General features: G+C 63.5%; 47 protein-coding genes (2 of these 47 only partly in view). 25 read left to right on the forward strand and 22 right to left on the reverse strand.

Annotation, left to right across the window (positions count from 1 at the left end):
* From ACEN42_RS31615 to ACEN42_RS31660, 10 genes are all read left to right on the forward strand, one after another.
* A protein-coding gene (locus tag ACEN42_RS31615; RefSeq protein ID WP_371883558.1) for an amino acid adenylation domain-containing protein crosses the window boundary here: on the forward strand, positions 1 to 3322 show its end. 6233 nt of this gene lie to the left of the window's left edge; the window shows 3322 of its 9555 coding nt (coding positions 6234-9555); its start codon lies beyond the left edge, outside the window; it ends in the stop codon at positions 3320 to 3322.
* A 25-nt stretch (positions 3323 to 3347) separates the two neighbouring features.
* Positions 3348 to 8333: an amino acid adenylation domain-containing protein gene (locus tag ACEN42_RS31620; protein WP_371883559.1), complete on the forward strand. Its 4986-nt coding sequence runs from the start codon at positions 3348 to 3350 to the stop codon at positions 8331 to 8333.
* A 13-nt stretch (positions 8334 to 8346) separates the two neighbouring features.
* Positions 8347 to 9708 carry a lysine N(6)-hydroxylase/L-ornithine N(5)-oxygenase family protein gene (locus tag ACEN42_RS31625; RefSeq protein WP_371883560.1) on the forward strand — a complete coding sequence of 454 codons (1362 nt, stop codon included), beginning with the start codon at positions 8347 to 8349 and terminating at the stop codon, positions 9706 to 9708.
* Between the two features lie 47 nt (positions 9709 to 9755).
* Positions 9756 to 11945, forward strand: a complete 2190-nt coding sequence (locus tag ACEN42_RS31630; protein ID WP_371883561.1) for a TonB-dependent siderophore receptor — start codon at positions 9756 to 9758, stop codon at positions 11943 to 11945.
* A 60-nt stretch (positions 11946 to 12005) separates the two neighbouring features.
* Complete coding sequence (locus ACEN42_RS31635; protein ID WP_371883562.1) at positions 12006 to 12851, forward strand: N(5)-hydroxyornithine transformylase PvdF; 846 nt, start codon at positions 12006 to 12008, stop codon at positions 12849 to 12851.
* Between the two features lie 682 nt (positions 12852 to 13533).
* Positions 13534 to 14481, forward strand: a complete 948-nt coding sequence (locus ACEN42_RS31640; protein WP_371883563.1) for a GNAT family N-acetyltransferase — start codon at positions 13534 to 13536, stop codon at positions 14479 to 14481.
* A 129-nt stretch (positions 14482 to 14610) separates the two neighbouring features.
* Positions 14611 to 14817, forward strand: coding sequence for a hypothetical protein (locus ACEN42_RS31645; RefSeq protein ID WP_187604410.1), 207 nt, complete (start codon positions 14611 to 14613; stop codon positions 14815 to 14817).
* Positions 14818 to 14927: 110 nt separating this feature from the next.
* Positions 14928 to 15839 carry an urea transporter gene (locus tag ACEN42_RS31650; RefSeq protein ID WP_371883564.1) on the forward strand — a complete coding sequence of 304 codons (912 nt, stop codon included), beginning with the start codon at positions 14928 to 14930 and terminating at the stop codon, positions 15837 to 15839.
* Positions 15817 to 16593, forward strand: a complete 777-nt coding sequence (locus ACEN42_RS31655; protein WP_187604408.1) for a class II aldolase/adducin family protein — start codon at positions 15817 to 15819, stop codon at positions 16591 to 16593. The genes ACEN42_RS31650 and ACEN42_RS31655 overlap by 23 nt, the downstream gene beginning before the upstream one ends.
* Before the next feature lie 33 nt (positions 16594 to 16626).
* On the forward strand, positions 16627 to 16812 hold the full coding sequence (locus ACEN42_RS31660; RefSeq protein ID WP_016347879.1) for a 4-oxalocrotonate tautomerase: 186 nt from the start codon (positions 16627 to 16629) through the stop codon (positions 16810 to 16812).
* Positions 16813 to 16863: 51 nt separating this feature from the next.
* Here the strand turns inward: ACEN42_RS31660 and ACEN42_RS31665 are convergent, their stop codons facing one another.
* The 8 genes from ACEN42_RS31665 to ACEN42_RS31700 all read right to left on the reverse strand — a co-directional run bounded on the left by ACEN42_RS31665 (position 16864) and on the right by ACEN42_RS31700 (position 26567).
* On the reverse strand, positions 16864 to 19041 hold the full coding sequence (locus ACEN42_RS31665; protein ID WP_371883565.1) for a malate synthase G: 2178 nt from the start codon (positions 19039 to 19041) through the stop codon (positions 16864 to 16866).
* A gap of 161 nt (positions 19042 to 19202) precedes the next feature.
* Complete coding sequence (locus ACEN42_RS31670) at positions 19203 to 19571, reverse strand: DUF86 domain-containing protein (RefSeq protein WP_371883566.1); 369 nt, start codon at positions 19569 to 19571, stop codon at positions 19203 to 19205.
* Positions 19568 to 19858: a nucleotidyltransferase family protein gene (locus tag ACEN42_RS31675; protein WP_035508667.1), complete on the reverse strand. Its 291-nt coding sequence runs from the start codon at positions 19856 to 19858 to the stop codon at positions 19568 to 19570. The genes ACEN42_RS31670 and ACEN42_RS31675 overlap by 4 nt, the downstream gene beginning before the upstream one ends.
* Before the next feature lie 169 nt (positions 19859 to 20027).
* On the reverse strand, positions 20028 to 20741 hold the full coding sequence (locus tag ACEN42_RS31680) for a UPF0149 family protein (protein ID WP_371883567.1): 714 nt from the start codon (positions 20739 to 20741) through the stop codon (positions 20028 to 20030).
* Between the two features lie 133 nt (positions 20742 to 20874).
* Positions 20875 to 23097, reverse strand: a complete 2223-nt coding sequence (locus ACEN42_RS31685) for a xanthine dehydrogenase family protein molybdopterin-binding subunit (protein WP_250486047.1) — start codon at positions 23095 to 23097, stop codon at positions 20875 to 20877.
* A 21-nt stretch (positions 23098 to 23118) separates the two neighbouring features.
* On the reverse strand, positions 23119 to 24123 hold the full coding sequence (locus ACEN42_RS31690; RefSeq protein ID WP_371883568.1) for a xanthine dehydrogenase family protein subunit M: 1005 nt from the start codon (positions 24121 to 24123) through the stop codon (positions 23119 to 23121).
* An 11-nt stretch (positions 24124 to 24134) separates the two neighbouring features.
* Complete coding sequence (locus tag ACEN42_RS31695) at positions 24135 to 24692, reverse strand: (2Fe-2S)-binding protein (protein ID WP_371883569.1); 558 nt, start codon at positions 24690 to 24692, stop codon at positions 24135 to 24137.
* Positions 24693 to 25250: 558 nt separating this feature from the next.
* Positions 25251 to 26567, reverse strand: coding sequence for an MFS transporter (locus tag ACEN42_RS31700; protein WP_187604400.1), 1317 nt, complete (start codon positions 26565 to 26567; stop codon positions 25251 to 25253).
* A 190-nt stretch (positions 26568 to 26757) separates the two neighbouring features.
* Between ACEN42_RS31700 and ACEN42_RS31705 the strand changes: the two genes are divergently transcribed.
* From ACEN42_RS31705 to ACEN42_RS31715, 3 genes are all read left to right on the forward strand, one after another.
* Positions 26758 to 27654: a LysR substrate-binding domain-containing protein gene (locus ACEN42_RS31705; RefSeq protein WP_238290552.1), complete on the forward strand. Its 897-nt coding sequence runs from the start codon at positions 26758 to 26760 to the stop codon at positions 27652 to 27654.
* Between the two features lie 95 nt (positions 27655 to 27749).
* Positions 27750 to 28943, forward strand: coding sequence for a M20 aminoacylase family protein (locus tag ACEN42_RS31710; RefSeq protein WP_371883570.1), 1194 nt, complete (start codon positions 27750 to 27752; stop codon positions 28941 to 28943).
* Positions 28944 to 28953: 10 nt separating this feature from the next.
* The gene (locus tag ACEN42_RS31715) at positions 28954 to 30021 is read left to right on the forward strand and encodes a M14 family metallopeptidase (RefSeq protein WP_371883571.1); all 1068 of its coding nucleotides are present in this window, start codon (positions 28954 to 28956) and stop codon (positions 30019 to 30021) included.
* On the opposite strand, the gene ACEN42_RS31720 is transcribed toward ACEN42_RS31715, so the two are convergent.
* Positions 30018 to 30890 carry an endonuclease/exonuclease/phosphatase family protein gene (locus ACEN42_RS31720; RefSeq protein WP_371883572.1) on the reverse strand — a complete coding sequence of 291 codons (873 nt, stop codon included), beginning with the start codon at positions 30888 to 30890 and terminating at the stop codon, positions 30018 to 30020. The genes ACEN42_RS31715 and ACEN42_RS31720 overlap by 4 nt on opposite strands.
* Positions 30891 to 30976: 86 nt before the next feature.
* On the opposite strand from ACEN42_RS31720, the gene ACEN42_RS31725 reads away from it, so the two are divergent.
* Complete coding sequence (locus tag ACEN42_RS31725; protein WP_371883573.1) at positions 30977 to 31573, forward strand: DUF4019 domain-containing protein; 597 nt, start codon at positions 30977 to 30979, stop codon at positions 31571 to 31573.
* A 7-nt stretch (positions 31574 to 31580) separates the two neighbouring features.
* On the opposite strand, the gene ACEN42_RS31730 is transcribed toward ACEN42_RS31725, so the two are convergent.
* Complete coding sequence (locus ACEN42_RS31730) at positions 31581 to 31886, reverse strand: high-potential iron-sulfur protein (RefSeq protein WP_371883574.1); 306 nt, start codon at positions 31884 to 31886, stop codon at positions 31581 to 31583.
* A 524-nt stretch (positions 31887 to 32410) separates the two neighbouring features.
* On the opposite strand from ACEN42_RS31730, the gene ACEN42_RS31735 reads away from it, so the two are divergent.
* Entirely contained in the window at positions 32411 to 32653 is a 243-nt protein-coding gene (locus ACEN42_RS31735) for a type II toxin-antitoxin system ParD family antitoxin (RefSeq protein WP_371883575.1), read from the forward strand.
* The gene (locus ACEN42_RS31740; protein WP_371883576.1) at positions 32650 to 32952 is read left to right on the forward strand and encodes a type II toxin-antitoxin system RelE/ParE family toxin; all 303 of its coding nucleotides are present in this window, start codon (positions 32650 to 32652) and stop codon (positions 32950 to 32952) included. Before ACEN42_RS31735 ends, ACEN42_RS31740 begins: the two co-directional genes overlap by 4 nt.
* A gap of 82 nt (positions 32953 to 33034) precedes the next feature.
* On the opposite strand, the gene ACEN42_RS31745 is transcribed toward ACEN42_RS31740, so the two are convergent.
* Together ACEN42_RS31745 and ACEN42_RS31750 are read right to left on the reverse strand one after the other, a co-directional pair.
* Positions 33035 to 33172, reverse strand: coding sequence for a hypothetical protein (locus ACEN42_RS31745; RefSeq protein ID WP_035508698.1), 138 nt, complete (start codon positions 33170 to 33172; stop codon positions 33035 to 33037).
* A gap of 21 nt (positions 33173 to 33193) precedes the next feature.
* Positions 33194 to 34591 carry an OFA family MFS transporter gene (locus ACEN42_RS31750; RefSeq protein ID WP_187604393.1) on the reverse strand — a complete coding sequence of 466 codons (1398 nt, stop codon included), beginning with the start codon at positions 34589 to 34591 and terminating at the stop codon, positions 33194 to 33196.
* Between the two features lie 526 nt (positions 34592 to 35117).
* Here ACEN42_RS31750 and adh point away from each other — a divergent pair.
* Positions 35118 to 36638, forward strand: coding sequence for an aldehyde dehydrogenase (gene adh / locus ACEN42_RS31755; protein WP_035508704.1), 1521 nt, complete (start codon positions 35118 to 35120; stop codon positions 36636 to 36638).
* 56 nt (positions 36639 to 36694) lie between these two features.
* Positions 36695 to 37084 carry a DUF779 domain-containing protein gene (locus ACEN42_RS31760; protein WP_371883577.1) on the forward strand — a complete coding sequence of 130 codons (390 nt, stop codon included), beginning with the start codon at positions 36695 to 36697 and terminating at the stop codon, positions 37082 to 37084.
* A gap of 5 nt (positions 37085 to 37089) precedes the next feature.
* On the opposite strand, the gene ACEN42_RS31765 is transcribed toward ACEN42_RS31760, so the two are convergent.
* From ACEN42_RS31765 to ACEN42_RS31785, 5 genes are all read right to left on the reverse strand, one after another.
* The gene (locus ACEN42_RS31765) at positions 37090 to 37869 is read right to left on the reverse strand and encodes an enoyl-CoA hydratase (RefSeq protein ID WP_371883578.1); all 780 of its coding nucleotides are present in this window, start codon (positions 37867 to 37869) and stop codon (positions 37090 to 37092) included.
* 14 nt (positions 37870 to 37883) lie between these two features.
* Positions 37884 to 39527 (reverse strand): acyl-CoA synthetase, encoded by a 1644-nt coding sequence (locus tag ACEN42_RS31770; protein WP_371883579.1) that lies wholly within the window; start codon positions 39525 to 39527, stop codon positions 37884 to 37886.
* Between the two features lie 90 nt (positions 39528 to 39617).
* Complete coding sequence (locus tag ACEN42_RS31775) at positions 39618 to 40253, reverse strand: glutathione S-transferase family protein (protein ID WP_371883580.1); 636 nt, start codon at positions 40251 to 40253, stop codon at positions 39618 to 39620.
* Positions 40254 to 40268: 15 nt separating this feature from the next.
* On the reverse strand, positions 40269 to 40895 hold the full coding sequence (locus tag ACEN42_RS31780) for a glutathione S-transferase family protein (protein ID WP_371883581.1): 627 nt from the start codon (positions 40893 to 40895) through the stop codon (positions 40269 to 40271).
* Between the two features lie 754 nt (positions 40896 to 41649).
* The gene (locus tag ACEN42_RS31785) at positions 41650 to 42426 is read right to left on the reverse strand and encodes an NAD(P)H-dependent oxidoreductase (RefSeq protein ID WP_371883582.1); all 777 of its coding nucleotides are present in this window, start codon (positions 42424 to 42426) and stop codon (positions 41650 to 41652) included.
* Positions 42427 to 42518: 92 nt separating this feature from the next.
* Here ACEN42_RS31785 and ACEN42_RS31790 point away from each other — a divergent pair, with 92 nt between their 5' ends.
* The 6 genes from ACEN42_RS31790 (at position 42519) to ACEN42_RS31815 (ending at position 49569) form a co-directional block, all read left to right on the forward strand.
* Positions 42519 to 43415, forward strand: a complete 897-nt coding sequence (locus ACEN42_RS31790) for a LysR family transcriptional regulator (RefSeq protein ID WP_371883583.1) — start codon at positions 42519 to 42521, stop codon at positions 43413 to 43415.
* A 176-nt stretch (positions 43416 to 43591) separates the two neighbouring features.
* Positions 43592 to 44857, forward strand: a complete 1266-nt coding sequence (locus tag ACEN42_RS31795; RefSeq protein ID WP_371883958.1) for an ABC transporter substrate-binding protein — start codon at positions 43592 to 43594, stop codon at positions 44855 to 44857.
* Positions 44858 to 44941: 84 nt separating this feature from the next.
* Positions 44942 to 45817 (forward strand): branched-chain amino acid ABC transporter permease, encoded by an 876-nt coding sequence (locus ACEN42_RS31800; protein ID WP_187604385.1) that lies wholly within the window; start codon positions 44942 to 44944, stop codon positions 45815 to 45817.
* A gap of 2 nt (positions 45818 to 45819) precedes the next feature.
* Positions 45820 to 46746 (forward strand): branched-chain amino acid ABC transporter permease, encoded by a 927-nt coding sequence (locus ACEN42_RS31805; protein WP_371883584.1) that lies wholly within the window; start codon positions 45820 to 45822, stop codon positions 46744 to 46746.
* Positions 46743 to 48248, forward strand: coding sequence for an ATP-binding cassette domain-containing protein (locus ACEN42_RS31810; protein WP_371883585.1), 1506 nt, complete (start codon positions 46743 to 46745; stop codon positions 48246 to 48248). The genes ACEN42_RS31805 and ACEN42_RS31810 overlap by 4 nt, the downstream gene beginning before the upstream one ends.
* Before the next feature lie 184 nt (positions 48249 to 48432).
* Positions 48433 to 49569, forward strand: a complete 1137-nt coding sequence (locus tag ACEN42_RS31815; protein WP_250486074.1) for a porin — start codon at positions 48433 to 48435, stop codon at positions 49567 to 49569.
* 7 nt (positions 49570 to 49576) lie between these two features.
* Here ACEN42_RS31815 and ACEN42_RS31820 read toward each other — a convergent pair whose 3' ends face one another.
* Positions 49577 to 50602, reverse strand: coding sequence for an aldose epimerase family protein (locus ACEN42_RS31820; RefSeq protein WP_371883586.1), 1026 nt, complete (start codon positions 50600 to 50602; stop codon positions 49577 to 49579).
* Between the two features lie 13 nt (positions 50603 to 50615).
* The gene (locus tag ACEN42_RS31825) at positions 50616 to 51290 is read right to left on the reverse strand and encodes an HAD family hydrolase (protein WP_371883587.1); all 675 of its coding nucleotides are present in this window, start codon (positions 51288 to 51290) and stop codon (positions 50616 to 50618) included.
* A 166-nt stretch (positions 51291 to 51456) separates the two neighbouring features.
* Here ACEN42_RS31825 and ACEN42_RS31830 point away from each other — a divergent pair, with 166 nt between their 5' ends.
* The gene (locus tag ACEN42_RS31830; protein ID WP_222946407.1) at positions 51457 to 52575 is read left to right on the forward strand and encodes a 3-deoxy-7-phosphoheptulonate synthase; all 1119 of its coding nucleotides are present in this window, start codon (positions 51457 to 51459) and stop codon (positions 52573 to 52575) included.
* Between the two features lie 109 nt (positions 52576 to 52684).
* Here ACEN42_RS31830 and ACEN42_RS31835 read toward each other — a convergent pair whose 3' ends face one another.
* The 3 genes from ACEN42_RS31835 to ACEN42_RS31845 all read right to left on the reverse strand — a co-directional run.
* Complete coding sequence (locus tag ACEN42_RS31835; RefSeq protein WP_187604380.1) at positions 52685 to 53269, reverse strand: hypothetical protein; 585 nt, start codon at positions 53267 to 53269, stop codon at positions 52685 to 52687.
* 7 nt (positions 53270 to 53276) lie between these two features.
* A complete protein-coding gene (locus ACEN42_RS31840) occupies positions 53277 to 53762 on the reverse strand; it encodes a hypothetical protein (RefSeq protein WP_371883588.1) in 486 nt (161 codons plus the stop codon).
* A 457-nt stretch (positions 53763 to 54219) separates the two neighbouring features.
* A protein-coding gene (locus ACEN42_RS31845; RefSeq protein WP_371883589.1) for a response regulator crosses the window boundary here: on the reverse strand, positions 54220 to 57671 show its 3' portion. It continues 1423 nt past the right edge of the window; only the last 3452 of its 4875 coding nucleotides appear in the window; its start codon lies beyond the right edge, outside the window; the stop codon is at positions 54220 to 54222.

A 57671-nucleotide genomic window follows, 5' to 3' on the forward strand; every position in this document is an offset into this window, starting at 1 on the left:
CGAAATCGTGAGTGCGTGCGCAGAACGCATCGCGGCCAAAGGCGCAGGCGCGACGCCGGGCGATTTCCCGCTCGCACGCGATGGCGGCCTGACGCAAGCGGCGCTCGAACGTCTGCCGGTCGATCTGCGCGGCGTGACCGACATCTATCCGCTGTCGCCGATGCAGCAGGGCATCCTGTTTCATTCGCTGTTCGCTCCGGAGCAATCGACGTATGTGAACCAGCTCGCGGCGACGCTGATCGCGCCCGACGTCGAGCGCTTGCGCGCCGCGTTCGATGCGGCCGTGCCGCGTCACGATATCCTGCGCACCGGCTTTACGCCCGACGAAGCCGCGCCGATGCAGATCGTGCATCGCCAGGCGCGCATGCCGTTCGACGTGCTCGACTGGCGCGATGGAAGCGATGCGCTTGCATCGTTCGAAACGTGGCTCGCGGACGACCGCGCACGCGGCTTCGATCTCGCGGTGCCGCCATTGATGCGCGTCACGCTGATTCGACTTTCGGATGAAGAATGGCGCATCGTGTGGACGCGTCATCATCTGCTGCTCGATGGCTGGAGCACGGCGCGCATGTTCGCGGATGTGTTGCGCGATTACATCGAGCCGCCTCGCGCGCAGCCTTTCGCCGCGCATTCGATGAAGACGCGCTATCGCGACTTCATCGCGTGGCTCGCTGAACGCGACGCGCAGGCCGACGAGGCATTCTGGCTCGAACGTCTCGCACGTCTCGACGAACCGACGCTTATCGCGCAACGCGAGGCGAGCGATCGACCATCGCTCGACGATCACCGTACGTGGCGCGCGACGCTCGATGCCGCGACGACCGCACGCCTCATCGATACCGCGCGCCGTCTGCGCGTGACCCTCAACACGCTCGTGCAGGGCGCGTGGGCGCTCGCGTTGCAGCGCATGACGCATCGGACGAGCGTCGCGTTCGGCTCGACGGTGGCGGGCCGCCCCGACACGCTCGCCGATATCGACGACGTGCTGGGCCTCTTCATCAACACGCTGCCGGTGATCACCGCGCCGCTGCCGCAGCGTGCCGCGTCCGCGTGGCTTCGAGAATTGCAGGCGGACAACGCCGCGGCCAACGAACATGCCCATACGCCGCTCGCGGAGATTCAACGCTGGGCGGGTCAGGGCGGCGGTGCGCTGTTCGACACGCTCGTCGTCTTCGAAAACTATCCTGTCGATGAAGCGTGGGCCGGCCGCGATGAACGCGCGCTTGCGATGCGCGATCTGCGCAATATCGAAGCGACGGACTTCGCGTTGACGCTCGTGGTGGAGGCGGGCGAATCCATCGTCATCGATTACGGGTATGACGCGGCGCGTCTCGATGAATCGCGCGTGGCGGCGCTGCATCGCGCGATGTCCGCCTGTCTCGATGCATTTGCCGCGAACGCCGATGCGCCGCTGGGCACGATCTCGCTTGCCGAAGACGCCGCGCGTTTCAACGCAACGGCGCGTGAATGGAACGACGTCGAACGCGCGCCGCTGCATCGGCAGTTCGAGCGCATGGTCAAGGCTGCGCCAGATGCCACCGCGCTTGAAATGAACGCTGGCGATGGCGCTTCGAAGCATATGACGTATGCCGAGTTGAACGAGCGCGCGCAGCGCGTCGCTGCCGCGCTCGTGAGCGTGGGTGTCGAGCCGGACACGGCGGTCGCGCTGTGCGTCGAGCGTTCGTTCGAAATGGTGGTCGCGCTGTTCGGCGTGTTGAAGGCGGGCGCGGCGTATCTGCCGATCGACCCGGATTATCCGGCCGAGCGCATCGCGTACTTGCTGGACGATGCGAAGCCCGCCGTCGTGCTGACGCAAACGCATCTGCGTGAACGCGTGGAAACCGTCGCCGCGAACGCGCGCGTCTTTGATATCGCCGCGCTCATGCAGAACGACGCGACGCTCGCAACGCCCATCGAAGTCAGCGATGCGCAACTCGCGTACCTCATCTACACATCCGGCTCGACGGGCAAGCCCAAAGGCGCGGGCAACACGCACGGCGCGCTGGCGAACCGCATCGCGTGGATGCAGGACGCCTATCGCCTGACGCGCGACGACGTCGTGCTGCACAAGACGCCGTTCGGCTTCGACGTGTCCGTGTGGGAATTCGTGTGGCCGCTCGCGACGGGCGCGAAGCTCGCCATTGCTGCGCCCGGCGATCATCGCGATCCGGCGCGGCTCGTCGCGGCCATCGAAGCGCATCGCGTGAGCACGCTGCACTTCGTGCCGTCGATGCTTGCGGCGTTCGTCGCGCATATCGACGAGTTCGGCGACGCGCATCGCTGCGCGAGCATCGAACGAATCGTCGCAAGCGGCGAAGCGCTCGCGCCGGAACTCGTCGCGCGCGTCGCCAGGCTGCTGCCGAACGCGCGGCTCTACAACCTCTATGGTCCGACCGAAGCCGCCATCGACGTATCGCACTGGACATGCGGTGCGCGCGATATCGAATCGGCTTCCGTGCCGATCGGTCATCCGATCGCGAATCTGCAACTGCATGTGCTCGATGCGGCGCTGCATCCGGTGCCTTGCGGCGGCATCGGTGAACTGTATCTCGGCGGCGCGGGTCTCGCGCGCGGTTATCTCGGGCGTGCATCGCTGAGCGCCGAGCGCTTCGTGCCCGATCCGTTCATCGCGGGCGCACGCCTCTATCGCACGGGCGATCTCGCACGTCGCCGCGACGATGGCGCGCTCGACTATCTCGGCCGCATCGATACACAGGTGAAGTTGCGCGGGCAGCGCATCGAGCCGGGCGAGATCGAAGCGCTGCTGCGCGCCGAGCCGAATGTGCGCGATGCGGTCGTGATCGTTCGCGACGAGCAGTTGATCGGCTACATCGCGTGCGCCGCGCCCGATGCGTTCGATGAAGCCGCCGTGCTGAGTTCATTACGTTCGCAATTGCCGGCCTACATGGTGCCGTCGCACGTGATCGCGCTCGACGTGCTGCCGGTGACGCCCAACGGTAAGTGCGACCGCAACGCGCTGCCCGTGCCGATGCGCACGCGAGGAAGCGTCGAAGCGCCGCATACGGCGACCGAACGCGAGCTCGCCGCGATCTGGCAGCGCGTGCTGCATCTCGAAGCCATCGGCCGCGATGACGACTTCTTCGCGCTCGGCGGCCACTCGCTGCTCGCGACGCAGGCCAACGCGCAGGCCAACCTGCACTGGTCGCTGACATTGCCGCTGCGCACGCTCTTCGATGAACGGACGCTTGCACGCTGCGCCGTCGCGATCGATGCCGCGATCAAGCAACGCGATGCAACGGGCGGCGCACATGACGCGGCAAGCGCCATCGACGCGCTGCTCGGTGAACTGGAGACGCAATGAGAACCGCAAGAAAAAGAGGAAACGCATGACGCAGGCCAAACCCGATCTGCTCTCGCTCGCGACGCGCTTCGCGCAGTTGCCCGATGCGCAGCGCAAGGTGTTCGTTGCGCGGCTCGCCGACGCGGGCATCGACTTTCGCATGCTGCCGATTCCGCCGCGCGCAAGAAGCGAGGCCTGTGACGAACCGGTGGCGGCCGTGCCCGCATCGTTTGCGCAGACGCGTCTGTGGCTGCACGCGCGCATGATCGACGAGCCCGCCGCGTATCACATCACCGAGCGCATGCAACTCGACGGCGCGCTGGATGCGAACGCGCTGCGCCTGTCGTGCGATGCGTTGATCGCGCGTCACGAAGCGCTGCGCACGACCTTCTCGGAAGGCGCGGACGGCGTGCTGCAAACCGTGCATGCGCCGATGCGCTGTCCGTGGCAATCGGTGGATCTCACGCATGTTCCCGTCGCGGAGCGTGAGGCGCGTGCGGCCGCGCTCGCACTCGCCGACGAATCGCGTGCCTTCGATCTCGCACATGCGCCGCTCGTGCGCGCGCATCTGATCAGGCTCGATGCAAACACGCACTGGCTTTCGCTGACGACGCATCACATCGTGTCGGATGGCTGGTCCGCCGATATCGCGCTGGCCGAGCTCGCATCGTTCTATCGCGCGTATGCACGAGGCGAAGCGGTGTCCGTCGCGCCATTGCCGATTCAATACGCGGATTACGCGCTCTGGCAGCGTCGCTGGCTCGATGCGGGCGAGCGCGAACGGCAACTCGATTTCTGGCGCGCTCGGCTCGACCCTTCGCGCGACGTGCTCATGTTGCCAGGCGCGGCGGCGCGTCCCGGCGAACGCAGCGCGCGCGGCGCTCGTCATGTGTTCACGCTCGATGCGGCGCTTGCCGCTCGTCTGCGCGCCTTTGCCAACGAACGCCGCGCGACGCCTTTTGCCGTGCTACTCGCCGCGCTCGATGCGCTCTTCGCGCGCGCATCGGGCGAAGCGCATATCCAGATCGGCGTGCCCGCCGCGAATCGCGAACGCGCGGAGACGGCGGGTCTGATCGGCTTCTTCGTCAACACATTGACGCTCGCGGCGCGGGTCGATGTAACGCAGCCGTTTTCGACACTCGTCGATGCCGCGCAAGGCGCGCTCGTCGATGCGCAATCGCATCAGGACGTGCCGTTCGAGCAAGTGGTCGAAGCGCTCGGCGTCGTGCGCAGCGCGAGTCATCATCCGCTGTTTCAGGTCATGGCGGCTTATGGCGCGCGTCGTTCACTGCCTTTATTCGCCGATGTGCGCGCAACCGAATTGCCTTCCGGCACGCCGTTCGCCAAGTTCGATCTGACCGCGAACTTCGAGGAACGCGCGGACGGCTCGCTCGATGCAGCGTTCATCTATGCGCTCGATCTCTTCGATGCCGATGCGATCGAGCGTCTTGCGCGCCGCTTCGTCGAACTGTTGCGCAATGCGCTCGATGCGCCGCACACGCTCGTCGGCGATCTGCAATGGCTGCCACAGGACGAGCGCGCGCAGCTTGAGGCATGGAATCGCAATGCGCCTGAGCGCAAGCCCGAATTCATCGCGGTGCACGAACGCATCGCCCGTCATGCGCGCGCTCGGCCAAACGCGCGCGGCGTCGCGGATATGGAAAGAACCTTCACGCGCGGCGAAGTCGATGCGCGCGCGACGCGTATCGCGCAACGTCTCATCGACGCGGGCGTGCGTCCGGAGATGCGCGTGGGCGTCGCGCTGGGCCGTTCGGTCGATCTGCTCGTGGGGCTGATCGCGGCGCTGAAGTCGGGCGGCGCATTCGTGCCGCTCGATCCGAGCCATCCGCGCGAACGTCTCGCACAGATTCTCGACGATGCGCGCATCGATCACATCGTCACTGAACGCGCGAGCCTCGATGCGCTGCCCGTGCCCGCGAACGCGCGCATCCTTCTGCTCGACGATGAAAGCCTCTACGCCGACGATCACACATCGCGCGTGACGTTGCCGGAAGTCGCGGCGGAACAGGCAGCCTATGCGATCTACACATCGGGATCGACGGGCAAGCCGAAAGGCGTGATCGTCGATCACGGTTCGTTCGCGCGACATTGCGTGGCCATCGCCGAACGTTATGGCGCGACCGAGCGCGACACGTTCATGCTGTTCCAGTCGGTTAATTTCGACGGCGCGCACGAAGGCTGGTTCTCGCAGTACATTTCGGGCGCGGCAGTCGCGATCACCGCCGACACGCTCTGGCCGCCCGCGCTGACATGCAAACTCATGCGCCAAGAAGGCGTGACGATGACCTACGTGCCGCCGGGCTGCGCGACGCAACTCGCGGAATGGGCGCTCGTGCACGGCGCGCCGCCCACGTTGAAGTCGATCACGGTCGGCGGCGAAGCGACGTCGCGCGAAGCCTTCGCGCTCATGCGCCGCGCCTTTCCGAACGCGCGCATCGTCAACGGCTATGGTCCGACTGAAACGGTCATCACGCCGATGCTGTGGATGTTCAATCCCGGCGACGATCCCGCGAAGCTCGCTGATTGCGCGTATCTGCCGATCGGCACGCTCGTCGGCGCGCGTACCGCGCATGTGCTCGATGAACGGTTGAATCCGCTGCCCGTCGGCGTGATCGGCGAGCTGTATCTCGGCGGGGAAGGCGTCGGCGTTGCGCGCGGTTATCTCGACCGTCCCGCGCTGACCGCCGAGCGTTTCGTGCCCGATCCGTATGGCGAGCCGGGCGCGCGTCTGTATCGCACGGGCGATCTCGTGCGACGCCGCGCCGACGGCGTGTTCGACTTCATCGGCCGCGTCGATCATCAGGTGAAGCTGCGCGGCTTGCGTATCGAGCTTGGTGAAATCGAGGCGCAGCTCGCCGCGCATGACGATGTGCGCGAAGCATGCGCCGCGGTGCGCGGCAAGGGCGCGCAAGCGGCGCTCGTCGCGTATGTCGAACTGAAAGCCGATGCGCGCGAACGTGCTGCGCTCGGCCGTGCCGCCGATGCCTCCGAACTCGATGCGCATCTGCGCCGCACGCTGCCCGATTACATGGTGCCGGCGCATATCGTCGTGCTCGATGCATTGCCGCGCAACGCGAACAGCAAGGTCGATCGCGCGATGTTGCCGGAGCCGCCGAAGAAGGAGCGCCGCTACGAAGCGCCTGCCGCGGGCACTGAAGCCGCGCTCGCGAAAATCTGGCGCGAGGTGCTGAACGTCGAGCGCGTGGGACGTGCCGATCATTTCTTCGAACTCGGCGGGCATTCGCTCGCGGCGGTGCGCGTGGTCACGCGCATCGCGGAGATGCTCGGACGCGATGTGCCGGTGCGCGCATTGTTCGAAACGCCGGTGTTGTCGCAATACGCGAAACGCGTGCAGCAGGCGAGCGCATGCGAAGGCGCATCGGATACGGTGCAAGACACCTTCGAGCCCGACGAGAACGGCATATGCCCGCTGTCCGCCGCGCAACTCGGCCTCTGGTTCCTGTGGCGTGCGCAGCCGCAAAGCGCCGCATACAACATTCCGGTCGCGGTGCGCCTGCGCGGTCCGCTCGATGCCGACGCGTTGCGCGAAGCGCTCGCGCAAGCGGCCGCGCGTCATCCGGCGTTGCGCACGCAACTGGTCGAGCGCGAGGGCGCAGCGCCGGGTCAACGCATCGCGCCGATGTGGCGTTTCGAGTTGCCGGTGATCGATGTCGCGGGCCGCATCGATGAAGCGAAGCGCATCACCGATGAAGACGCGCTCACGCCCTTCGATCTCGCGCACGCGAAGCGTCTATGGCGCGCGCGTCTGCTGCGCCTGGCCGACGACGATCACGTGCTGTCGCTCGTCGTGCATCACATCGTGTCGGATGGCACGTCGATCGATCTTTGGCTCGACGATATCCGCGCGACGTATGTAGCCTTGCAGAAGGGCGCGTCGGTGGCGGAACGCGTATCGAATGCACTGGTGCTGCCATCGTCCGCGACGGGCGCGCGTCTCGCGTTCTGGCGCGACGCGCTAAAGGCACTGCCCGCGATCGCATTGCCCGCGCCGGCATCGGGCCGCGTGGAAGACCCGCAATGGCTCGCAAGCCGCATCGCGTTCGATCTCGACGATGCGCCCGTCGAACGTGGCCGCGCGCTCGCAATGGAATGCCACGCCACGCTGCCGATGCTGTTGCATGCGGCGCTCAACGCGGCATTGCATCGTCTGACGGGCGCGCTCGATCAGCCGATCGGCGTGCTTGCATCGACACGCGAATCGACGGGCGATGCCGCACGCGATGCGCTCGGGCTCTTCATCAACGCGGTCGTCGTGCGCACGCGCATGTCGAAGGCCGATACGCCCGCGACCTTGCTCGCCACCGTGCGCGACGCGGCGCTCGCCGCCTATGCACACGCCGATGCGCCGTTCGCCGATGTCGTGTCCTCGCTGAACGCAGAGCGACCGGGCGCGGCGAATCCACTCTTCCAGGTGATGTTCAACTACCTTCGCCCGGCCGCGATGGCCTCGCGCGATTGGGCAGGCCTCGCGATCGAAGGTTTCGATGACGTGCGTCATCGCGTGGTGTTCGATCTGGAACTGGACGTGACCGAATATCCCGATGGCCGCGTGAGTTGCGCGTTTTCCTATGCGAACGAACGCGTCGATGCTGCGTTCGTCGAGATGCTTGCGCAGCGTTATCTCGCGACTGTCGAACAGTTCGCGCACGCGCCGCATGAAGTCTTCGACGCGTGTGAAGCCACGCTCGAAAGCGTGGCGCGTATCACGCCGCAGCCATCGAACGAAGAGAGCAAAGAGAACGATGAGACCGGCGAAGCGCAAACGCTCGCGACCATCTGGAGCGAACTCTTCGATGGCAAAACCCTCACGCCGCACGACGATCTCTTCGCAGCAGGCGCGACATCGTTCGCCGTCGTGCGCTTCGTCGAAGCGGCACGCAAGGCCGGTTTCGATATCGCCATTCGCGACGTATTCGCCACACCGCATTTCGCGGGCCTCGCCTCGACGCTCGCACGCCGCTTCTCGCTGGCATCGACCAATGACATCTGAGAGACACAGGGAAATGAAGAAAGAAACCGTATTCGATCTGATCGGCGTCGGCTTTGGGCCGTCGAATCTGTCGCTCGCCGTGCGTCTGGCCGAAGAGCGCGGCACGTCGGACATGAAGCAGTGCTACATCGAGCGGCAGCCCGAGTTCGGCTGGCATCGCGACATGCTGCTCGACGATTGCCGCATGCAGATTTCGTTTCTGAAGGACCTCGTCACGCAGCGCGACCCGACGAGCCGCTTCACGTTCATCAACTATCTGTTCGAGCGCGGACGTCTGAACGAATTCGTGAACCTGAAGAACTTCTATCCGACGCGCGTCGAGTTTCACGATTACCTGAGCTGGGTCGCGCAAGCCTTCGACGATCGCGTGCATTACGGACAGAGCGTCACGGCCATCGAACCGGTGCTCGAAGCGAACGGCGACGTAAGCGCGCTGCGCGTGGTTTCGCAGGACGAAGACGGCCGCGAATGGCGGCGCGTGACGAAGGCGTTGTCGGTCGGCGTCGGCGGCACGGCGCGCGTGCCGGAACCGTTCGCATCGCTCGGGCCGCATAACGTGATTCATTCGTCGGCGTATCTGAGCTCGATCGAGCGCGTCGCGGGCGATGGCCGCGATGGCAAGAAGCGCATCGCCGTGATCGGCGCGGGGCAGAGCGCGGCTGAGGTGTTTTCGGATCTCACGCGCCGTTTCCCGCATGTCGATGCGACGCTCGTGATTCGCGCGAGCGCACTCAAGCCGGCGGACGACACGCCCTTCGTCAACGAGATTTTCAGCCCCGAATTCACCGATGTCGTCTTCGTGCAATCGGAAGACGGACGACGCTCGCTGATCGAGCGCTTCCGCGACACGAACTACGCGGTCGTCGATCGTCCGCTGATCGAGCAGATCTACGAAATGCTCTATCTGCAGAAGGTTTCGGATGACACGCGGCATCGGCTGCTCGCGAATACGGCGATCGAAAACACCGCGCGCCGTGCGAACGGCGAGATCGAACTGACGATGCGGGATGTGCTGACGGGCCACGCGCGCGCGGAGCGGTTCGACGCGCTCGTGCTGGCGACGGGCTATCGGCGCGACACGCATCTCGCATTGCTCGACGACCTCGCGCCGCATCTGGACGACGCGCTCGCGCAGCGCAATGTCGGCCGTGATTATCGGCTCGTCACGCCTTCGAAGTTCAAGGCGCGCATCTATCTGCAAGGCTGCTGTGAAGACAGCCACGGTCTCTCCGACACGCTGCTTTCGGTGCTCGCGGTGCGCTCGGACGAGATCGCCGCATCGCTTGCCGGTGCGGGACAGCAACACGCCGCGGAACAAGCGGCGGATACGAGGAAAACCGGGGTGAGCGGCGGCCGCGTGGCCGTGGCTCTTTGACAAAGTAGCGGCGCACAGGAAGCCGCATTGCGATGGAGAGTAGAAGAATGACGTGGGGAAGAGGGACGCGCCGTGCGATTGCCATAGCGGCGAGCATGGCATTCAGCCTGGCGGCCGCCGATCATGCGCTGGCACAGGAACAGGCACAGGCAGCTCAGCAGGATGCGCCGCAGACGAGCACATTGCCCGCGGTTCGCGTGAACGCGGCGGCGGACAAGAACGATACGGTCGGGCTCGTCGCACGCAAGAGCCGCACGGGCACGAAGACCGATACGCCGATCGACGAGATTCCGCAGACGATCAACGTGGTCACGTCGACGCAGATCGAGGAAACGGGCGCGACCACCATCAACGAAGCGCTGCGCTATGTGCCGGGCTTTTCGTCGTATGGCTCGGACGTTCGCTCAGACTGGTATTCGGCGTTGCGCGGCTTCACGCCGACGGTCTTCGTTGATGGACTGCAGGTGCCGAATACGCTGAACCTGTCGAGCTGGCGTGTCGATCCGTACATGATCGACAGCATCACGATCCTGCGCGGGCCGACATCGGTGCTATACGGTCAGGGCGATCCCGGCGCGATCGTCGATGTGCAAAGCAAGCTCGCCGATGGCGGGCGTTATCGCGAGGCGGGCGTGCAGATCGGCAACTATGCGCGCAAGCAGGTGATGTTCGATATCGGCGACAAGCTCGACAAGGACGGCACGTTGTCGTATCGCGTGCTCGCGGTCGGGCGCGACGGCAATTCGATGACCGGACCGCATGCGGAGCAGCGCTTCGCGGTCTCGCCATCGGTGCGCTGGCAGCCGAACGCGAACACGTCGTTGACGATCGCGGCGAGTTATCTGCAGGACTGGGGCGATGCATCGAATAACTTCCTGCCCGCGCAAGGCACGGTGCTGCCCAATCCGAACGGCAAGATTTCGGAGAACCTTTATACGGGCGATCCAACCTACTCGTACTATCGCAAGAAGGAATGGTCGGTCGGCTATCAGTTCGAGCACAAGTTCAACGACATCTGGACGTTCCGCCAGAACACGCGCTGGATGCATCTCTCGCTCGACAACGGCGCGGTGTGGGGCGGCGGTCTCGATCCGAGCGATCCGAGCCAGCAGACGCTCGCGCGTTATGCGGGTCTGTTCCAGCCGAACTACAGCCGCTTCGATATCGATAACAACGCGCAGGCGCGCTTCGGCACGGGGCCGCTCGAACATACCGTGCTGCTCGGCTTCGAGTACAACCGCCAGAATTCGACCGATAGCGAATGGCTCGCGCAGGCTCCGAGCCTGAACATGTACAACCCGGTCTATACGCCTGTATCGACCGCGATCTTCAGCGGCCCGGATTCCTTCGGCCAGACGAACACGCGCACGACGCTCGATAGCTTCGGCCTCTATGCGCAGGATCAGGTGAAGTGGAATCGCTGGATGCTGACCGTGGGCGCCCGCGAGGACTGGAGCAACACGAAGCAGGACGACATCGTCGGCGGCACGCAACTGAAGCAGGACGACAGCGCATTCACGGGACGCGTCGGCCTGACGTATCTCGGCGATTACGGTCTCTCGCCGTACATCAGCTATTCGACTTCGTTCAATCCGATCATCGGCGTGAAGATGGCCGATGGCGGCCTGCCTGCGCCGACGAAGGGACGTCAGATCGAAGCGGGTCTGCGCTGGCAGCCGCCGGGCAAGAACCTGATGCTCGGCGCGGCCGTGTATCAGATCAACCAGACGAACGTCCTCACGCCCGATCCGACCGATCCCACCGGCACGTTTTCCGTGCAGACGGGCGAGGTGCGTTCGCGCGGCATCGAGCTTTCCGCGGTGGGCAACGTGACGCGCAATCTGTCGGTGATCGCGGCATACGTCTATCAGGATGTGAAGAACATCCGCGCGAACGACGTGACGCTCGACAAGTGGCCGGTGTCGATTCCGCTGCCGCGCCAGATGGCGTCGCTGTGGGCGGACTGGACGTGGCATTCGGGACCGCTCGACGGCCTCGGCTTCGGCGCGGGCATCCGCTATCAGAGCGGCCTTGCGGGCGCGGCGGACAACTCGCTCTATATCCCGAGCTATACGGTCTACGACGCGGCCGTTCATTACGACACGCAGCATTGGCGTTTCGCGGTGAACGCGTCGAACATTTTCAATCGCACGTTCGTGAGCGGATGCCAGTCTGATTCGGCCTGCTTCTATGGCAATCCGCGCACGGTGATTGCGAGCGCCCGTTATAACTGGTGATGATCGTCGGCGGCGCGGTTGGCTCATGATTCGCGCCGCCATTCTTTCGAGCAGGATTCAATGACGAAGATAAAGCTGGTCTACATCATGTCCTTGCGCAACGCCGCGGCGGATCGCGCGGGACAGCATATCGAGTACAAGGGCGGCTTGCGTTATATGAAGTCGCCGCTGGAATACCTTGTCGAGCAACTCAATGTTTCGCCTCTTGGCGATCTCTATTCGCTCGAAGGCGTGATCTATGACGATGACGAGGACTCGCCGCGAGATCGCGAAAAGCTCGCAGGATATGGCTTTCGTCACGCGCCGGGCGGACAGTGGATTCATCCGCCGGAGCTTGCGGTGCAGGGCGTGCGGGTGACGAGTCTGCTGCATGCGATTCCGTCTTCTTATCGGCGTTTGGCGTTGGATGCGGTTGGCGAGCGCGCGGTGCAGAAGAGCGGGTTCGAGAAGCGTCTGCTCGACAAGCTTCGTGCGCTCGATGCGGATTTCGTCGTGCTCGATGGCTTGCTTGTGATTCTCGATGAACTCGTTCGGCCGGGGGCGGAGTTTTGCCGGCGTATCGCGAATATTCATCCGGGTGTCACGCGGTTGGGTTCGCCGTTCGAGCGGCGGGGGGCTTACGCGACGCTCGATGCGCTTTATGGCGCGCGGGGTCAGCGCGTGGTGGACTGGAGCACGATGCGCGTGCAGTCCGCTCCGGCGATCGATCGGACTGGGGCTTCGTTTCATTACGTCGATAACGGGATCGATTCGGGGGAAGTGATTTTTGATGTGCTCGGCACGAGTATTGATCCCGTCGACACTATTCTCGAACTGCGCTGGAATAACTTTCAGCGGAGTTTGTTTCCTGCGCTTGAAGGGGGGCTTTTGGCTATGGCCGAAACGCTTGCCGGGGATGTTGTTTAGGGGTTTTTTTGTTTTCGCCGGATCCCGGTTTCGCGGTGGTCTATTAGCACTGCCCCTCCCCGGGGCGGGGGTCACTTTCTTTGCTGCTGCAAAGAAAGTAACCAAAGAAAGCAGCTTCTCACCGCCCGCGGTCACACGCACGTTGGCCATGCTTGCCAGCAGGAAGCGGCACTCGCCTAAGTGTCGCCCCCAAAGGCCCAATCGGGCTTGGATCGCGCACGGTCTGACGAGCTAGAAGTTTTAGCGCGCTGGTTCAGCGCCAAATAGCTTCGGCACAGCGCTACGCGCTGCCGTGGGGTTTGCAAGGGAAACCATCTATAGGAGAGGCATCAGCAAAGAAGCACGCGCAGACCCGATTGACCCATCGGCCGCGAAGCGGGCTGGAGCTATTTCGTGCTGAACCAGCGCGCTCGAGGTTATGGCTTGTCAGACCGTGCGCGGTCCAAGCCCCGCGAGACCTACGAGGGCACTCGCTACGGCCGGGCCATTAGGCCAATCGCCTGTGCCGCGGCCGGTGTGAAGTGCTTAGGCTGGGGATAGCTGTTTCTTTGGTTACTTTCTTTGCAGCAGCAAAGAAAGTGACCCCCGCCCCGGGGAGGGGCAGTGCTAATAGACCGACACGAAAACAGGATTTACCGAAAGCCCAAGCGAACCCAAACCCAAACCTACCCGAGATTCAACGATGAACATACGTTTCGATCCAGACCTAGCGGCTACCGCAAAGCAACCAGCGAACCGCACGTTGACAACATGGAACGCCGACGCATTGCTAGAAGCGCTATGCGATATCTACTGCAACGAACCTGAGCGCCGCACGGCGACGCTTGCACTACCTTATTCGAGCACCGACGCACAAAAAGCCGAAGCCTTCATAGCACAAGCGAAAAACCAAAACCTGATCGACAACGCAAAACACGTCGAAGACCAACTGCTGCTGACGACATCACGCCAGACGTTCTGGCAAATCGCCAAACCGTGGCTCAAGGCCCCCGCATCGAGCGAAACCTTGCTCAGCTACACGCAAACCGGCGATGTCACCCATCCGGTGAGACCAAACAACACCGAAGGCACGATCTACGAACGTCACTTCCCACAGATCGACATGACCTTCAGCCTGCGCACCGCCGACCCCGAAGCGGATTCGCAAGTCTTCAGCGACTGGATGAATCTCGACCGCGTCGCGCACTTCTGGGACCAGCGCGGCACACGCGCCGAGCACGCGGCTTACCTGAAGGAACGTCGCGATGATCCGCACATGCATCCGATGATCGGCTACTTCGACGACCATCCCTTCGGTTACTTCGAGTTCTACTGGGCGAAAGAAGATCGCCTGGGCCCGTTCTACGATGCGGGCGACTTCGATCGCGGCCTGCATCTGCTGATCGGCGATGCGCAGTTCCAGAGCGCAGGCAAGCTCAAGGCGTGGTGGAGCGGCGTGCTGCACTACATGTTCATCGACGATCCGCGCACCGAACGGCTCGTCGGCGAACCGCGCGTCGATCATGTACGGCATATCGCGTACATGCATCGCATGGGCTTTCATACGCTGAAGGAATTCGACTTCCCGCACAAGCGCGCCGCACTCACCGTGATCGAACGCGAAAAGTTCTTCAACGATTTTCGCTTTTGAAAACGCGTCCGTCGAATGAGGGCCGGAGCGCAAACGCAGTAACGGCGGCGGGTTTGCGGCGTTGCAACATACCCTTAAGGGAAAACCCTTAAATCTGTTACAATGTCACAAAGTTTGAGGACCTTTACCATGCGCCGCCGTTACGAAGTCATCGAAAAAGTCGCTTTTGCCCTGCTTACGCTGTCCGCCGTCATGGACGCAAGCTACATCACCTGGGAAAGCCACCCCAACTTCCGCGAAAATGTCACGGAAATCGTGAAAATGAGCGCGGATCTGTCGCTGGCCAATCCGGGCGTCGGCGAGCCGACTCCGCTGGTTCCGATGGCCTTCAATTAAGCGTCGCCGCACCCTCCGCTTCAGGTCACATACAGGTTATTCGGCGCACCGCCGCCCGGCGCGCGCCGACTGCTTTATGCTGGCGGCTTCCCGTGCCGTCGCCGCCCAGCATGTCTTCCGCTCTCCATTCGAACGCCGCCTTCGGCGACCAGCTCCGCAGTTTCGCCCGCGCGATCGGGCAAATCGTGCTTCAGCGCAATGCCGCGACCGGCGCGCTCCTGTTTCTCGCGGTCCTGTGCGCGAGCCCGCGCGTCGCGTGCGGCCTTCTGATCGGGACGCTGACGGGCAATGTCATCAGCGTGATCATCGAGGATGACGACGCGCCCGCGTTTCGGGACGCTCTCTACGGCTTCAATGGCGCGCTCGCCGCGCTCGCCGCGTTCGCGTTCATCGGCGATGCGTCGCAGGCCACGGCCGTCGCCATCGTCGCGGCGATGTTCGCAACCGCTCTCGCCAGCAAGCTCACGCACGTTCTCGCTCGCTACCGGTTGCCGACCTTTTCGAGCCCGGCCATCATCGTCACCTGGTGCTGGTTGCCGCTCTTCGCCGATCGCGGCGATACGGGCGCGATCCCGCAAGTCGCCGCCGGCGTCATTCCGTTGCTTCAGGCCGCGTTCGCCGGGCTCGCGCCGATCACGTTCGCGACCGGCGCGCTCGCGGGCGCATTGATCGCAGCGGGATTGTTCGCGTCGCGGCCATCGCAGGCGGGCTGGGCGCTCGCGGGCAGCGCGCTCGGCGCGACGCTGCACGGCCTCGGCGGCGCGAGCGATGCCGTCGTGCTCTCGGGCGCGTGCGGCTTCAACGCGGCGCTTGCGGCGCTCGCGGCCGCGCCGCTCGGCAAGCGCTATGCGATCATCGCGATCGTCGCGGCGGTGCTGATCGAGCGCGTGATCGATTGCATCGGCATCGCTGCATTGACCGCGCCGTTCGTGCTGGCGTCGTGGGCGGTCATCGCCCTGCAGCGGCGCTTGACCGGACCATCGATACAAGGAGATTCGCATGTCGTTCACCCACACGCCTGAGCGCAGGATCGCGGAAAGCGGGCCGCGCTCGGCAGCCGAAGCGGCGACGCGCGTCGAACTCGCCGCGGCGTACCGGCTCGTCGCGCTCAACGGCTGGGACGATGTCGTCTACACGCATATTTCCGCGAGCGTGCCGGGCGAGCCGGGGCGCTTTCTGATCAATCCGTTCGGGCTTTCATTCGATGAAGTCACGGCGTCGAATCTCGTGAAAATCGATATCGACGGCAACGTGATCGGCGAGAGTGCACATCCGGTGAACGCGACGGGCTTCGCGCTGCACGGCGCCGTGCACGCCGCGCGGGAAGACGCCGCGTGCGTGATGCATCTGCACGTGCGCGAGGCGATCGCCGTCTCGGCGCAACCGCATGGCCTGCTGCCCGCATCGCAACACGCGATGCGCTTTCACGGCCATCTCGCGTATCACGACTACGAAGGCCTCGCGTTTTCGCCGGCGGAAGGCGAACGCCTCGTCGCGAGTCTCGGCGCGCATCGCGCGATGCTGCTGCGCAATCACGGGCCGCTCACGCTCGGGCGCACCATCGCCGAGGCTTATGTGCTGATGGATATGCTCGTCAAGGCATGCGATATTCAACTTCGCGCGCTCGCGGGCGTGAGCAAGATGATCGTGCCGACGCCGGACGTGGTCACGCGCACCGCGGCGCAATTGCACGACGACGACGCCGTCGAAGGCGCGCTCGAATGGCCCGCGCTATTGCGCAAGCTCGATCGCATCGACGCGTCGTATCGCGACTGAATACCGGTTCAACTCAAACAGGAGATCAACGGCATGCCGACATTCAACATTCAACTGTTCGAAGGCCGCACGGCGGAAGAGAAGCGCAAGTTCGTCGAGGCGATCACGCGCACGACGTGCGAGACGCTCGGCTGCGAGCCGGGCTCGGTGGACATCATTCTGACGGACGTGAAGCGCGAGAACTGGGCGACCGCGGGCAAGCTCTGGTCGGAGCAGTAAGTTGTCGACGCGCACATACGGCGCGATGCCGTATGTGCGCGATTCATCGCTTTACGCCGATGCCTTCACGGCAAGACGGAACTTGTGCAGCAACGGTTCCGTATAACCGCTCGGTTGCGTGCGTCCTTCGAATACGAGCGCGCACGCGGCCTTGAATGCGAACGAGCTGTCGAACGAGGGCGCCATCGGGCGATAGTACGGGTCGGCTTCGTTCTGCTTGTCGACGACGGCGGCCATGCGTTCGAGCGTCTGACGAACCTGCTCTTCCGTGACGATGCCGTGACGCAGCCAGTTCGCAATGTGCTGGCTGGAAATGCGCAAGGTCGCGCGGTCTTCCATCAGGCCGACATCGTGAATGTCCGGCACCTTCGAGCAACCGACGCCCGAATCGACCCAGCGCACGACATAACCGAGAATGCCCTGCGCGTTGTTCTCGATTTCGTTCTTGATGTCCTCTTCCGACCACGTGGGCTTGTCGACGACGGGAATCGTCAGCAGACCATCGAGCAGCTCGTTCTTCTGGCCGTCGTAGTCGATGCTTTCGAGTTCCTGCTGAACCTGCTGCACATCGACCATGTGGTAGTGCAGCGCGTGCAGCGTGGCTGCCGTGGGCGAGGGCACCCATGCGGTGTTCGCGCCGGCCTTCGGATGCGCGATCTTCTGCTCGAGCATCGCGTGCATGAGATCGGGCATCGCCCACATGCCCTTGCCGATCTGTGCGCGCCCGCGCAAGCCGGTGTTCAGGCCGACGAGCACGTTGTTGCGCTCATACGAGCTGATCCACTTCGACGACTTCATGTCGCCCTTGCGCATCATCGGGCCGGCTTCCATCGACGAATGCATCTCGTCGCCGGTCCGGTCCAGGAAGCCCGTGTTGATGAACGCGACGCGCGCGCCCGCCGCCGCGATACACGCCTTGAGGTTGACGCTCGTGCGGCGCTCCTCGTCCATGATGCCCATCTTGATGGTGTGACGCGGCAGACCGAGCAGGTCTTCGACGCGCGAGAAGAGCTCGTCGGCGAACGCCACTTCGGCGGGACCGTGCATCTTCGGCTTCACGATATAGATGGAACCCGTGCGCGAGTTCATCTTGTTCTTCAGATCGTGCAACGCGCCGAGCGTGGTCATCACGGCATCGAGGATGCCTTCGGGAATCTCGTTGCCGTCGCGGTCGAGCACGGCGGGGTTCGTCATCAGATGGCCGACGTTGCGCACGAACAAGAGCGAACGTCCGTGCAGCTTGAGCGTCGAGCCGTTCGGCGCGGTGTATTCGCGATCCGGATTCATGCTGCGCGTGAAGGACTTGCCGTTCTTCGTCACCTGCTCGGCGAGATGGCCCTGCATCAGCCCGAGCCAGTTGCGATAGAGCTGCGTCTTGTCGGCGGCATCGACGGCGGCGACCGAATCCTCGCAGTCGATGATCGTGCTCACCGCCGCTTCGATGAGCACGTCCTTCACATGCGCGGCATCCGTCTTGCCGATGGAATTGCTCGCGTCGATCTGGATCTCGAAGTGGAGGTCGTTGTGCTTGAGCAGGATCGCGACGGGTTCTTTCGCGTCGCCCTGATAGCCCGCGAATTGCTCGGCGTTGGCGAGGCCGATCTTGGCGCCGTCCTTCAGCGTGACGACGAGCTTGCCCTGTTCGACGCTGTACTTCGTCGCGTCGGCGTGCGAGCCGTGCGCGAGGGGCGCGTTGTCGTCGAGGAACGCGCGCGCATAGGCGATCACCTTCGCGCCGCGCTTCGGATTGAACTGCGCGGTGCGCTCGGCGCCGTCGCTTTCATCGATTGCATCGGTGCCGTAGAGCGCGTCGTAGAGACTGCCCCAGCGCGCGTTGGCGGCGTTGAGCGCATAGCGCAGGTTCGAGAGCGGCACGACGAGCTGCGGGCCGGCCTGCTCGGCGATTTCGCGATCGACATTGGCGGTGCTCGCCTGCACATGCGCGGGCGCGGGCACGATATAGCCGATTTCTTCGAGAAACTTGCGATAGGCGCGCGGATCGCGCACCGGGCCGGGGTTGCTGCGATGCCAGTTGTCGAGCTCGGTCTGAAGACGGTCGCGCTCGGCGAGCAACGCGCGGTTTTTCGGCGCGAGATCGTGGACGATGGCATCGAATCCCTTCCAGAAGGACGCGCTATCGACGCCCGTGCCGGGGATGGCTTCTTCATCGACGAACTTCGCGAGATTCGCGTCGACCTGAAGGCCGTGTTGTTTGATCATGTCGGTCATGGGCACTCCGGCTGAGTTTGCTGCTGCACAGGGGTTTGGGGATGGGCAGGTAGCTATGGTAGCGCGTCTTGGGGGAGGATCGAAGCGTGGAGGCGCTGCAAGCGGTGTGCCTGTGTGCGCGCGGGACCGGGCCGCGCCTGATGGAATCGCCCTGTACGACGCTAACTGGCGCTCTTCAGTTCGACGGCGAGCGACTCGAACTGTTTGCCAAGCGCGGGCAGGTCTTCACGGACCGTCACCCAGACGACGCCGAAATCGATCTTATGGTAGCCGTGCGTCAGAGCGTTTCGCATTTCGTACGCGGACTGGAACGGGACTTCGGGATGCTGGGTGACAAAGGCGGGAAAGTATCGGCGGATACTTCGACACGCTTCGCCGATGACTTCGATATTGCGGACCACGGCGTCTTGCACCAGTTCGTCATCGCTGAAGGCTGCTTCGTTTAGCCCGTCTGTATAGCGCGCGATTCGTCCGATCGCCGTTATAACGTGATCGACGTATTCGCTTAACGTAAGCGCGTCCCGGCTCATACCGGAATGGCGCCTGCGATGATCGCATCGCGAGTCCGGTCCGGCAGCGAGCGGGGAGTCAACACATCTACTTTCACGCCGAGCAACTCGCGCAACTCATGGCGCATCGCACCGATATCGAGCAGTGATGTTTTCGGGGTAGGGTCGATCAGGAGATCGAGGTCGCTTTCCTCCGTATCTTCACCGCGTGCGACCGAACCGAAAATGCGTGCGTTCTTTGCGCGATGCGCTTCGATAATGCGACGGATCTCGTCACGGTGAGCTTCTAGTGCGATCGAGGGCTTCATGGCTGTCTGGAAGGTTGATCTGTTGCCCGACTCGACGGTTGTCCGGTGTCTGTTTCCTTGACGTAGCACCGCGCAGGCAGTCTAGCATAGCGATTTTGCCGTAGCGTCTCCTGGGAAAGGGCGTTGCCGCCTGACTCGAATTCGATCTTATGAAGTGGCCACGCGCCACTCAATGAAGCGAAGACGCGTCGGCGCCGCAGCAGTGTTTGTACTTGCGTCCGCTGCCGCAGGGGCACGGCTCATTCCGGCCGATTTTCTCCACTTTCAGCCGCGCCGTTTGCGGCACGCCTGCATTCGCTCTTGCCCGTCGATGCGGTTCGAAATAGCGGTAGATGTGGCTCAGGCCCGCGATCATCATTGTTATCACGTCTTCCCGATTTTCGAGTCCCTTCGGGTCGGTGCGTGCCTTGAGGTCTGGATCATGCTCGTGGCACAGCATCAAGATAGGCACCAACGATCCGGCGTGGTCGTCGTCATCGAACAACTCGTGCCAGCTTCCGTGCCGCATCTCCACACCGCTCATGAAGCCAACGGCCCACTCGTTGGCCAAGGCAGTGCCGTCTTCGTCCACTGACAGCACCGGAAAATAAAGCGCCTCTTCATCGTAAAGCGTGCGCTCGAGTTCATCTGCGATCGTGTTCCAGTGACGGATCATCAGACCGAGGATCTGCTCGCCTTCCTTGGTTGTCGTGAAGGGGACGCTGTTTCCCAGCACTGCGGAGAGCCACTCGTTGGGCATGATCAATTCAGGGCCGCAAATGAGCGCGGCGAAGAAGCCGTCCATCATTTCGACGGTCATCGCTTCATCGCCGAGGGAGTCGAGAAAGTCTTCCAGGCGCTCGAATTCGCGCTCAGTCAGCGCTTTGTAAGTGCGGTCTTTCATGCGGTTGCCCAATGGATGCGCGATTCGAAAACCGATTCGCCACGGACTCCATTATACGAATCCGGTCTAACCGAATCAGCCCGGCTTCCGCATCGTCGAACGCTACGGAAGCCGGGACGCGCCGCAAACGCGCTTACAGCAAATCCTCGATCATCACCGGCAGTTTCCTCACGCGCACGCCCGTCGCGTGATACACCGCACCGGTTATCGCCGCCGCGATCCCCGCCAGCCCGATCTCCGCGATCCCGCGCGCGCCGAGCTCGTTGAAGATCGTGTCGGGATAGTCGAGGAACGTGACGTCCATCTTCGGCGTATCGGCGTTGGTCGCGACGACGTAATCCGCGAGGCTGCTGTTGACCGGCGCGCCGCTTCGTTCGTCGTAGACGGTGTGTTCGAAGAGCGCCATGCCGACGCCCATAACGACCGCGCCTTCGATCTGATTGCGTCCCGCGCGCGGATTGAGGATCTTGCCCGCATCGATCACGGTGACGACGCGGCTCACTCGCAAGCGCGCCGTCGACGGTTCCCACGTCACTTCGGCGAAGTGCGCGCCGTACGAGTGGATCGACCACTTCTTCTTCAGCGGATCGTCGAAGCCGCCCTTCGCGCTGCCGCTACCCGACGCCGCATGCAGCTTCGCGGCTTCGAGAATGCGCCCGAACGGCACGCCGCTTTCGGGCCGCTCGTTCTTGCGATGCACATGCCCGCCGCTCATCGCGAGTTCTTCCGCCTTGGCGCCCGCGAACGGCAAGCCCTCCGCCTTCACCGCACGCGCGAGCAGCGTCTTGATGGCCGCGCGAACGGCGTCCGATACCGCCGGAATCACCGACGCCGTCGCCGCCGATCCGCCGGACACCGGGCCGAGCGGCAGCGACGTATCGCCGAGACCGACTTCGATCTTGTCGAGCGGTATGCCCGTATGCTCCGCGACGAGTTGCGCGAGGATCGTGTACGTGCCCGTGCCGATATCCTGCGTGCCGCATGCGACACGCGCGGTGCCATCCGAACGCAGATCGACGGTCGCGTCCGCCGAAAAGCGCAGACCCGGCCAACTGCACGCGCCGACGCCCCAGCCGAGCGTGAGACCGTCGCGCGTCATCGAGCCGACTTCCGGCGTGCGCTTCGACCAGCCGAACTTGTCCGCGCCCGTCTTCAGGCACTCGGCGAAATGCCGCGACGAAAACGGCAGGCCGCTGCTTTCATCGACGCTCGGCTCGTTACGCAAACGCAACTCGACAGGATCGATCTTCAACGCGATGGCCAGTTCGTCCATCGCCGATTCGAGCGCGAAGAGGCCAGGCACCGCGCCGGGTCCGCGCATCGACGTGGGCGAGCCGACATTGCGTTTCACAGTGCCGCCCGTCACGCGCAGATTGGGCGTGCTGTACATCGACGGCGTCGCTTCGCCGCAGTCTTCCGCGTAGTCGTCGGCGATGGCCTCGTGGTTCACGAAATCGTGCTGCAACGAGACGAGCTTGCCGTCCTGCGTCGCCGCGAGCCGCACGCGCTGCTGCGTGGTCGGCCGGTGCCCGACGTTCTGGAACATCATCTTGCGCGACAGCACGAGCTTGACGGGCCGCTCCAGTTGACGCGTCGCGGCCGCGGCGAGCAGCGAATGCGGCCACATCCACAGCTTGCCGCCGAAGCCCGAGCCGAGATAGCGCGAGATCACGCGCACCTTCTCTTTCGGCAGGCCGAGCATCTGCATCAGCGTGCCCTGATGGTTGGCGACGGCCTGACTCGTCTCATAGAACGTATAGCTTTCGCCATTCCAGTGCGCGACGGTCGCGTGCAGCTCGATCGGGTTATGCGTTTCGACCGGCGTCACATAGTTTTCGTCGATCTTCACGGGCGCATCGTCGAACGCCTTGTCGGGATCGCCGCGCTCGCTGTGGACGTCGAGCTTCTTGTCCGTATCGAGCGTCGCGCTCACGTCGTGCGGCGTCTTGTCGTAGCCGACCTTGACCGCGCCGGCCGCGGCGCTCGCCGCTTCGAACGTGTCCGCGACCACGAGCGCGACGTATTGCCCGTAGTAGCGAATCACGTCGTCTTCGAACGGCGGGCGATTCTCGTCGACGAAACCGGTATCGATCGAATTGCCGGAGATGCGATAGAAGCGGCCGATATTGCCGCGATGAAGAATCAGCTTTACGCCGGGCATGGCTTGCGCGGCGGCGAATTCGAGCGACGTGATCCTGCCGCTCGCGATGGTGGCGCCGACCGGCACGGCGTACAGCATGCCGGGCAAGTCGACGTCGGAGGTGTAAGTCGCGCGGCCGCAGACCTTCAGCGGTCCGTCGATGCGCGACTGGGGCCGTCCAATGAAGGACTGCGTGATGTCGGGCGCGGTGGACATGTTCGGGTTCCTCGGTCGGGTTCAGGATGTTTGCGTGACCATCTTGAGCGTATGCACGATGCAACGCTTCGATAGCTCGACCTTGAAGCCGTTCTCGCTTTGCGGCTTCGCATCGGCGAGCGCGGCATCGGCGGCGCGCCTGAACGTGGCTTCATCGGGCGCGGCGTCCTGCAGTTCCTTCTCCGCCTCGCGCGATCGCCACGGCTTCGTGCCGACACCGCCGAGACCCACGCGCGCATGGGCGATGCGTCCATCCTTCACGCCGATCACGACGCCCGCTGACGCCAGCGCGAACTCATACGACGCGCGATCGCGCAGCTTGAGATAAGCCGAGCGCGCGCCTTCGACCGGCGGCGGCAAGGTGACGTGCGTGATCAGATCGCCGGCATCGAGCACGTTCTCGCGATCGGGCGTGGCGCCGGGCACAAGGAAGAATTCATCGATGGGAATCGCGCGCTTGCCGGCCGTGCCTTCGATATGAACCGTCGCTTCGAGCGCCTGCAGCGCCACGCACATGTCCGACGGATTGCTCGCGATGCACGACTCGCTCGTGCCGAGAATCGCCATCATGCGATTGAAGCCCTGAATCGCCGAGCAGCCGCTGCCCGGCTCGCGCTTGTTGCACGGCGAGGTCGTGTCGCGGAAATACACGCAGCGGGTGCGCTGCAGGATGTTGCCGCCCGTGGTCGCCATGTTGCGCAACTGCACGGACGCGCCGGCGAGCACCGCTTGCGACAGCACCGCATATCGATCGCGAATCAGCGGATGATGCGCGAGATCCGAGTTGCGCGCGGTCGCGCCGATACGCACGCCGCCGTCCTTCGTTTCCTCGATCTTGTCGAGCGGCAGGCGGCTGATATCGACGACGCGCATCGGCCGCTCGACATTGAGCTTCATCAGGTCGAGCAGCGTCGTGCCGCCCGCGAGAAAGCGCACTTCCGCGCCTTGCTGCGCGGTATGCGCGAGCGCGCCCGCGTTGATCGCGTCGCGCATGTCGCGCGCGCGGGAGAGTTGGAACGTGTCCATGTCGGCTCTCCTTATTTCGATGACGGCTTGGTCGCCCGCACCGACTGGATCGCGCTGACGATGTTCTGATACGCGCCGCAGCGGCACAGATTGCCGCTCATCGCTTCGCGCACGTCGTTGTCGCTCGGGCCGATGGGTTCATCGAGCAGCGCCACCGCCGACATCAACTGGCCGGCCGTGCAGTAGCCGCACTGATAGCCGTCGCATTCGACGAACGCGGCCTGCAGCGGATGCAGCGCCTCGACTTCGCCGATGCCTTCGATCGTCGTGACGGTGTCGCCATCGCAGGCGGCGGCGAAGCACAGACACGAGTTCACGCGACGGCCGTTCACATGAACGGTGCATGCGCCGCATTGGCCGTGATCGCAGCCTTTCTTCGTGCCGGTCAGATGAAGATGCTCGCGCAATGCATCTAATAGCGTCGTGCGCGGATCGATCGACAGCGTGTGGCTGCTGCCGTTGACGGTGAAGGTGAACGTGGCGGTCGAGTCGTCGGCTTTGGCTCGCCGCATCTTGTTGGGTGTGTCGGCGTGCGTGGTTTTCGATTGGGGGATGTGACGTTGTGGCATCGGGCAATCTCCTGGAATTGTGCAGCAAGCTGCTGCACGAATGCGGCGATGAAGCGGCACGGCGTGAGAGAGGCGAAGATGCGGCGAAGCGTGTCGGGCGCCGATGGCGCGAAGGAAGGGCGGCGAAAAAGGGTCTGTGCGGCGGGCGCAGGACCTTCGTGCGCCGGCGATGCGGCGAAGACGACACTCAGTCAGTATAGGCACCTGACGCGAAACTTTCCCGATCGAAAGCTTGGCGCGGGCCACGAGATGCTGCGGGTGCACGAAGCATGCCCGCAGCGGCAAAATGCTTCAGTGCGTGAGCACGGCCCGCGCGACGAGCGACAGAAGGAACTCCCCGACCGTCGTAAAGACGACGAGCGCCACGAGGATCAGGATCAGGCGAAGAATCATCTGCATCGTGGCGCTCCAAAAAAAATGGCCGCATGCGCGGCCGGAAGGAGGGGTTGGGTCAGTCAGTCTTCAGCGTAAGCGCGCTTTCTTAATTCAGACTTAAGCGAGCCGGATTTCCGTGCGGGCCGCCCATTCTCCTTCCTTTGCGAGCGCAATGCAGCAGGCCTACCGCAGCGCGTCGCTATAGCGGTCGCGCAGCGGGAGGATCGTCAGGAGCGCGACCGCGCTGCCGAAGATCACGTAGTAGCAGATCGAGAGCGGGTCGCCCGTGGTCATCGTCAGCCATTGCACGATGGCCGGCGCGAAGCCGCCGAAGATCATCACCGCGACGTTGTAGCTCACCGAGATGCCCGTCGAACGCACGCTCGACGGCAGCAGTTCGGAGATGAACGCCGGATAGCAGCCCTGGAAGATGCCGAGATACGTCATCAGCAGCGCCTGGCAGACGATCAGCATCGGCAGGCTCGGATGCGCGGTGAGCACGGCGAAGATCGGATACGCCGTGACGAGCGACAGCGCGAGCGCGGTCGCCATCAGCTTCTTGCGGCCGACGCGATCCGACAGCCGGCCGAAGATCGGGCAGCAGACGAGATACACGAGCGCGCCGATCGTCGAGCTGATGAGGCCGTCGGTGAGCGCCATGTGCAGCACGCGCGTGGCGTGCGTCGGCAGATACAGCAGGAAGATGTACGTGCCGATGGTGCCGAACACCGTGAGGCCGAAGCCCGCGAGCACGGGCATCCAGTGCTTCGTGGCGGTGTCGCGGATCGGCCGCGCGCTCAGTTCGTTCTTCTGCGCCTTCTCGACGAACACCGGCGATTCATCGAGCTTCGAGCGCAGATACAGACCGACCGGCACGATGAGCAGACCGCAGACGAACGGAACTCGCCAGCCCCAGCTATTGAGATGCTCGGGGCTCAGCGTGCGCGTGAGCACCGCGCCGAAGAACGAGCCCGCGAGACTCGCCGCCGCTTGCGCGACCATCTGGAAGCTGCCGAAATAGCCGCGCTTGTTGGCGGGTGCGTATTCGACGAGGAACGCCGTCGCGCAGCCTACTTCGCCGCCGGCCGAGAAGCCCTGAATCAGGCGGCCGAGCAGCATCAGCAAGGGCGCGGCGATGCCGATCGCGGCATACGTCGGCGCGAACGCGATGATCGCGATGCCGACCGCCATCAGCGAGATGGTGAGCGTGAGCGCCGACTTGCGCCCGACGCGATCCGCGACCGCGCCCAGCACGATGCCGCCGAGCGGCCGCGTCAGGAAGCCGACGCCAAACGTGGCCCAGGTCGCGAGCAACGAGATGGTGGGGTTAGTCGCGGGAAAGTACAGCTTGGCGATGATCACGGCGAAGAAGCCGTAGACCATGAAGTCGAACCATTCGAGCGCGTTGCCGATGGTCGATACGACGATCGCTCGCCGGCCGGACATGTTGATCGCGGCGTTCTCTTCGGCCGCGTGGGCTGCGGGTAGTACGGTGCTCATCGAATGCACTCCGTGGGCGTGGGGCGATTGATCAGGGGCGACGACATCCGCTTTTATGTCGGCTCGCACGAGGCACGCGAGCCGCTGCAACACGCAAACATTACGCCGAGTTGAAATAAGAAAATATAGAATTTCTGAACTGACACTCAAGGAAACCTGATCGAACGATCCGGGTTGTCCCCAACGCACGATGAGCAACATTCGTTTTTTGCGCACCTTCATCGCCGTCGCGCGCTACGGCTCCTTCGCCGCCGCCGCCGAGAAAGTCGCGCTCACGCAAGCGGCGGTAAGCATGCAGATGCAATCGCTCGAAGACGACCTGAAGCGGCCGCTCTTCGATCGCGTGGGGCGCACCAACCGGCTGACGAGCATCGGCAAGCAGGTCCTGCCGCAGGCGGAGCGCATCGTCGCGCTGTACGACAGCATGCGTCTCACCGGCCTCGACGATGAAATCGCCGGATCGGTGGCCATCGGCGCGGTCGATTCGGCGATGGGCGCGCTCGCGTCCGTCGTCACCGAATTGAAAGGCCAGTATCCGCGGCTCGATGTGCGGCTTTTCACCGGCAAGGCGCTCGCGCTCGCGCCGCAAGTGGAAGCGGGCGAGATCGACGCCGCGGTGATTGTCGAGATGGCGGGTAAGACGCCGGCGAGTCTCAACTGGACGCCGCTCTATTCGGAGCCGCTCGTCGCGGTCGGTTCGCGCGCCATCGCCCCGGTCAGCGTGGCCGACATGCTCGCGAGCCGGCCATTCCTGCGTTTCGATCGCGCGCAGCGCACCGGCGCGCTGATCGATCGCGCGCTGAAGCACAACCGTCTCGCGGTGAACGAGTTTCTCGAACTGAATTCGCTCGAAGTGATCGTCGAACTCGTGCGGCAGGATGCGGGCGTTTCCGTCGTGCCGCTGCTCGAATACGGCTCGTGGGCGAGCGATCCGGCGTTGCGCGTGATGCCGCTCGCGAAGAACACGCCGCGCCGCGTCGTCGGCATGCTGGAGCGCAGGATTCACGACCGTCATGCGGTCATGAGCGTCGTGCAGGAACGCATCCGCATGCGTTCGCGGGGCGCGATACCGTCGAAGGAAAGCTAAAGCTTTCCTTAAGTCACGGACAAGAAATATCAGCTTTCGCTGTTATTTCCGGCCATCGACAATGCTTCGGTCACTCAATCACACACGAGGAAAGCATGTCGATCATTCCCGAGATCGCCCGGTCGCGCGACGAGATTCAGGCCATTCGCCGCGATATTCACGCGCATCCCGAACTCTGCTACGAAGAAGCGCGCACGGCCGAACTGGTCGCGCAAAAGCTCGAGAGCTGGGATATCGAAGTGACGCGCGGGCTCGGCAAGACGGGCGTCGTCGGCGTGTTGAAGAAAGGCACGAGCAAGCGCGCGATCGGACTGCGCGCCGACATGGATGCGCTGCCGATCCCCGAGCTGAACACCTTCGCGCATGCGTCGCGCCACGAGAACAAGATGCATGCGTGCGGCCACGACGGCCACACCGCGATGCTCCTCGGCGCCGCGCAATATCTCGCGAAGCATCGCGACTTCGACGGCACGGTCGTCTTCATTTTCCAGCCCGCGGAGGAAGGCGGCGGCGGCGCGAAAGCGATGATCGAAGACGGCCTTTTCGAGCGCTTTCCCGTCGATGCCGTGTTCGCGTTGCACAACTGGCCGGGCATGGCGGCGGGCGAATTCGGCGCGCGTGTCGGTGCGACGCAGGCATCGAGCAATGAGTTCGAGATTCGCATCGAAGGCGTGGGCGCGCATGCCGCGATTCCGCACGATGGCGTCGATCCCGTGTTCACCGCGCTGCAGATCGGCACGGGCTTGCAGAGCATCGTGACGCGCAACAAGCGGCCCATCGACGCCGCCGTGCTCTCGATCACGCGCATGCAGGCGGGCCACGCGATCAACGCCATCCCGACGACCGCGACGCTTGCCGGCACCGTGCGCACGTTTTCCGTCGATGTGCTCGATCTGATCGAGACGCGCATGAGGGAGATCGTCGCGGCGACGGCGTCGGCGTATCGATGCAAGGCGGAAGTCAGTTTCGTGCGCAACTATCCGCCGACGGTGAACACGGAAGCCGAGACGCAGTTCGCGCTCGGCGTGATGCAAAAGGTCGTCGGTGCGGACAAGGTGACTACGAACATCGATCCGACGATGGGCGCCGAGGACTTCTCGTACATGCTGCTGGAGCGGCCTGGCTGCTACGCGTATATCGGCAACGGACTGGGTGCGCATCGCGATCACGGTCATGGGATCGGGCCGTGCATGCTGCACAACAGCAGCTACGATTTCAACGATGACGTCCTCACGCTCGGCTCGACGTACTGGGTGCGTCTGGTCGAAGCATTTCTCTCGCGCGCCTGAGGAGGCGGACATGTTTTCATCGACATATCGCGAGGCGCGCCAGCGATTTCTCGATACGGCCGCTCATCGAAAACTCGCGGTCGATACGCGCGTGGTCGAAGGTGTCGACGGTCTCGAAGGCGAGACGCTCGCAACCGATGTCGTGCGTATCGGCCCGGCCGATGCGAAGCGTCTGCTCGTGCTCACGTCCGCGACGCATGGCGTCGAAGGCTTTTGCGGCTCGGGCGCGCAGATCGCGTTGATGCGCGACGAAGCTCTGCCCGCGCTGATGGAGAAGCTCGGCGTCGCGATGCTGCTCGTTCATGCGATCAATCCGTATGGCTTTTCGTATCTGAGCCGGACGACGGAAGGCAATGTCGATCTGAATCGCAACAGCGTGGATTTCAGCGGGCCATTGCCGCAGAACCCCGGCTACGCGGAACTGCATGACTTGCTGGTTCCCGCGACCTGGCCGCCTGACGAAGCGAACGTCGCGGCGATTCGCGCCTATATCGACACGCGCGGTCAATGGGCGTATCAGCAGGCGGTGACGACGGGCCAGTACACGCACGCGCAGGGCATGTTCTACGGCGGCGAAGAGACGGCGTGGAGCACGCGCACTATGCGCAATCTGCTCGCGGAATACGGCGAGACGTGCACGGCGATCGGCTGGATCGATTTTCATACGGGACTCGGCCCGAGCGGCTTCGGCGCGAAGATCTGCGTCGGCGATGTGGCGCGCGCGCGGCGTTGGTGGGGCGCGGACGTGACGAGCCCGGCGGATGGCACGTCGATCGCGGCGGATGTCGCCGGGCCTCTGCTCGATACCTTGCGACAGACGTGCGCCCATGCCGCGATTGCTTCGATCGCGATCGAGTACGGCACCGTGCCGCTCACCGACATGCTCGACATGCTGCGCGCGGATGTCTGGGTGCGCCATCACGCGGACGCACCCGATGCGCTGAAGGCCGACATTCGCCGCCAGATTCGCGCGGCGTTCTATATCGACGACGATATCTGGCGCGGGATGATCATCGGTCAGGCGCGGGCAGCGGTGTTGCAGGCGCTCTACGGCCTATCGCGCGAGGAAGGCGCTTAACGCAGTTCGAGCCACATCGGCTGATGATCCGATGACCGGCTCGACTGGTCCGCTTCGCAGCCCGCGATGCGCGGCTTCAGCTCTTCGGTGACGAAGATGAAGTCGCACGCGAACGGGCCGTCGGGCCATTGATCGTGATCGTACAGACCGACGGTCGCCGCGCGCGGCTCGTTTGGATGCGCGCAGGTCCATGCATCCACGAACGAGGGCGCATCGGTCATCGGCTCAAGCATCGCGCGATATGCCGAACTGTCGAAGGCACTGTTGAAGTCGCCGCAGACGATCGCGGAGATCGGCCGCGCAGTGTCGGCGAACGGGCTTGCCTGGCTTTCGGCTCGTGCGGGCTGACGCGCGTGCGCGCACGCTTCGGCGTGCAGTTCGCGCAGACGCGCGACTTGCGCGAGCCGCTGCTTCTCCGAATAAAACTCCAGATGCGTGCTGATGATCCGCAGCGGGCCGACGTCGGTATCGATGACGGCTTCGAGCGCGACGCGCAGCATCGACGGCTTGGCGGGATCGGCGGGCCACGGCAATGAATGACGCAGAACCTGACGCACCGGCAGGCGGCTGACGATCGCGTTGCCGAACTGACGGCGTGCGATGCCGGCGCCCACGGGCGGCAGGTCCGAGCCGATTGCATCGATGACGGTCGCACCGGGAATCAGCGCTTCGAGTTCCGCGAATTGATCCGCGCTCGGGTGGCCCGCAAGTCCACCCGCCTGTTCGCTTTCGTGAAAGCCGCGCGTCACTTCTTGCAGGCAGAGGATATCGAAGTCGTGCAGCGCCTTCGCCTCGGCGACGATGCGCGCGAGATCGACGCGGCCATCCACGCCGCGTCCCCATTGGATGTTCCAGTCGACGAGTCGCATGTCCAGCCTCGGCGAAAAAGCGTTGGAAGGTGATCGTCCTTTCCCGGCAGCAAGACGTGTGCTTGGTACGGTCCGCCCGCGCTTCCATGCGAAATTCTGAAACTAAGTATTTCTTACCGTTTTCAGCCGCTGCCGGCGATACAATCTACGCCCTGGAAACCTATGTCGTCTGTATCATGAAATCACGCATCTCCGCCGCGCTTGCCACGCTCCTTTTTTTCTCCGCCAGTATTGCCTGCCGTGCACAGCAATCTCAGTTGCCGCAGAACCCGACTCAGTCCGCTGCTCCTCGATCGCTCACGAGGGAGCAACAAACGGCGCTCGACCAGCAGGACCGTGACATCGCTCAAGTCGCGTCGGCTGTGGTCACGCTGATCGATCAGAACAAGGCGGGGGAAGTGTGGGACCAGGCCTCGCCCATCGCGAAACAGATCATTTCCCGCGATGACTTCATGAAGAAGGTCGCGCGCGACCGTTCGCCGCTCGGCGCACCGGGTCTGCGTATGCCCTTGGGCGAGAAGCACTATCGCTACGACGGCACCGGCAATCTGCCCGCGGGCGCATATATCAACGTTCTCTACGACACCCAGTTTAGTCGGCCCGATCAGTCGTCGCGCGAGATGGTGACGTTCTTTCTCGATTCGGACAAGGTCTGGCGTTTCGCCGGCTATTCGGTGCGCTGAACCGGCTTCACATGTTCGTGTAGGACGCGCACCATCCTCGTCCGGCCACGAGTTTGCCGCTGAATAGCGAGCAGCCACCCCAGGCGTCGCTCGACTTGCCCTCATACAGCGAGCAGTTCGCGCACGTCTTTCCTGCCGCGAAGTTGGAATATTTCGCCTTGTCCACCTGCGCGGCATCCTCCTTATAGCCGACGGCGACCGCCGCCGGATCGGATTCGCTCAAGTGCGGCGCATCGGCGCGGGCTCGCGTGAGCCACAGCGCCGTGCCCATGCCGATGCTGACAACCATGAAGCTGCGACGGGACGTGTTCATTGTCGTGGACCGTTTTTTTGTCTGCGGGGAATGTCGTCATGCGCTCTCGGGGCGCTAGTCGAACGATACCCCGACGCACGCCGCGCTGCCCGGATAGCGGTTGTTCGATGCCATACGTTTGCGGAATCGCACGCGCGATCGGTTTCTCCGAAGCCCGTTTTCGCATTCTCTTTCAACGTGATGCCAACGTCGTTCATTCCATCGCACTAAACCTTTGCGCGTGCGTGCCGTAAATCAGGCCAGAACGTAGTTGAAATTGCGTGAATCAACCCCGCGGCGCCCCGGCCGCGGCTCAATTCGAAGGAGAACCACCGTGAGTGACTTGGACTGGATGATGGCAGGCGTGTACATGGCGGCGCTCGTGAGCGGCACGCTCTTCATGAGCGTGCTCGCGCGCCGTAGCTTGAGCAGGGTGGAGGATCGCGGGCACTGAGAACATCCAGAACAGTCGGCTTACATTCCCCTGTGCTCGTCGACAATACCAATTTTTGGTATTCTTGATGCTCAAGCAACGGGGGAATGTCATGCCCAAGAACACGTCAGTCTCGCTCGGCGATCATTTCACGGACTTCGTCGAGAATCGGGTACGCGCTGGCCGCTACAGCACCGCGAGCGATGTGGTCCGCGCCGGCTTGCGCCTGCTCGAAGAACAGGAAACAAAGCTCAGTGCATTGCGCGCTGCGCTTGAAGCGGGGGAGCAGTCGGGCCCATCGAAGCCGCTCGATTTCGATGCGTTCATCGCACGTAAGCGCAAGTCCACCCGATGAAGCAGTGCGTATTCACGCCTGCGGCCATTCAGGATCTCGATGGCATCTGGGACTACACGTTTGACCAGTGGGGTCCCGCGCAGGCCGAGCGCTATCTGCGCATGATTCAGGACACGGTCGTCGGACTCGGCGCGGGCACGCAGCGCAGCCTGTCTGCACAAGACATTCGTGACGGCTATCGGAAGGCGCTCGTCGGCATGCATGTGCTCTTCTTCAGGGATGTCGCGGACACGATCCAGATCGTACGGATTCTCCATCAGCAGATGGATCTTTCAGCTCACCTCGGCGAATCCGAATAACTTCCTGTCGCCAAATAAAACGCGCGCCGTGAACCGACGAATCACATCGGCCGTCCGGCGCGCGCAAACATCACCTGCCGAATCAGTGGAACAGTTTGACTGCCTGCGTGAGCGTGTTCGTGACGCCCCATGCGAGCGGAATCAGCACATACGCCCAGAACAGCACCAGCAGCCCTTTATTGGACGGATGCGCTTCCTGTGTATCGATGCGGGTATTCATCGCGAATCTCCTCTTTGACTTTTAGCTTGCCGTCTGCGCCGACGTGTCCATGTGATGCTTCTCATGCACGCGCGTGACGAGCAGATTGCAGACGAAGCCGACGACGAGCAGCGCCGCCATGATGTGCAGCGTCATCGTGTACGCTTCTGCGCCGACGACGCCGTGCGCCACCTGATACGCGCGCACGTAGTTCACGAGCACCGGACCCGCGACGCCCGCCGCCGCCCACGCGGTCAGCAGCCGGCCGTGAATGCCGCCGACGAACGCCGTGCCGAACATGTCCGCCAGATAGGCCGGAATGGTCGCGAAGCCGCCACCGTACATCGACAGGATGATCCCGTACGCCAGCACGAACAGCGCGATATTGCCCGAGCCCGCGAAGTGCGGCACGAGGAAGTACAGCACCGCGCCCAGCGCGAAGAAGGCGAAGTAAGTGTTCTTGCGCCCGATCCAGTCCGATGCCGATGCCCACACGAAGCGCCCGCCCATGTTGAAGAGCGACAGCAATCCGACGAAGCCCGCCGCCGCGCCCGCCGTGATCGACGCCTTGAAACTCTCCTGAATCATCACCGAAGCCTGGCCGAGCACGCCGATACCCGCCGTCACGTTCAGGAACAGCACGAGCCACAGCAGATAGAACTGCGGCGTCTTCAGCGCCTGATCGATGTGCACGTGGTTTCTCGTGATCATCTTGCTGGCGGTCACGGGCGGCGTCCAGCCAGCCGGCTTCCAGTCCGCCGGCGGGATGCGGATCGCGAGGGCGCCGATCGTCATTGAGATGAAGTAGAGCACGCCGAGCACGACGAACGTTTCCGCGACGCCGGCGCTCGTCGCGCTCTTGAAGTGGTTCATCAGCGCGACGGAACCGGGCGCCGCGATCATCGCGCCGCCGCCGAAGCCCATGATCGCCATGCCCGTCGCCATGCCGCGGCGGTCCGGGAACCAGCGGATGAGCGTCGATACCGGCGACACATAGCCGAGCCCGAGCCCGATGCCGCCGATCACGCCATAACCGAGATACAGCAGCCAGATCTGATGCAGATAGACGCCGAGCGCCGAAACGAGAAAGCCGCCGCCGAAGCAGCAGGCCGCGGTGAACATCGTGCGGCGCGGGCCGACCTTCTCCAGCCACTTGCCGGCGAACGCGGCGGACAAGCCGAGAAACACGATCGCGAGCGAGAAGATCCAGCCGAGCGTCGTCAGCGACCAGTCATCCGGCGCGGACTTCGTGATGCCGATGATCTTCGTGAGCGGCGCATTGAACACCGAGAACGCATACGCCTGCCCGATGCACAAGTGAACAGCCAGCGCGGCGGGCGGCACCATCCAGCGTGAGAACCCGGGCCGGGCGATGGTCGCCTCCTTGGAGAAGAAGCTTGTCGGGCCGTGCACGGCCCCCTGATTGATTGTGCTGTTCATTGTGGTCTCCGTGGCGCGTCATGCACGCACGTGCGCGCTCATCGTTTGCTTGAGGTGCCGGCGTCCGGGGTGGCCGGACACGAGCAGCCCGCCGTGGTCGTGCGAACGTCGATGCGGTCTGCATCACGCGCTCGCAAGGCCATTTCGCGCCACCCAAACATGCGATCAAATGCCATATAGGTGCGGCGCTTTGCCACGGCTGGCATGACCATAGACAACTGCGTAAGGCTTTGCAATATGAACACCCGTGCCATAAGCGTTTGCCCGAGGCGAACCGGGCGCGTCCGGGCTGCCGGGATCTTGTGTCGCATCGCTACAGCGACGGGGCAGGTGTTCTGAATGTGAACAGCTCACATCGGCCTCGTAGAAACCCTGACGATGCGTCCCGAAACCGCGTGACGATGCGGCTTGCGCGCCGGTCGCATCGTCGCGCAAGGCATGGCATGGAACTCGCAATCAAGAGCGACCGGCGCCGGACATCGGCAGTACCGGCCCGTTCACGTCGACATGCGAGGAGCACATAGAAATGAATCACGCAGAGATGCAGTTCCTGAGCACCGAATACCCCTACAAGAAGCAGTACGGCAACTACATCGGCGGCAAGTGGGTGCCGCCGGCGGGCGGTGAGTATTTCGACAACATCTCGCCGATCACGGGCGAGCCATTCACGTCGATTCCGCGTTCGCGCGAAGCCGATATCGAAGCCGCGCTCGACGCGGCGCACGCGGCGAAGGTGTCGTGGGGCAGGACTTCCGTCACCGATCGCGCGAACGTGCTGCTCAAGCTCGCCGATCGCATGGAGCAGAACCTGCCGCGTCTTGCGCTGGCCGAGTCCATCGACAACGGCAAGCCGCTACGCGAGACGATGGCCGCCGACATTCCGCTCGCGATCGATCACTTCCGCTATTTCGCGAGCGCCGCGCGTTCGCAGGAAGGCGGCATCTCCGAGATCGATCACGATACGGTCGCGTATCACTTCCATGAGCCGCTCGGCGTCGTCGGGCAGATCATTCCGTGGAACTTCCCGATCCTGATGGCCGTGTGGAAGCTTGCGCCCGCGCTCGCCGCAGGCAACTGCGTCGTGCTGAAGCCGGCCGAGCAGACGCCGGCGTCGATCCTCGTGCTGCTCGAAGTGATCGGCGATCTGCTGCCGCCGGGCGTGCTCAACGTCGTGAACGGCTTCGGTCTGGAGGCGGGCAAGCCGCTCGCGTCGAACAAGCGCATCGCGAAGATCGCGTTCACCGGCGAGACCACGACGGGCCGCCTCATCATGCAGTACGCGAGCCAGAACCTGATTCCCGTGACGCTGGAATTGGGCGGCAAGAGCCCGAACATCTTCTTCGAGGATGTGCTCAACGCCGACGACAGCTTCTTCGACAAGGCGCTCGAAGGCTTCACGATGTTCGCGCTGAATCAGGGCGAAGTGTGCACGTGCCCGTCGCGCGCGCTGGTGCAGGAATCGATCTACGAGCGCTTCATGGAACGCGCGTTGAAGCGCGTCGCCGCAATCGCGCAGGGCCATCCGCTCGATACGAAGACGATGATCGGCGCGCAGGCATCGCAGGAGCAACTGGAGAAGATCCTGTCGTATATCGATCTCGGCAAGCAGGAGGGCGCGGAATGCCTCTCCGGCGGCGAGCGCGCCACGTTTGACGGCGAGCTGAAGAACGGCTACTACATCAAGCCGACGGTCTTCAAAGGCCACAACAAGATGCGCATCTTCCAGGAGGAAATCTTCGGGCCGGTGCTGTCGGTGACGACCTTCAAGACCGAGGAAGAGGCGCTCGAAATCGCGAACGATACGCTCTACGGTCTCGGCGCGGGCGTGTGGACGCGCGATGGCACGCGGGCTTATCGCTTCGGCCGCGCGATTCAGGCGGGACGCGTGTGGACCAACTGCTATCACGCGTATCCGGCGCACGCGGCGTTCGGCGGCTACAAGCAGTCGGGCATCGGACGTGAGAATCACAAGATGATGCTCGATCACTATCAGCAGACGAAGAACATGCTCGTCAGCTATAGCGACAAGCCGCTCGGCTTCTTCTAAAGTCTGCGGGGCCGCCGTCGTTTCCGGCGGCGGCCAACTCGAACAACGGGGACATCATGAGCGAACAGGAAGTGCAGCGCGTGACCGCGACGCCCGCCGCGATCGACTTGATCGAAAAGCTCAAGACCGAGCACGGCGAGGTGCTGTTCCATCAATCCGGCGGATGCTGCGACGGCAGTGCGCCGATGTGCTTTCCGGTCCGCGAATTCATGGTCGGCGGCTCGGACGTGAAGCTGGGCGCGATCGGCGGCGTGCCGTTCTACATGACCGAATCGCAGTACGAGTACTGGCAGCACACGCAGCTCATCATCGATGCCGTGCCGGGCAATGGCGGCATGTTTTCGCTGGAGCGTCCGTCGGGTCTGCGCTTTCTCACGCGCTCCCGTTTATACAGCGACGAAGAGAACGCGTGGCTCGACAAGCATCCGGTCGAGCACGTGACTTAGAACGTTCAATCCCGACGCGGCGGACGCTTTTCGATGAACGCCTGCGTTCCTTCGAGCGCGGCGTCCTGCATCATGTTGCAGGCCATCGTTTCCGATGCGAGTGCATATGCAGCTTCGATGCCGCTTTCGAGTTGCCGATAGAACAAACCCTTGCCCGCCGCGACCGCTTCGCGCGGTTTGGCGGCGATGGTCGCGGCAAGCGTGTGCACGGCATCGTCGAGTTCGGCTGGCGACGCGACGCGATTCACGAGGCCGCGTTCGCGCGCGGTCGCCGCATCGATGAACTCGCCGGTGACGAGCATCTCGAACGCGGCCTTGCGCGATACGTTGCGCGACAGCGCCACGCCCGGCGTCGCGCAAAAGAGCCCGAGATTCACGCCCGATACGGCGAAACGCGCTTCGCTCGATGCCACCGCGAGATCGCACATCGCGACCAGTTGACAGCCCGCCGCGGTCGCGACGCCATGCACACGCGCGATCACCGGCTGCGGCATGCGCTGAATCGTCAGCATCATGCGCGAGCAGCGCGCGAACAGCTCGCGATAGTAATCGAGGGCGGGTTCGGCGCGCATCTCTTTGAGATCGTGGCCCGCGCAGAACGCGCGCCCCGCGCCCGCGAGCACGACGACACGCGCATCCGATTGGGCGATGTCTTTCAGCGCGTGTTCGAGCGCTTCGAGCATCGCTTCGGATAGGGCGTTGAACGCATCGGGCCGATTCAGCGTGAGCTTGACGACGCCCCGGGTTTCATACGCATCGCGTTCGATCAGAACGAGTTCGCTCATGCTCATGCTCTCCTTCAGACATCGATCGCGGTCACCGAACCCGCGCGCTTGCGCAATTCGAATTTCTGAATCTTGCCGGTGGATGTCTTCGGCAACTCGCAGAACTCGATTGCGCGCGGCACCTTGAAGCCCGCCAGATGCTTCTTGCAATGCGCGATCAAATCCTCCGCGCTGACTTGCGCGCCGGACTTCAGTTCGACGAACGCGCATGGCGTTTCGCCCCAGCGCGCATCCGGTTTCGCGACGACGGCAACCGCGAGCACGGCCGGATGCCGGTACAGCACATCCTCCACTTCGATGCTCGATATGTTCTCGCCGCCCGAGATGATGATGTCCTTGCTGCGATCCTTGATGCGCACGTAGCCATCGGGATAGGCGACCGCGAGATCGCCCGTATGGAACCAGCCGCCGCGAAACGCTTCTTCCGTCGCAGCAGGGTTCTTGAGATAGCCTTTCATCGCGATGTTGCCGCGAAACATGATCTCGCCGATGGTCTCGCCGTCCGAAGGCACGAGTTCCATCGAAAGCGGATCGCGCACGGTCACGGCATCCTGCAGGTGATAGCGCACGCCTTGCCGCGCGTTGAGCCGCGCGCGTTCGCCGATATCGAGCGCGCTCCATTCGGCCTGCTGCGGACAGACCGTGGCCGGACCATAGACTTCAGTGAGACCGTAGACGTGGGTCAGCTCGAAGCCCATGCGCTCCATGCCTTCGATCATCGCGGCGGGGGGCGCGGCGCCCGCGACCATCGCGTGAACTTTCTGTTCGATGCCAGCCTTCATCTCGTCGGGTGCGTTGACGAGCAGGTTCTGCACGATCGGCGCACCGCAGTAATGCGTGACCCCTTCGCTGCGGATCAGATCGAGGATGGACTTCGCATCGACGCGGCGCAGGCACACGTTCACGCCCGCGCGGGCCGCGACGGTCCACGGAAAGCACCAGCCGTTGCAATGGAACATCGGCAGCGTCCACAAATACACGGCGTGCTTCGGCATGTCCCATTCGAGGATATTGCTGACCGCGTTCGTGTACGCGCCGCGATGGTGATAGACGACGCCCTTCGGATTGCCCGTCGTCCCCGACGTGTAGTTCAGACAGATGGCGTTCCATTCGTCCGATGGCGGCGACCATTCGTATGCGGGATCGCCGCTCGCGAGCAACGTCTCGTAGTCGATTTCGCCGATGCGTTCGCCCGCGCCCGTGTACTGCGGATCGTCGACATCGATGACGAGCACGTCCTGCGGCACGTCCTTGAGCGCTTTACGCATCACGTCGGAGAACTCGCGATCGACGAGCACCGCTTTCGCTTCGCCATGCGTGAGCATGAAGGCGAGCGTGGTGGCGTCGAGGCGCGTGTTGAGCGTATTGAGCACGGCGCCCGTCATCGGCACGCCGAAGTGCGCTTCGACCATTTCCGGTGTGTTGGGCAGCATTGCGGCGACGGTATCGGAGAGACCGATGCCTCGTGCCGCGAGCGCCGACGCGAGCCGCCGCGTGCGCGCGTAGGTCTCGGCCCAGTTGCGCCGCACCTCGCCGTGCACGACCGCGGGGCGCGTCGGATACACGGACGCCGCGCGCTCGATGAACATGAGCGGCGTCAGCGCCGCGAAGTTGGCGGCCGTTTTGGGAAGGCCATCGTCGTACATGCCGGGTGTCATCGTCGTCTCCTGTGCGCGCATTTCGATGCGTTTTCTTCGATTATGCCCGCAAGCCTTACACACGACTGACGCCGGCGCACCATGCGAACGTCAGACGAGATCGTCGAGCTTCACCTCGAAGCCGCGTCTGACGGCCGGGCGCGCGAAGAGCGCTTCATACCAGCGCTTGACGTTGGGGTAATCATCGAGCGAAACCTGATGACGTTCGTGCCGCCACGCCCAGCCGAGAATCGCGAAATCGGCAACCGACAAATCGCCCGCCACGTATTCCACCTGCGCGAGCCGTTTGTCGAGCACGCCGTACAGACGGCGGGTTTCATCGGAATAGCGCTTCAGTGCATAGCGCCGGTCGCATTCCGCCTCGACCATGCGGAAATGATGCACCTGTCCGGGCATCGGGCCGAAGCCGCCCATCTGCCACATCAGCCATTCGAGCACGGGCACGCGTTCGCGCAAATTTGCGGGCAGGAACTTGCCGGTCTTCTCGCCGAGATAGAGCAGGATCGCGCCGGATTCGAAGATGCTGATCGGCTGGCCGTCGGGGCCGTCCGGATCGACGATCGCCGGAATGCGATTGTTCGGGCTGATGCGCAGAAAGCCAGGAGCATGCTGCTCGCCCTTCGTGATGTTCACCGTTTTCACGCTGTAGGGCAGTTGCATTTCCTCCAGCGCGACGCTGATCTTACGTCCGTTGGGCGTGTTCCAGGTATGCAGTTCGATGGTCATGGCGATGCGCGCCGGTCAGGTCAATGCGGGCGACACATGATGCTGAAAGCCTGTGCGCTGCGTGATGCCCACGTACCAGCGTTCCAGCTCGGGCAGCGCGGGCCGCACGAGTTCGGCGATGCCGAACCAGCGGCGCGCATAAGCGCCGATGACGATATCGGCGAGCGTGAACGTGTTGCCTTCGAGATAGTTGCGGCCTTTCAGATGCGTATCGATGACGCGCCAGAGCTTTTCGACTTCGCTTGCGGCGGCGGCGAGTTGCTTGACGTCGCGATCCGACGCGCTCGTGCGGATATAGCCCCAGAAGAGCGGGCGCTCCGTCGGTTGCAGCGTGGAGAGCGCCCAGTCGAGCCAGCGATCCGCGCTTGCGCGAATCTTCGACTCGGCGGGGTAGAGCGTGGTGGCCGCGCCGTATTGCATCGCGAGATAACGGATGATCGAATTCGATTCCCACAGCACGAAATCGCCGTCGACGAGGGTGGGCACGCGGCCCATCGGGTTCATCTCGAGATAGCCGGGCTCGTTGTTGCGACCGAATTGCAGGCCCGCGTCGATGCGTTCGTACGCGAGTTTCAGTTCATCGCAGCACCACAGCACTTTCTGCACGTTGACCGAGTTGGCTCTGCCCCAGATCGTCAGCATTCGATGTCATCCTCCGGTAGTGCGCCGTGTTCGGCGCGTCGAAGGGTCAATCTTAGAGTGAGTTGGGGAGTTTGGCTGGATTTTGCTTATCGGTTGGGTTCGGGTTTTTGGGTTTTCGCCGGATCCCGTATTCGTGTTGGTTTATTAGCACTGCCCCTCCCCGGGGCGGGGGTCACTTTCTTTGCTGCTGCAAAGAAAGTAACCAAAGAAACAGCTATCCCCAGCCTAAGCACTTCACACCGGCCGCGGCACAGGCGATTGGCTGAATGGCCCGGCAGTAGCGAGTGCCCTCGAAGGTCTCGCGGGGCTTGGACCGCGCACGGTCTGCCGCACCAAATGTTTTGCCTCACTGGTTCAGCACCAAATAGCTCCGGCCCGCTACGCGGCCGATGGGTTAATCGGGTTTGCGCGCGCTCCTTCTTCGAAGGTGTCCCTCGCATACCCAACGGCAGCGCGTAGCGCTGTGCCGAAGCTCTTTCGTGCTGAACCAGCGCGCTGAAACCTCTCGGGCGGCAGACCGTGCGCGAGCCAAGCCCGGATGGGCCTTCGAGGGCGACACTTAGGCGAGTGCCACCGTCGGCTGGCAAGCATGGCCAACGTGCGTGTGACCGCGGGCGATGAGAAGCTGCTTTCTTTGGTCACTTTCTTTGCAGCAGCAAAGAAAGTGACCCCCGCCCCGGGGAGGGGCAGTGCTAATAGACCACCACGCTAACGGGATCCGGCGAAACCCCATCGACCTCTCCCGCGCCCTGCCTCAATCGACGTGCGCAGCGAACCCCGTCTTCCCCGCAGCCAGCTCCTCACGCAACGTGAGAAGAGGAATCGCATAATCCCCATGATTCTGCTTGCGAAACGCGATAGGCGCGTCATCCCAGAGTCGATCGAGCCGCTGCCCGAGCGCATCGTAAGTCGCACGAAGACGCGCATCGTCCATCATGCTCGTGTGATAGAGAACGAACGGCGGCAGCACATCGAACCCGGGATAGAACAGCATCCCATGCTGGATCGGAAACAGAATATCGTCGATCGGTCCGTTGATGCCGCGCGGGCTGTAATGCGATTCCCACCCGCCGGTCGTGACGACGATCATCGCGCGCTTGCCCGCCATCAGACCCTCGCCGTAGCGATCGCCCCAGTGCGTATCCGAATGCTCGCCCACGCCGTAGCCGAAACCATACGCATACACGCGCTCGACCCATCCCTTCATGATCGCGGGCATCGAAAACCACCACATCGGGAATTGCAGGATCAGGGCGTCGGCCCAGCGCAGCTTGTCCTGCTCGATTTCGATATCGCGGCTTTGCAGACCGTTCTCGAATGCGTGCTTCGAGTCAAGGGCCGCATGAAACGGCGCATCGCCGTTGCGTTCGCGCACGTCGTTCGCGTCGAGCGAAGCCTTCCAGTTCATCGCGTACAGGTCGGAGACTTGCACCTCGTGACCGCTGGCGCGCAGGCGCTCGACGGTGAAATCATTGATGGCGCCGTTCAGCGAGCGGCGTTCCGGATGGGCATACACGATCAACACTTTCATCAGGCAATCTCCAAATCGGTTCAGGAATGATGGCCAGCTTAGAGACTGCACGGGTATAGTGGAAATGAATATCTGAAATTGCAGGCATTGCCATGATTAATATCTTGAGAAGGCTCGATCTCAATCTGCTCGTCACGCTCGATGTCCTGCTCGCCGAGCAGAACGTCACGCGCGCGGCCGAGCGTCTTCATTTCTCACAGCCGTCCGTGAGCGTGCATCTCGCCAAGCTGCGCGATATCTTCGGCGATCCCTTGCTGTTGCCCGGACCGCGCGGCATGCGGCCGACGGCGCGCGCCGAAAGTCTGCGCGAGCCATTGCGCGAGGCGCTCGCGTCGCTCGAACGCGCGGTGTCGCCGGAAGCCGCGTTCGATCCCGCGACCGCCGACAACACATGGCGCATCGCCGCCACCGACTACACCGAATCGACCGTGCTGCTGCCCGCGTTGAGCGGCTTGCGCGCGGGCGCGCCGCATACGCGGATCGCAGTGCTGGAAATCATGCCGCAGCGGCTCGCGAAGCAGGCGGAGAACGGGGAGATCGATCTCGCGTTTCACATCACATCGCCTGAAACGGCCGGCTTTCATCAGCAGGTGCTGTACACGGAAAGCTATGTGCTCGTGGGACGCAAGGATCATCCGAAGTTGAAACGGCGGCCTACGCTCGCGCAGTTCTGCGCGCTGGAACACGTGATCGTGTCGCCCGATGGCGGAGGATTCGCCGGACCCACGGACGCCGCGCTCGCGACGCTCGGCATGCAACGGCACGTGGCGCTTTCGGTGCCGCACTTCCTGTTCGTGCGTTCCGTGCTCGCGACGACCGATCTCGTTTCGATGCAGCCGCTCAGGCTCGCGAAACACTGGCCCGAGTTGCGCAGTGTCGCGCCGCCCGTCGATGTACCCGGCTACGAGATGTCGATGTACTGGCACGAACGCGTGCATCGCGATCCGGCGCATCGATGGTTGCGCGACTTCATCGCGCAAGCTGTCTGAAAGCATCGCGCATCATTGATGACGTTTCCGCATGACCGTCTTTATCGTTAGTACCGATTCAGCGCATGAAACGCGAGTGCTACTGTTTGTCGGCAAATCCTTAATTGCTGCATGTGTCATGTGTCTGGTTGGCGTCGCTCCACGATCGTTTCGCGATTACAAAGAGGAGACTGATGATGTCAAAGGGCAAGTCGCGGCGGGGAATGAGTACCGTCATTGCAACGGGTACGGTGATGGCGGGGCTGGGCCTCTCGGCCACGGCGCACGCGGCGGGAGAGCCGATCAAGATCGGCGTCATCAGTGAAGAGTCCGCCGTGGCCGGTGCGTCGATCAGCAAGGCCGCGCAACTCGCCGCGGAGGAGATCAACGCCAAGGGCGGCGTCGATGGCCGGCAGATCCAGATCATCGCTTATGACGACCACTCGTCCGCATCGGACGGCGTGCGTGCGTTTCAGCGCGCCGCGAGCCAGGACAAGGTGGTCGCGATCATCGGCAGCTATATCAGCGAAGTGGCGCTCGCGATGGAGCCCTGGTCCGCGCGCCTGAAGATGCCGTTCATCACGCCGGGCGCGGCGAGCAACGAAATCTCGAAGCGCGTCCACGACGATTACGCCAACTACAAGTACACCTTCCACGGCTGGATGACGTCCGCGTTCATCGCGCAGTCGATCTGCGATTTCTCGCACGACGTGCTCGTCGGCGAGTTCAAGATGAAGACGACCGTCGTGATGAGCGAAGACGCCGCGTGGACCAAGCCGCTCGACGAACGCTACCTCGAATGCCTGCCGAAAGCGGGCCTGAAAGTGCTGGATCACGTCCGCTTCAATCCGGACACGTCGGACTTCACGCCGATCTTCAACCAGATCGAAGCGAAGCATCCGGACACGATCACGACGGGCATCAGCCATGTCGGCGTGCAGCCGACCGTGCAATGGCACGATCAGCAAGTGCCGATTCCGATGTCGGGCCAAAGCTCGCAGGCCACGACGACGAGCTTCTGGAAAGACACCAACGGCGCCACCGAAGGCGTCATCACGGCATCGGCGGCGGCGCCCGGCGTCGCGATGACGCCGAAGACCGTGCCTTTCGTCGAGTCGTACCAGAAACACTTTGCCGGCGTATCGCCCGCATACGACGGCTTCACGAGCTATGACCTCGTGTACATCATTGCCGACGCGATTCATCGCAACCAGGGCTCGACCGATCCCGACAAGATGGTCGATGCGCTGGAGAAGACCGACTATGTCGGCACGATCGGACGCTGGCAGTTCTACGGCAAGAACGATCAGTTCACGCATGCGTTGAAGTACGGTGAAGGCTATATCACCGGCATCAACCTGCAATGGCAGAACGGCAAGCAGGTTGCGATCTGGCCGAAGTCGGTGGCGAACGGGAAGGTCAAGTTTCCGGCCTTCGTGAAGGTGCAGGCGGCCGCGAACTGAACGCCTTGGCGTCGCGCAAGGCGCGTGCGCCTTGCGCATGTTGCGGGGACCGGTTCCACGTAGACATCGACTAAAAAGGCCGCCATGCTGCCACTGCAAATACTCATCGATGGCTTCGCCATCAGTTCGCTCTATGCGCTCGGCGCGATCGGCTTCACGCTGATCTTCGGCGTCTCCGGCGTGCTCAATCTCGCGCATGGCGGCGTGATGCTGATCGCCGCGCTGCTCGGGTGGGCGCTCGCCGGCGAAGCGGGTCTGGGCACGTACATCGCCACGCCGCTCGGCGTGATCTGCGGGATGATCGCCGCTTTCATCACCTATTTCATGGTGGTGCGGCCCATTCAGAATTCCGCCGCGATTCCGCGTGAAGAGAAGGAGATCTTCGTGCTGACGGGCACGCTCCTCTGGGGCATCATGATCCAGCAGGGGATGGCCTATCTCTTCTCCGACAACCCCATCACGATGCGCCCGCTGATTCCCGGCGTCGCGAGCGTCGCGGGCGTGCGCGTGCCATACAACGAGATCATGATCGCGGTGGTGTGCTGGGTCGTGATCGGCCTGTTGTGGCTCTTCGTGAATCGCACGAAAGCGGGCAAGGCGCTGCTCGCGGCATCGATGAATCCGCGCGGACTCACGCTGCTCGGCTTCGAGTTGTCGCGCATCTATCTGCTCGCGTGGACGCTATACGGCGTGCTCGCGGGCATCGCGGGCGTGCTGCTCGCGTCGTTTCTCGGCGTAAGCACGAACAACACGGGGCAACTCACGGCGAGCGCGTTTTCCATCGTCGTGCTGGGCGGTCTCGGGAGCGTCTCGGGTTCGTTGATGGCCGCGTATGTGGTGGGCTATCTGGAGACCGTCACCGCGTATCTCATCGCGCCGACGCTGCGGCCGCTGCCCGCGCTGCTGCTGCTCGTGCTCGTCGTGTATGTGCGGCCGCAAGGCTTTCTCGGACGGCGCTGATCATGAAAGACATCGTTCGCTCGCGTCTGACAATGTCCGCGATTCTGCTCGCGATCGTCGCCGCGACGCTGCCGTGGTGGCTCACCGGCTATATCCTCGGCGTGCTGACCGTCGCGTATTACTTCGGCGTCTTCGCGATGTCGTGGGACTTGCTGTTCGGCTTCGCCGGCGAGGTCAACTTCGGTCCGACCTTCCTGATCGGACTCGGCGCCTATTCCGCCGCGATACTGAACGCGCACGCCGCCGCGCCGATACCCATTTGCGTAATGGCGGGCGGACTCGTCGCGCTCGTCGGCGGCCTGCTGCTCGCGGTGCCCGCGCTGCGCTTGCGCGGGCCGTACTTCGGCCTCGTGACGCTTGTCGCCGTGTTGCTGCTGCAGAACGCGATCGTCATCTTCGCGGGCATCACGGGTGGCGAGATCGGCATGATGGTGCCCGACGTGATGTCCGTCGACGCGAGCAACAACTACTGGATCGCGCTCGCGTTCCTGATCGGCTGCGCGATCATCCTGTTCGGCCTGTCGCGCTCGGCGATCGGCCTCATATTGCAGGCGAGCGGGCAGGACACCATCGGCGCGCAGGCGCTCGGCTTCAACGTCGTGAAGCACAAGCTCGCGGCGTTCTGCATCAGCGCGGTGTTCTCCGGCGTCGCGGGCGCGATGCTCGTGTTCTATCAGGGCACGGCGTCGGTGAGCACGGTGGTCGATATCGGCATCGGCGTCCAGATCATCATCGCGGCCGTGCTCGGCGGGCGGCGCACGATACTCGGCGCGGTGCTCGGCTCGATCTTTCTCATCGTCGCGGGCGAATTCCTGCGTCCGCTCGGGCAGATCAACACGTTCGTGGTCGCGGCCGTCGCGCTCGCGGTCATCCTGTTCTTTCCGGATGGCTTGCTCGGCAACATCCTCCGCGTGAAGGAGCACGAATGAACGATTCACCTCTGCTCTCCGTGCGCGGTCTGACGAAGCGCTTCGGCGGTCTCGTCGCGGTGAAGGATATCGGCTTCGATATCGAACCCGGCGAGATACTCGGCCTGATCGGCCCGAACGGCTCGGGCAAGTCGACGGTGATGAAGCTCATCATGGGCATCGAGCGGCCCAATGCGGGTTCGATCAAGGTCGATGGCGTCGAGATGGCCGGCTGGCTGCCGCATCGCATCGCGCGCGCGGGCGTGGGCATCGTGTTTCAGCATTCGCGGCCGCTGCATCGGCAAACGGTGCTGGAGCACATCAAGCTCGCGCTGTTGCCCGATTCGCTCGTGAAGCTCGCCGCCGATCCGCATGTCAATCGCCGCGCGCGCGAGATCGCGGAGCGTGTGGGTCTCGCGAAAGTGATGCATCGTCATCCGGCGACGCTGCCCTTCGCCGATCTGCGCCGCATGGAAATGGCGAAGGCGATTGCGCGCGATCCGCGCGTCGTGCTCGTCGACGAACCTTTCGCGGGACTCACCGCGGCCGAGTCGGAAACCTTCTCCGAATTGATCAGCGGTTTTCGTGCGGAAGGGCGCGCGGTGCTGCTCGTCGATCACAACGTGAAGAGCCTCGCGGCGCTCGCGGATCGCGTGCTCGCGATGTATCTCGGCGAGTACGTCGCCGAAGGCTCCGCCGAGGAGGTGATGCGAAACGAAACCGTGCGCCGCGTGTATCTCGGCGGCAAGATCGAGGCGCGCGAGCGCGGCGCGGAAGTGGTCAACAGCAAGCCTTCGATCCTTCAGGTCGACAATGTCGGCGTGCTGTACGGCAAGGCGCGCGCGCTCGACGGCGTGAACATGCATGTGCGCGAAGGCGAGTTCGTGTCGGTCGTGGGATTGAACGGCGCGGGCAAGACCACGCTCTTCAACGCGATCTCCGGGCTCGTGCCTTACGAAGGGACCATCCGCTACGGCTCGAAGGATCTGAAGGGCATGAGCGGCGCGGCGATCGCGCGCGGGGGCATCGTGCAATGTCCGGAAACGCGCGAGCTTTTCGGCGATATGACCGTGCGCGAGAACCTCGATCTCGGCGGCTATCATCTCTCCGACAAGGCGCGCGCCGATCAGCTCAAGTGGCTCTTCGAACTCTTTCCGATTCTCGAAGCGCGCGAGAAGCAGACCGCGCGCACGCTTTCGGGCGGTGAACAGCAGATGCTCGCCATCGCTCGCGCGCTGATGATGCAGCCGAAGCTCCTCATTCTCGACGAGCCGACGCTCGGCCTCGCGCCGGTGATCCTTGAGCAATTGTCGAAGGCGATGGAACTGATGCAGAAGACCACGCCGATCACCGTGCTGCTCGGCGAGCAGAACGTCACGTTCGCGCTGCCTCATGCGGACCGCGTCTATGTGCTCGAACATGCGCGGATCGTGTGGGAGGGCAGCCCGTCGCGTTTCGAAAAGGAGATGGGGCGCGGGTTTCTCGAAGCGGTGCCGTCCGAGCCGATGCAAGCGAGAGCGTGACGCCTTCGCTGTTGCGCAAAAACACCACACGTAGTGCACGAAACCACGCATCGCGACAATTGATGTGTTAAAAATCGCGTGCCTTCATGCGTCACGCCGAAGCCGCGTTCATCTAGACAGTGAACTGAAAGGCGACGCATCGAAGCCCCACAAAATCGCTAATAAATAGACGCTCCAACACATCATGAAGACAATCACATCGCGTGCCATCGCAGGAATGGGTGCATCGGTCATCGCGCTCGCCTGTCAGTCCGCATTCGCGCAAAGCTCGGTCACGCTCTATGGCGTCGCCGACGTCAGCGTGCGTTATCTCACGAACGCCAACGCCAATAACGACGGCAAGCTGTTCATGACCAACGGCGCGATCACCAATAGCCGTATCGGCCTGAAGGGCGAGGAAGATCTCGGCGGCGGCCTGAAGGCGATCTTCCGGCTGGAAAGCGGTGTGGAGTTGGAGAACGGCCAGTACTCCGACAGCGCGCGCGCATTCAACCGCGCGGCCTACGTCGGTCTGTCGAACCAGTACGGCACGCTGACGCTCGGCCGCCAGAAGACGCCGCTCTTCGACATGCTCGGCGACACGTATGATCCGCTCACCGTCGGCAACTACTTCGAGAACGCATGGCTGCCGGTCGCACTTGGCGCGGGTCTCTATGCCGATAACGCGGTGAAGTACAACGGCACGTTCGCGGGCCTCACGCTCGGCGCGATGTACTCGTTCGGCACGAACTACACGGCGACCGGCGCGGGCGGCTTCTCGGGTCAGGTGCCGGGCCATATGGGCGCGGGCAACATGTACGGCTTCACGGCGTCGTATGCGATGGGCCCGTTGTCCATCGGCGGCGGTTATCAGCAGAACAGCGACAACTCGTCGAACAAGCAGAAGATCTGGAACGCGAACGCGGTCTATACGATCGGCGCGGCCAAACTCTATGCGGGCTATCTGCATTCGACCGACGACACTGGCTTCGTCGACAGCATCCTGCAACAGCGCGGGCTCGTGTCGGGCACGGATATCCTGAAGGGCTCGGGCCGCCGCGACGACGGTCCGTTCGCGGGCATCACGTACCAGGTCACGCCGGCGCTGCTGCTCACGGGCGCGTTCTATTACGATCACATGAAGAACGCGGCCATCGGCGGCGGCGCGACGGGCAGCGGCAATCGCTACACGGGCGTCGCGCTGGCGGAGTATGCATTGTCGAAGCGCACCGAAGTGTATGGCACCGTCGACTTCAACAAGGTGACGGGCGCGGCCGATGTCGAACTGCCGGGCCGCTCGAATCAGACGGGCGTATCGATCGGCTTGCGCAACATCTTCTGATCGCGCGTCAGCGCACGCGCAAGGTATAGCGCGTGCGCTGACGATACACCGCGTCGGGACGCAGGACGGCGCGCTCGCCGTCCATGTTGATCTCGTCCGGAAAGCCGCCTGCTTCGAGACACAGCCCCGCATGCTTGCGATAGCGCGACCCATTGCGCGCGCTCACGCCTTCCAGATAATTCCCCGAATAGAACTGCAAGCCGCGCGCATCGGTGGCGACGCTCAACTCGCGTCCGCTCGACGGGTCGAACAGCACGGCGACCGTGCGCGGCTCTTGCGCGTCTTCGCCCAGCACATAGCAATGATCGAAGCCGCCCGCGAGCGCGAGTTGCGGATGCGATGCATCGAGGCGCGCCCCGATCGATGCGGGCTCGCGCAAATCGAACACGCTGTTCGCTACCGCTTCGCGTGCAACGGGAATCGACTGCGCATCGATCGCAAGATACGTATCCGATGCAATCGATATTTCATGATCGCGAATGCTCGCGTCATTGCCCAGATTGAAGTACGCATGGTTCGTCAGGCTGACGGGCGTCGGCGCATCGGTGCGCGCTTCGTAATCGATCGATAACGTGCCTGCGTCGTTCAGTGCGTAGCGCACGGACACATCGAGATTGCCGGGAAAGCCCGCCGCGCCCGCGGGCGAACGCAGCGTCATGACGAGCGCGTCATCGGCCACGTCCACGCGCCACATCTGCCGATGAAAACCCGCCGAGCCGCCGTGCAGATGATTCGCGCCTTCGTTGCGCTCGACCTGATACGCGAGGCCATCGAGCATGAAGCGTCCATCGCGGATGCGATTGGCCCAGCGCCCGATGATCGCGCCCATGAATGCGCTGCCGTTCAGATAGTCGGCGGGCGCGTCGTGACCGAGCAGCACGTCGGCGAGATGTCCGTCGCGGTCGGGCGCGAGCCATGAGACGAGCGTCGCGCCCAGATCGCTGATTTCGATGCGCATACCCGACGCATTGCGCAACGTGTAGAGATGCGCGTCGCCCCAGGGACGAATGTCGATGAGAGAAGAGGAGGTCATGCGCGCGATCATCTCACGGACGCGCCGCGACTTCATCGAGATGCAGCAGCAGATCCGCGGGATCTTCATACACGCGCAAGGCGCCCGAGCGCTCCAGTTCGTCGCTGCCATAACCGCCCGAGAGCAGGCCGACGCCGAGCGAGCGGCATCGGCGCGCGGCGAGCATGTCCCAGATGCTGTCGCCGACGACGACCGTATGTTCTATCGGCACGTTCAGGCGCGCGGCCGCGGCGAGGAAGAGATCGGGATCGGGCTTCGCGTACTTCACCATGTCGCGCGTGATGACCACCTGCTTCGACGGATCGACACCCAGCGCTTCGAGATTGACCTGCGCGGTCTCCATGCGTCCGCTCGTCGCGATGGCCCATTTCGTACCGGCCTGCGTCAGCGCGTCGAGCAACTCGCGCGCGCCCGGCAGCGGGCAGACCTGCGCGCGCAGCCGCTTGTACGCTTCCGCATGCAACAGACGCAGCCGTTCGACGCGATCCGCGCTGATCTCGCCATGCGTTTCACGCAGCAACTGATTGGTGAAGAGCCCGCCGCTCATACCGATCTTGCGATGGATGCGCCACACGGACAACTCGATCCCTTCGGCGTCGAGCGCTTCCTTCCACGCGAGCACGTGCTGATAGACGCTATCGACGAGCGTGCCGTCCAGGTCGAACAGGAATGACGTTTCGATACGCATGATCTTCTCCCATGAGTGTGTCCGAGCGACTTCATCATACGCACGATCGGGCAAGCGGGCTGCTGCAAGTGCGATAATGGATGTTTGCGCCGCGAGCCGGTTATCTCGCGGACAATACGCACAAAGTCCTTGAATTTTGCATCAATTACGCATGACGGAGCCTATCTTGACCCGCATCGACAATCCCTCCCGCGATCAGGAAGCAGGCGTGGCCGACGCCACGCAAGACACGACCCGTATCGACGATACGCGCATCGGCGCCGTGCGTCCGCTGATCTCGCCGGCCCTGCTGCTCGACGAACTCCCGGTGACGCCCGACGTGCAGACGCTCGTCGAGGAAAGCCGCGGCGCCATCGCGAACATACTGCATGGCCGCGATGACAGGCTCGTCGTGGTCGTCGGTCCGTGCTCCATTCACGATCACGATCAGGCGATGGAATACGCGCAGCGCCTGAAGAAAGTCGCCGACCAGTTGCGCGACGATCTCTTCATCGTGATGCGCGTGTACTTCGAAAAACCCCGCACGACGGTGGGCTGGAAGGGCTATATCAACGATCCGCGTCTGGACGGCAGCTTCCGCATCAACGAAGGTCTGCGCCGCGCGCGCGAGCTTCTGCTCGACATCAGTGCGCTGGGTCTTCCGACCGCGACGGAGTTTCTCGATCTGCTGAGCCCGCAATACATCGCCGATCTGATCGCGTGGGGCGCGATCGGCGCGCGCACGACGGAGAGCCAGAGTCATCGGCAGCTTGCATCGGGTCTGAGTTGCCCGATTGGCTTCAAGAACGGCACCGACGGCGGCGTGCAGGTCGCGGCGGATGCGATCGTCGCGGCGCGCGCGAGCCACGCGTTCATGGGCATGACGAAGATGGGCATGGCCGCGATCTTCGAAACGCGCGGCAACGACGACTGCCATGTGATCCTGCGCGGCGGCACGAAGGGGCCGAACTACGATGCGGAGAGTGTGGCGGCGGCATGCGGCGCATTGGCCAAGCTCGGCCAGCGCGAGCAAGTGATGATCGATTGCTCGCATGCCAACTCGAACAAGTCGCATCTGCGTCAGGTGGACGTCGCGCAGGATATCGCGCGGCAACTGGAAGCGGGCGAGCGGCGCATCACCGGCGTGATGATCGAGAGCCATCTGGAAGAGGGGCGTCAGGATCTCAAGCCCGGCGTGCCGCTCAAGCATGGCGTGTCGATCACCGATGCATGCCTGGGCTGGACGCAGAGCGAGCCGGTGCTCGAACTGCTTGCGCAAGCTGTGAGAAAGCGCCGCGCGGGCTGAGCGGGCTGAGCGGGGTAGCGGTCGATGCGGGCGAGGTAGCGTTTTCGATGGAACGCTACCTCGCCACCGCCGCATTCAACCCATTGACCCAGTTGCCGAATGCGGCTGATTAACGCGCTGCAAGCGACTTGATGAACGACTCGTCATCGAGCAGCATGCCGATCAGCTTTCGGTACAAACCTTCGTACTGCCTCGCTGCTTCAGGAATCGCGATGGCACCCACAAACGGCGAGTCCCACGTCGAATCCACATGAAGTGTCCGATCGTACTGTACGGCCTCGGAACGCTTGACGACAAAGCGCGCCGTCAACGAGGCGTTGCCTGTGCCAATAGGTCCATTCAATGTGCTGTCGAGAAGCGTGCCCGAGATTATCGTGTTGGCTTGCGGATCGAGTAATCCTGCCGATTGCAACTCGACGCGCAATGCCTCACCCAGATATTGAGCCATCGAGTCCTTCACGGGAGAGGTCACGGTACTGCCACGGACGCTGACACTGCGATCCATGCCTTCCGGTTGCGATGGGTCCAGCGAAAACCTGCCGATCTCCACCTTGCCGGGAGGAGGATCGGCGCGGCGCAGCTTGGCGAGATTTTCGACGCTTGGTTGCGGGGCGTGCATCGGGATCTGCATGCATCCGGCCAAAAGCATGACCGCGCTCAAAGACAGCGGTGCTATCCAGTTGATTGCTCTCATGACGACCTCACTCGAACGCCGGATCGCGCGACAAGTCGTCAAGCGCGTTGCTCAGCACATCGAGCGTCATTTGATTGACAGCATCGACGGCCGACGGCGACTTCTGCGCGTTCGGTGGCGCACTGGTGTTTCCCACCGTTGTGTGGATCGCGTGGCGGGCCGTTTTGACGATCGGTGTCGTCCGATTGGGAGCGAGATAGCTAACGGTGCAGATATATCCATCCGTGACGGTATTGCCAGCGAGCCCGAAGGTCAGACCGGTAACAAAGCCTTTGGAAGCGGCGTCTTCCGTGATGGGGACGTTGTTGAGGGTGACGCTGAGCATGCCCGCGTTTGGCTGCGGGTTTGAGGAAACCGTGGAAAACAGGCCGGAATCCTTGACTTCCTTGCTTACCACGCTGCTTAACCTATCCGTTGCCCGTGCATTGGGCGCTCCCTTCGTCTGGAACTCGAACACGAGTTGCACTGGTTTCGGGTCGGCGACCTTCTTCATTTGTGCAACCGGGACTTGTTTCGTTTGTGTGTCGACATAGACGCTGCTGCACGCAGCGAGAAGCGCTGTAGCGAGGAGTACCGATGCGGTGACAATGCGGCGAAAGATCGCCAGGTTCCCCAACGTATTTGATTCGTTATGCATAATTATATGGGCATGGTCAGTGATGTTTTATTCGTCGAGCGTAGTGACATCGCGTGCGATGCTGAACTCAGCATCGGCCGGCTATCGCACGGCGATGGTAGCAGAGCGAAACACCAAACTTGAACGTCAAAAGATTGTTTTTTGTCAACGAAAAGCCGGACGAGGCTCTGGTTTTCGTCCAGGCGAGGGACGTGTCGGATGATCTCGATGTGGTTCGAGCTTAAGAATGGATTGATTGCCGCAACTGGCGCTGTTTGCCAACGCTACGCGATCGAAACGGGCTGCGACTGGACGCGAGGTCCGCGGATCATCCCTACCTCGCCACCGCCGCATTCAACGCATTGACCAACGCCAGCGGATCGAACGGCTTGCGCACCTGAACCGCTCTCGGCAACGCGCGCCGCTCGTCATCGCCGAGCGCGAGATCGTAGCCGGTCACGAACACGACGCCCAGCTCTGGCGCCTCGCGACACGCGTCGATGGCCAGATCCACACCGGATTGGCCCGCGAGATCCACATCCGTCAGCAACACTTCGAAGCGATGCTCGCGCAACAGCGCAAGCGCCTCATCGACGCTGCCTGCATCGATCAGATCCAGCCCGAATGTGCGCAGCAACTCGGCGGTGCTCGTGCGCACGAGTTCATTGTCTTCGACGAACAGCACGCGCATGCGTGACGGCGCATCGTCCTCGGCGACACGCGGCACATGCGTGTCGATGTCCGCGACAACGGCTTCCGATGCCTGCGCGGACAGCCCGAGCACATGCCGCACCTTGCGCGCCAGCGCCTCGTGCGTATAAGGCTTGCTCAACAGATCGATGCCTTCGTCGAGCCGTCCTGCATGCACGATTGCGTTATCGGTATAGCCCGACGTGAACAGCACCGCGATACCCGGCACACGTTCACGCGCCTTGCGCGCGAGTTCGGTGCTGCGCAACGGCCCGGGCATCACGACATCGGTGAAGAGCAGATCGAGCGGCACGCCGCTCTCGACGATCGCCAGCGCGCTCTGCGCATCCTTCGCCCGCAGCACGCGATAGCCGAGATCGACGAGCAGTTCGACAACAGTGGCGCGCACTTCCTCATCGTCCTCGACGACGAGAATGGTTTCGCTGCCGCCCTTCGCCGGGCCCGCATCGATATTGATTTCGAGGTCTTCTTCGGCACGCGCGCGCGGCAGATAGAGGCGCACCGTCGTGCCGTGTCCCTGCTCGCTGTAAACCTTCACGTGGCCGCCGGACTGCTTGACGAAGCCGTACACCATCGAGAGCCCGAGGCCCGTGCCCTGGCCCTCGCGCTTGGTCGTGAAGAACGGCTCGAACGCGCGCTCCTGCACTTCGGGCGACATGCCCGAGCCCGTGTCCGTCACGGCGACCATCACGTACTGGCCGGGCGAAACGTCGGCGTTGCGCATCGCGTAGGCTTCGTCGAGCGATGCGTTGCCCGCTTCGATCGTGAGCTTGCCGTGACCGTTCATCGCATCGCGCGCGTTGATCGCGAGATTGAGCAAAGCGTTCTCGACCTGAAACGGATCGACGAGCGTATTCCACAAGCCGCCCGACACGATGGTCTCGATCTCGATGCCGTCCCCGAGCGCGCGGCGGAACATGTCGTCGAGGCCGCGCACGAAGCGCCCCAGATTCACGACCTTCGGCGCGAGCGGCTGACGTCTGCCGAACGCGAGCAACTGCGACGCGAGATTCGCGCCGCGCGCGACGCCCGCGAGCGCGTTGCGCACGCGCTGCTCAGGCTTGTCCTTTCCGGCGACGTCCTTCGCGAGCAATTGCAGATTGCCGCCGATCACCTGCAGCAGGTTGTTGAAGTCGTGCGCGACGCCACCCGTCAGCTTGCCGATGGCTTCCATCTTCTGCGCCATGCGCAGCGCTTCCTCGGCGTGACGCAGCGCGTCGGCGGTTTCGCGGTCGGCCGTGACGTCGCGGCCCACGCCGTGAATGCGCCGCGTGCGCGGATCGAGCGACACCGTCCACGCGATCCAGCGCCAGCCGCCGTCCGAGCGGCTCAGACGGCATTCGTAGCGCACCGGCAGGCCGTTCGCGCGCAGCTTGCCGAGTTCGGCCGTGGCGGCGTGCGCGTCGTCGGGATGCACGAGGTCCATCACCGTGTGCGAATGCAGGCGCTGCGAGTCGAAGCCGAGCACTGTCGTCCATGAAGGACTGACGCGCAGCAGCGCGCCCTCGAAGCTCGCGACGAAGAACAGATCCTCGCTCAGCTCCCATAAGCGGTCGCGGTCGGCGACGGCATCGGCCACGCGGCGTTCCAGCGTTTCGTTCAGATCGCGCAGCGCGTCCTGCGCCTTCGTGCGCTCGTCGATCTCGTCCTGCGCGGCCTGATAAAGACGCGCGTTGTCGATGGCGATCGCCGCCTGCGACGCGATGCCGGTCAGGATCCGCTCCGCGCGGTCCGTGAAGACGCCCGGCTCGGGATGGCCGAAGAAGAGTCCGCCGAGCACTTCGCCGTTGCGCGAGACGACCGGCGCGGCGAGATAGCTGCACACGGCGAGATGGCCCTTCGGCATGCCGTGATGCGGCGCGTTGTGACCATAGCGCGGATCTTTCGTGATGTCGTCCGAACGCACGATGCCTTCGCCCGCGAATGTCGGGCCGAACACGGCGGTGTTGCGCGGCATCGGGAATCGGGAGAACGTGTCCTTCGGCACGCCCGAGAGCGTGTAGAGCGTATAGCGGGCGCCCTTGTCGTCGAGCACGTTGTAGAAGAACGAGCCGAAGGCGGCGCCCGTCAGCTCGGTCGCGGCATCGACGACGACCTGCACCGCGCGGCTCAGTTCGAGTTCGCCCGCGACCGTTGTGCCGACGCGGTTGAGAATCTCCAGCGTGCGCGATTCGTCGCGCAGCTTCTGTTCGGTCGCGTGACGCAATCGCGCGAGGCGCAGATTGCTCGCCACGCGTGCCAGCAGTTCGCGCGCCGGGAAAGGTTTGGTCAGATAATCGTCCGCACCCGCTTCGAGCCCGCCGACGCGCGCCTCCTCGCCCGCGCGCGCCGACAGCAGCACGACCGGCGTCTCGCGCAGCGCCTCGTCCTCGCGCAGCGCGCGCAAAAGCCCGAAGCCGTCGAGGCGCGGCATCATCACGTCGGAGACGATCACCTCGGGATGCACACGCCGCGCGATCTCGAGCGCGGCTTCGCCATCGGCGGCGACGCTGACCTCGTGGCCCGCCGCGATCAGCATGCGGCGCATGTAGTCGCGCAGGTCGGCGTTGTCGTCGACCACGAGCACGCGGCCCGGCAGCGCGTCGGCGAGCGTCGGCTCATCGGTCGCGTTCACGCCGAGCGCTGTGTCGTCATCGCTCTCGACGACGGGCCGCTCATTCGCGTCGGGCATCCAGCGCATGGCGGCATCGACATACGAACGCGCGCGTATGCTCGCCTCGGCATGCGGCGCGCCTTCTGCGTCGGCGGCGGGTTCGCGCGGCGCGGGCAACGTGACGGTGAAGCACGCGCCATCGCCGGGCGTGCTGTCCACACGGATCGTGCCGCCGTGCAGCTTGACGAGCTCCTGCACCATCGCGAGCCCGATGCCGCTGCCTTCCATCGAACGGCCCGCCGCGCCCGCGACGCGATGAAAGCGCTCGAACACGCGCGCGAGTTCCTGCTCCGGAATGCCGATGCCGGTATCGCTCACGCAGAGTTCGATGCCGTGCTCCGCGTTCGTATGGAGCGCAATCCGGATAACGCCGTCGAACGTGAACTTGAACGCGTTCGACAGCAGGTTCATCACGATCTTTT

The sequence above is a fragment of the Caballeronia sp. S22 genome, assembly GCF_964261745.1.
In the GTDB taxonomy this organism is placed as follows: domain Bacteria; phylum Pseudomonadota; class Gammaproteobacteria; order Burkholderiales; family Burkholderiaceae; genus Caballeronia; species Caballeronia jiangsuensis.

Excerpts from the sequence above, each read along its gene's own strand:
- ACEN42_RS31620 (WP_371883559.1), top strand. The coding sequence starts at position 3,348 with ATGACGCAGGCCAAACCCGATCTGCTCTCGCTCGCGACGCGCTTCGCG.
- ACEN42_RS31625 (WP_371883560.1), top strand. The coding sequence starts at position 8,347 with ATGAAGAAAGAAACCGTATTCGATCTGATCGGCGTCGGCTTTGGGCCG.
- ACEN42_RS31630 (WP_371883561.1), top strand. The coding sequence starts at position 9,756 with ATGACGTGGGGAAGAGGGACGCGCCGTGCGATTGCCATAGCGGCGAGC.
- ACEN42_RS31635 (WP_371883562.1), top strand. The coding sequence starts at position 12,006 with ATGACGAAGATAAAGCTGGTCTACATCATGTCCTTGCGCAACGCCGCG.
- ACEN42_RS31640 (WP_371883563.1), top strand. The coding sequence starts at position 13,534 with ATGAACATACGTTTCGATCCAGACCTAGCGGCTACCGCAAAGCAACCA.
- ACEN42_RS31645 (WP_187604410.1), top strand. The coding sequence starts at position 14,611 with ATGCGCCGCCGTTACGAAGTCATCGAAAAAGTCGCTTTTGCCCTGCTT.
- ACEN42_RS31650 (WP_371883564.1), top strand. The coding sequence starts at position 14,928 with ATGTCTTCCGCTCTCCATTCGAACGCCGCCTTCGGCGACCAGCTCCGC.
- ACEN42_RS31655 (WP_187604408.1), top strand. The coding sequence starts at position 15,817 with ATGTCGTTCACCCACACGCCTGAGCGCAGGATCGCGGAAAGCGGGCCG.
- ACEN42_RS31660 (WP_016347879.1), top strand. The coding sequence starts at position 16,627 with ATGCCGACATTCAACATTCAACTGTTCGAAGGCCGCACGGCGGAAGAG.
- ACEN42_RS31665 (WP_371883565.1), bottom strand. The coding sequence starts at position 19,041 with ATGACCGACATGATCAAACAACACGGCCTTCAGGTCGACGCGAATCTC.
- ACEN42_RS31670 (WP_371883566.1), bottom strand. The coding sequence starts at position 19,571 with ATGAGCCGGGACGCGCTTACGTTAAGCGAATACGTCGATCACGTTATA.
- ACEN42_RS31675 (WP_035508667.1), bottom strand. The coding sequence starts at position 19,858 with ATGAAGCCCTCGATCGCACTAGAAGCTCACCGTGACGAGATCCGTCGC.
- ACEN42_RS31680 (WP_371883567.1), bottom strand. The coding sequence starts at position 20,741 with ATGAAAGACCGCACTTACAAAGCGCTGACTGAGCGCGAATTCGAGCGC.
- ACEN42_RS31685 (WP_250486047.1), bottom strand. The coding sequence starts at position 23,097 with ATGTCCACCGCGCCCGACATCACGCAGTCCTTCATTGGACGGCCCCAG.
- ACEN42_RS31690 (WP_371883568.1), bottom strand. The coding sequence starts at position 24,123 with ATGGACACGTTCCAACTCTCCCGCGCGCGCGACATGCGCGACGCGATC.
- ACEN42_RS31695 (WP_371883569.1), bottom strand. The coding sequence starts at position 24,692 with ATGCCACAACGTCACATCCCCCAATCGAAAACCACGCACGCCGACACA.
- ACEN42_RS31700 (WP_187604400.1), bottom strand. The coding sequence starts at position 26,567 with ATGAGCACCGTACTACCCGCAGCCCACGCGGCCGAAGAGAACGCCGCG.
- ACEN42_RS31705 (WP_238290552.1), top strand. The coding sequence starts at position 26,758 with ATGAGCAACATTCGTTTTTTGCGCACCTTCATCGCCGTCGCGCGCTAC.
- ACEN42_RS31710 (WP_371883570.1), top strand. The coding sequence starts at position 27,750 with ATGTCGATCATTCCCGAGATCGCCCGGTCGCGCGACGAGATTCAGGCC.
- ACEN42_RS31715 (WP_371883571.1), top strand. The coding sequence starts at position 28,954 with ATGTTTTCATCGACATATCGCGAGGCGCGCCAGCGATTTCTCGATACG.
- ACEN42_RS31720 (WP_371883572.1), bottom strand. The coding sequence starts at position 30,890 with ATGCGACTCGTCGACTGGAACATCCAATGGGGACGCGGCGTGGATGGC.
- ACEN42_RS31725 (WP_371883573.1), top strand. The coding sequence starts at position 30,977 with ATGCGAAATTCTGAAACTAAGTATTTCTTACCGTTTTCAGCCGCTGCC.
- ACEN42_RS31730 (WP_371883574.1), bottom strand. The coding sequence starts at position 31,886 with ATGAACACGTCCCGTCGCAGCTTCATGGTTGTCAGCATCGGCATGGGC.
- ACEN42_RS31735 (WP_371883575.1), top strand. The coding sequence starts at position 32,411 with ATGCCCAAGAACACGTCAGTCTCGCTCGGCGATCATTTCACGGACTTC.
- ACEN42_RS31740 (WP_371883576.1), top strand. The coding sequence starts at position 32,650 with ATGAAGCAGTGCGTATTCACGCCTGCGGCCATTCAGGATCTCGATGGC.
- ACEN42_RS31745 (WP_035508698.1), bottom strand. The coding sequence starts at position 33,172 with ATGAATACCCGCATCGATACACAGGAAGCGCATCCGTCCAATAAAGGG.
- ACEN42_RS31750 (WP_187604393.1), bottom strand. The coding sequence starts at position 34,591 with ATGAACAGCACAATCAATCAGGGGGCCGTGCACGGCCCGACAAGCTTC.
- adh (WP_035508704.1), top strand. The coding sequence starts at position 35,118 with ATGAATCACGCAGAGATGCAGTTCCTGAGCACCGAATACCCCTACAAG.
- ACEN42_RS31760 (WP_371883577.1), top strand. The coding sequence starts at position 36,695 with ATGAGCGAACAGGAAGTGCAGCGCGTGACCGCGACGCCCGCCGCGATC.
- ACEN42_RS31765 (WP_371883578.1), bottom strand. The coding sequence starts at position 37,869 with ATGAGCGAACTCGTTCTGATCGAACGCGATGCGTATGAAACCCGGGGC.
- ACEN42_RS31770 (WP_371883579.1), bottom strand. The coding sequence starts at position 39,527 with ATGACACCCGGCATGTACGACGATGGCCTTCCCAAAACGGCCGCCAAC.
- ACEN42_RS31775 (WP_371883580.1), bottom strand. The coding sequence starts at position 40,253 with ATGACCATCGAACTGCATACCTGGAACACGCCCAACGGACGTAAGATC.
- ACEN42_RS31780 (WP_371883581.1), bottom strand. The coding sequence starts at position 40,895 with ATGCTGACGATCTGGGGCAGAGCCAACTCGGTCAACGTGCAGAAAGTG.
- ACEN42_RS31785 (WP_371883582.1), bottom strand. The coding sequence starts at position 42,426 with ATGAAAGTGTTGATCGTGTATGCCCATCCGGAACGCCGCTCGCTGAAC.
- ACEN42_RS31790 (WP_371883583.1), top strand. The coding sequence starts at position 42,519 with ATGATTAATATCTTGAGAAGGCTCGATCTCAATCTGCTCGTCACGCTC.
- ACEN42_RS31795 (WP_371883958.1), top strand. The coding sequence starts at position 43,592 with ATGTCAAAGGGCAAGTCGCGGCGGGGAATGAGTACCGTCATTGCAACG.
- ACEN42_RS31800 (WP_187604385.1), top strand. The coding sequence starts at position 44,942 with ATGCTGCCACTGCAAATACTCATCGATGGCTTCGCCATCAGTTCGCTC.
- ACEN42_RS31805 (WP_371883584.1), top strand. The coding sequence starts at position 45,820 with ATGAAAGACATCGTTCGCTCGCGTCTGACAATGTCCGCGATTCTGCTC.
- ACEN42_RS31810 (WP_371883585.1), top strand. The coding sequence starts at position 46,743 with ATGAACGATTCACCTCTGCTCTCCGTGCGCGGTCTGACGAAGCGCTTC.
- ACEN42_RS31815 (WP_250486074.1), top strand. The coding sequence starts at position 48,433 with ATGAAGACAATCACATCGCGTGCCATCGCAGGAATGGGTGCATCGGTC.
- ACEN42_RS31820 (WP_371883586.1), bottom strand. The coding sequence starts at position 50,602 with ATGACCTCCTCTTCTCTCATCGACATTCGTCCCTGGGGCGACGCGCAT.
- ACEN42_RS31825 (WP_371883587.1), bottom strand. The coding sequence starts at position 51,290 with ATGCGTATCGAAACGTCATTCCTGTTCGACCTGGACGGCACGCTCGTC.
- ACEN42_RS31835 (WP_187604380.1), bottom strand. The coding sequence starts at position 53,269 with ATGAGAGCAATCAACTGGATAGCACCGCTGTCTTTGAGCGCGGTCATG.
- ACEN42_RS31840 (WP_371883588.1), bottom strand. The coding sequence starts at position 53,762 with ATGAAGAAGGTCGCCGACCCGAAACCAGTGCAACTCGTGTTCGAGTTC.